Below are 57,671 nucleotides of genomic sequence, written 5' to 3' on the forward strand. Positions count from 1 at the left end.
GCCTTCTTCGTCGCGGCGATGATCGCCTTCGCGTTCCCGGCCTGCTCGCCGTTCAAGTCGATGTGCGACTGGACGCCCTGCACACCATGCGGCACCAGCTTCGCCTGATCCACCGCCGGCTTGTCAGGCTGCACGGCGGCAACCGGCTTGGCAGCGGCAACCGGCTCAGCGGCGTGAGCCGCCATCGGACCGGCGAACACACCACCGGTGAAAGCCAGACCAGCAACACCAAGAACCGTCTTACGCAGCAGCATCGTCTTCATGACCAAAGCTCCATTCGGGGGTTTGGCGCACACACACCGCCAAGGGGGTCGGCAGTTCCGGTGTGCGCAAGCACCACGTCAGGCGCTCAAAGGGGGAAGTCTCAGGGGGTCCAGCAGCTCGCGGGGCGGGGCCTCTTCGCGGCGCCGGGACCATACTCAACGACCGGCGACCCACCGACATTCCAGGGCTTGTCGGCCCCCGTGCGGGGGTGTCTTCCTCGGCCGTGCGTGCTCAACGGGTCTGGGCCGCCCGCCATTCCGGGCCCAGGGTGCCGCCGGTCACGGCCACAAACGGGACATACCCACCACGGCGCCGGGACAGCCGATCACGAACTCGGGTGATCCACTCCATGTCGCGCAAACGGCGGTATCCGGCAACCCGGGATACCACCCCATGCCGCACACGGAGTCGATCAACTCCCGTTTCTACAGACCGTGAGCCGCGGACCAGAGGCGTACACCGGACCCAGGACACGCAGGCGGCACCTCCGGACGGAGAACGCGCACGACGGGAGTGTGGCCCGCCATGACCGGCGCAGGGATCAAGCCTGACCGCCCGGAGCCGGGCACGGCGGGACACACCCAAACCGCGAACACGGACCCGGCGGGCCACACCCGAAACCGCAACCAAACACGGAGGCGATCATGTCGGGGGCCCGGTGGCGCTTGAGCGCGGGCGACCGTGTCGGACCGGTCACCTACGGTGGGGCGACGGGGCCGACGGCCCCGGAGAGGAGAAGGCCGATGACCCGCACACCCGTCGAGGGCACCGTCCGGTCCGCTGACGGCACCACCATCGCGTACGAGCGCAGCGGCACCGGGCCGACGGTGATCATGGTGGACGCCGCCGGCGGATTCCGTGAGATGGGGCCGATGCGTCCCCTGGCTGCCCTGCTCGCCGACGAGTTCACCGTGATCTGCTACGACCGGCGGGGCCGGGGCCGCAGCTCGGACACCGCTCCGTACCACGTGGACCGGGAGGTCGACGACCTGCGGGCGCTGGTCGAGGAGGTGGGCGGTCCGGCGGGCCTGTTCGGGTTCTCGTCCGGGGCGGTGCTGGCGCTGGTCGCGGCCGCGCGGGGGCTGCCGGTCGGCAGGCTGGCGCTGCTCGAACCCCCGCTCGACCTGGCCGAAGCGCCGACCGGCGAGCCGGGGCTGGCCGCGGAAATCGCCCAGCTGGTGACGGCGGGCCGCCGAGGCGACGCGGTGGCGCACTTTCAGGCGGCCATCGGCGTGCCGGCCGAGCTGACCGAGGGCATGCGGGGGAGCCCTTCATGGCCTGCGCTGGAGCAGCTGGCCCACACCCTGGTGTACGACCTGACGATCGTCGACGCACTGCCGGCGGACGAGCTGGCCCGGGTCAGCGTGCCGGCCCTGGTGATCGACAGCGAGCAGAGCGACGCGCGGCTGCGCGGCTGGGCCGCCGGCGTCGCGGCGGCGCTGCCGCACGGCCACCGGCGCAGCATGCGCGGGGACTGGCATCAGGTGCCGGAGGCCGTCCTGGCGCCCGTGTTGGCCGACTTCTTCGCCGGCCGCGACGCGACGGTGGGGGCAGCGGAGCGGTTGGCGGCGGGCCGGTGAGGTGGGTCGTCCGATGATTCCGACCGCTCCCCTGGCCTCCGGCCGGACCGCCGACGTGTACGCGTTGGCCGGCGACCGGGTGCTGCGCCGGTACCGGTCCGGCGGGGACGTACGTGCCGAGGCCGAGATGATGCGCCACCTGCACGCCGAGGGCTATCCGGTGCCCCGGGTACACCATGCCGACGGCCCGGATCTGGTACTCGAATGGGTGACCGGTCCGACGCTGGTCGAGGCGCTCGTCGGGGGCGATGTCGGGTTCCGGCCCGCGGCCCGTCTCCTGGTCGACCTGCATTCCCGGCTACACGCACTGCCCGCCGTCCGGGCGACCGATCCGGCGATCCGGATCCTGCACCTCGACCTCCACCCGGAGAACGTGATCCTCGCGCCGGCCGGACCGGTCGTCATCGACTGGGCCAACGCCCGCGAGGGGCCGTCCGCGCTGGACCGGGCGATGACCGCGCTGATCCTCGCCGAGGTGGCCGTGGACCGCTCTCTGCCGCTCTCGGCAGCGGCGCACGAACTGCTGACGGCATATGTGGCCGAGGCCGGGCCGCTCGAGTCGGTCGCGGCGGCCGCTCGGCTGCGCGCCGGCCTCGGAACGCTGGACGCCGCCCGGCTGCCCGAGGCGGTCGGGCTGGTCCTCGCCGCGGGGGCGCCGGGCGACCCGGGCGGGTGCCAGGGATCTGGCGCTACCCGGCCCGTGACCGGCCCGACCTAGTCGTCGTCGGGGCTGAGGCCGCGCAGTTGCTCGTAGACGTCGAGCAGCCCCTGCAGGTTGGCCGCGGTGCCCCCGTCGATCTTCCCGTCGTCCACCGCGTCGTCGATCCGTTCGCGTAGGTCGGCGAGGCGCTTGGCCCGGTCCTTCGGCTTGCCCCGGTCCAGCTCGGCGGCCTTCTTACGTAGGCTTTCGGCGGTCTTGCGGTCGATCTTCCGGGTGGCCTCCGCCTGGGCGAGCAGGTCGGCGAACTCGGCGGCGAGCTGGCGCGCGGTGACCGGCACCGGCTGGTCCGTGGTGGCCGGCTCCTCCGGCGGGTTGGACGACTCCGGGGCGGCGGACGGCGACTCCGGCGTGGGCGCGTCGGCGGACGCGGAGGTGGCCGGGCCGGTGCCCTGCGGCGGCCCCGAGGGGCCGTCGAGCAGCAGCGTGCCGACCAGCCCGAGCAGAAGCACCGCACCGGCGGCGACCAGCCCGACGAGGAGCCGGTTCGACCGGGCGGGCGGGCGGGACGCGGCCGGCGACGAAACCGGGCGCACCGGCGCGGCGGCCCGGTCGATGAGGGTCGGCGGGTGCGCGGGCCGGGCGACCGTGGGCAGGATCGCGGTCGGCGGGTCGGCCGGCTGGCCGGCGCCGAACCGGGAGGCGAGCTGGGCGGCGGTCGGCCGTCGGGCCGGATCGGCGGAGAGGCAGGCCAGGGTGAGTTCGGCGACGTCGGCGGGGAGACCGGGGATGTGCAGCGGTGGCACGGGCATCTGCCGGGCCTGCACGTCGAGCACGTCCTGCCAGGTCTGCACGGGCAGCGGGGCCCGCCCGGTGAGGGTGCGGTAGAGCAGCGTGCCGAGGGCGTACACGTCGCTCGCCGGATTCGGCGGGCCGGGCTTCATCCGTTCCGGGGCGAAGTACGCGGGGGTGCCCATCAGCAGCTCACCGGTCTGGCCGGCGAGGGGGTGCCGGGGCCCGGCGAGGGTGGCGATGCCGAAGTCGAGCACCTTCGCGCCGGTCTCGGTGAGCATCACGTTGCCCGGCTTGATGTCGCGGTGCACCACGCCGATCCGGTGCGCGGCGGCGAGGGCGGCCGCGACCTGGCCGGCCAGCCGCACCGCCTCCGGCCAGGCGAGCGGTCCACCGGCCAGCCGGTCGGCGAGGGTCTGCCCCTCCACCAGCTCCATCACCAGGTACGGCACGAGGGAGCCGTCGGGCAGGGTGGCCTCGGCGTAGTCGTACACCTGGGTGACGTGCGGGTGGGTGAGCCGGGCCGCGGCGCGGGCCTCGCGCTGGATGGTGGCGCGCAGTTGCGGGTCGGCGGCGAGCTGCGTGGCGAGGGCCTTGACCGCGACGGGGCGGTGCAGGACCTCGTCGTCGGCGCGCCACACCTCGGACATCCCGCCGAGGCCGATGCGCTCGCGCAGGACGTACCGATCGTGCAGCCGCAACGTGGGCGTGAACGGCGACATAATGATCCAGTCTGCCTGGCGCTCCGCGCCTCGCACCAACCCGGTGCCCCATTCGGGCGTGAAGGGACGAATCCCCGGTGGGGATCGTCCGGTGGCGGCCACCCGGACGACCCCGTCGGCCGCCACTCAGGGGCAGCAGGAGGGGGCGGATGCCGGGTGGGGTTCCATGACGTCGGCGAGCGGCGCAGGGCGCCCGCGGCGGCCAGCCGGGTGGGGGCCAGCAGGGGGCGCGCGGGCCGGTCGGGGCGGACCGGCGCGTCGGGGCGCGCCGAGTTGACATGCCGGGTCACGGCGTCTACGGCAAGGACGAAACCGGTGGAATGTTCCATGATCAGCTCCTGGTGACGGGACCGGTTGAGGTCCGGCCACGCGTCGTCGGGTGCCGGGCGTCGGCCGGGGCGGCCAGGCGGAGCGGCCCGCCGGGGGCGTCGGGCAGCACGGTGTCGGCGAGGAGGGCCACCCGGCGGTGACCGAGCGCGGCGACGTGATCGGCGACGGACCGGGCGGCCGACCGCTCGTCGATGCCGACGTAGCGGTCCGCCGGGCCGGCCGTCCGGCCGGGAGGCGGTGGTGACGTACGGCAGCCCGCGGTCGCGAAGGGCGGCCAGCGCCCAGTCCTCGTCGCCGACGCAGTAGACGCAGAAGCCGTCGACCGCGGCGTTGTCGATGGCGGCCCGCACCCGGGCCCGCTCGGCGGGCAGCGGCACCAGCAGGAGGTTCCGGCGTCACCGGCGAATCCGAACCGAACGCCAACGCGTGCCGTGACGTTCGGCCACCTCGCTGACCCCGGTGAGGAAGCGCACCGCGAACGGATCGGCCGACGGGGGCTGCCCGCGCCGCTGGGTGCCGAGCGGCACTGGTCAGCCCGGGTAGAGCTCGTCGCGGATCCGGGTGAGCAGTTCGCGGGTCCGCTCCGGGGGCGCGGCCTCCACACAGAGCCGTTCCATGGCCAGCGCGTAGTAGTCGAGGTCGTCGCGCTTGTCCAGATAGACCGCGCTGGTCAACTGTTCGATGTAGACGATGTCGGGCAGGTCCTCGTCGCCGAAGCGGAGGATGCTGAACGCCCCGCTGGCGGCGGCGTGGCCACCGGCGTCGAAGGGGACGATCTGGAGCCGGACGTGCGGCGCGGCGGTCGCCTCGATCAGCGCGTCGAGCTGCTCGCGCATCACCCTCATGCCGCCGATGGGCCGGCGCAGCGCGGCCTCGTCGAGCACCGCCCAGAGCTGGGGCGGGTCACTGCGGTGCAGCACCCGCTGGCGCTCCGTCCGGAGGTTGACCCGCCGGTCGAGCTCCGCCTCGGAGGCGCCGCGGTGGCCGAGCAGGATCACCGCCCGGGCGTACTCGGGGGTCTGGAGCAGGCCGGGGACGAACTGCACCTCGTACGTGCGGATCAGCACGGCGGCGGCCTCCAGCCCGAGGTAGGACTGGAACCAGGTGGGCAGCACGTCGTTGTAGCGGTGCCACCAGCCGGGGCTGTTCGCGTCGCGGGCCAGCTTGAGCAGCGCCGTGCGTTCCCCGGCGGCGGTGACGCCGTAGAGGGTGAGCAGGTCGGCGACGTCGCGCTCCTTGAAGCCGACCCGGCCCAGCTCCATCCGGCTGATCTTCGACTCGGAGGAGCGGATCTCCCAGCCGGCGCTCTCCCGGCTCACCCCGGCACCCTCGCGGAGCCGGCGCAGCTGCGCCCCGAGCAGCATGCGCAACACTGTCGGCCCGCTGGTCGGACCCCCCTCGACGGACACCGTCGTCACCTGGCCGTCCTTCGCCCTGCCCGCTGTCCCGGCCGGATGCCCCAGCCCGACCGACGTGTAAGCATGCCATGAACCGTCGGTGAGGTGAACTCCTCCGGACGGCCGAGTCAGTTGCGTCGATGGAGCCTAGGGCCGGCGATCAGGTGGTCGAAGTCGCCGTCGCGCGCGCCGAGGACGAACGCGGCGATCTCGTCCACGGTGTAGATCAGCGCCGGGCCCTCGGGGTGCCGCGAGTTGCGTACCGCGATCCCGGCCCCGTCGGGCAGTTCGGCCAGCTCGACACAGTTGCCGCTCGGGTTGCTGCGGCGGCTCTTCTGCCACCGCAGTGGCGGCAGTTCGCTGGCCAGTACGCCGTTCTGGGGCGGTTGCATGGGCGTCCCTCCGCGGAAAGCCAGCCGGTGCCGCATGGAGGAGCGGGTGGGTGGCGACGGTCTGTCGACTGAGGATCGAAATGCACGTGCATCTGCTATTGCATCTGCAATGGACAGCGAGCATGATAGCGCACGTGCGGTGTACCCATCCGTTCACTGTGGGTCACCCCGCCACGGTTGTGTGCAGGAGAAACACGGGTCTGGCCAGTCGTCCAGGTCCCGCCCGGCGAGGCCGACAGCTGCGGTGAAGGAGGGTGCGTGCCGGACCCGATGACCATCGCCTCCGGGGTCTCCGCCGCCGGTGCGCTCATCTCCGCGTGGCAGCTGCGCCGCCGGGCACTGCGCGCGGAGGCGGAGATCGAGCTGCTCCAGGCCGAGCTGGCCGCCGAGCGGCACGCCGCCAGCCATGACCCGCTCACCGGCCTGCCGAACCGACGGGCCTTCTACCGGCTGGCCGCGGCGCTGTTGACCGACGCCGCCGGCAAGCCGTTGGTGGCGATCGTGCTCGACCTCGACGACTTCAAGCTGGTCAACGACCGCTACGGGCACGCCGCCGGCGACCAGGTGCTGGTCAGCGTGGCGCAGCGGCTGTCCGCGTTCGCCGGGGACAACCTGGTCGCCCGGCTCGGCGGGGACGAGTTCGCCGGGCTGCTGGCCAGCCCGACGGTGGACCGGCGGTGGATCGAGCACGCCACCCGTCGGCTGTGCGAGGCGCTCGCCGCGCCGATCCCGCTCGGCGCCCGCACCGTGCAGGTGACCGCCTCCGTCGGGCTCGCCCCGGTGCACTGTCCGACCCAGCTGGCCGACGCGCTCTGCCGGGCCGACGCGGCGATGTACCAGGCGAAGAGCGTCGGGGCGGCGCGGCGCCCCCGCCAGCTCGCGGACGCCGCGCAGCTGGCCGAGTGCTGACCAGCTCACGGACGTCATGCGGCTGACCGAGTGCTGACCAGCTCACGGACGTCATGCGGCTGACCGAGTGCTGACCGGCTCACGGACGCCACGCAGCTGGGGTGCTGAGCGGCCGGGCCGAGGGCGACAGGGCGGCGGGCGGCTACCCGGCCCAGCGCCGCGGCGAGCCGGTCAGCCGGCCCAGCGGCCCAGGTCGTGCAGGGCGCCGCGGGCGAGGCTGACCAGACCCGACGGCGACAGCAGGCCCTCCACGATCCGCAGCGCCCGGACCCGGTCGGCCTCGGACCGGCCGGCGTCGGCCACCTCCGCCGACCAGCTCCACAAGTCGTCGAGCGCCCGGACCCCGAGGTGGTACGCGAGCCGGTCCTGGTCCGGCTCCACCGGGCCGTAGCCGGCCCGGAAGGCGGCCTCGTCCAGCCGGCTGTCGAAGGCGAAGACCGGCCCACCGCCGAACACGAACATCAGGTCGCGTTCCCTGGGGGCGAGCACCGCATCGTCCCAGTCGATCAGCCAGACCTGCTCGTCCGGGCCGAGCAGCACGTTGCCCAGGTGCGGGTCGCCGTGGCAGACCACCAGCTCGGCCGGCCGGGCCCGCAGCTCCGCGCCGAGCCGGTCGACCTCGTCCAGCAGCCGCGCGGCGTCGGCGGCGGCCCTCCGCCAGTGCGCGGCCACCTCCCGGGTCCACCGGTCGGCCGAGTCGTCCACCGCGCGCAGCCGGCGGTCGGTCTCCCGCACCGCCGCCTCGATCGCGGCGTGGGTGTGGTCCTCCCGGGGCAGCCCGGCCAGTTCGTCGGACGGCGGCGCCGCGTGCGCGGCGGCGAGGAGGGCGCCGTACCGGCGCCAGTGGGCGGGACGCATACCGCCGGCGGCGGCCCGATCGTCGGAGACCCACGGCACCACGGTGAGCCGGCGTCCGTCGTGGACGGCGCTGAGCCGGCCGTCCCGGGTGGCCAGCGGCGCCGGCACACCCGGTACGCCCCGCTGGGCGAGCCGGGCGGTCACCACGAGCCCGGCCGGGGCGCCGCCGCCGCTGAGCTTGACCGCGTACTCGTGACCGTCCCGGGTGGTGGCCCGCCAGAGTGTGGCGGTCGGATCCGCGCCGAACCCCACCGGTACGGCGGTGACCAGGGCCAGTCCGAACTCCTCGGCGACCCGCGCGGCGAGCTGGTCATCCATCGGTGTCCCGTTCAGCGCCAGCCGTAGCCGGCGCGCAGCGCCTGGCCTACCCGGTCGAACCGCGGCCGGTCCAGCACCGCGCCCTCGCGGCGGATGCTGTCCTCGCGCATGGTGAGCACCCGGTCGAGGCGTACCCAGCTCGGGCGGTTGTCCCGGTCCCACTCCCCCGGGCCGAGGGCGAGCCAGTGCCGCTGGCCGTCCCGGTCGCTCTGGCTGGAGAGCATCAGCCCGAACAGCGTCCGGCTCTGCCGGCCGACCACCAGCACCGGGCGGTCCTTACCCTGGCGAGGGTCGTCCTCGTACGGGACCCAGGTCCAGACGATCTCCCCCGGGTCGGCCTGCCCGTCCAACTCCGGGGCGTACGACAGCTCGCGCCGCTGCAGCGCGGCGACCTGGCGGCGCCGGGCGACCTGCGCCGGGATCCGCCCGGCGGCAGGGGCGGGCGCGACCGCGCCCCCGGTGATCCGGCCGAGCCGGGACGCCACACTCCTCAACAGACCAGCCACGGCCGGCAGCCTATCGTCCACGCACACGCACCTGGATGCCCGGACCCGGGAGGCGAAACCCGGTGGCCGGGCGGGCGGCGGCTCGGCGACGATCCTCCGGTGACCGTTCCCGCCCACCAGATCCGCGCCACCTTCACCGCCGACACCGTCACCGTCTACCAGGCGTACGGCCCGGAGATCGCCGAGGCCGCGCTGGCCGCCGGCCGGTTCGTGCCGCCGTTCAAGCGCGAGCGGATGACCTGGATCAAGCCGTCGTTCCGGTGGATGATGTACCGCTGTGGGTGGGCCCGGAAACCCGGGCAGGAACGGGTGCTGGCCGTGGAGATCAGCCGGGCCGGCTTCGAGTGGGCCCTCGGGCACGCCTGCCTCAGCAGCTACCACCGCCACCTGTACGCCGACCGGGCCGCCTGGCAGCGGCAACTGCGTACCAGCCCGGTTCGGGTGCAGTGGGATCCGGAGCGGTCGCTGCGGCTGGCGCCGCTGCCGTACCGCTCGCTGCAGGTGGGCCTCTCCGGCGAGGCGGTCCACCGGTACGTCGACGAGTGGCTGGTCGGCCTCACCGACGTCACGCCGCTGGCCCGGGCGGTGCACGACCGGCTCACCGCCGGCGACGAGCCGGGCGCCGCGGCGCTGCTGCCGGTGGAGCACCCGTACCCGCTCCCGGCCGAGGTGGCCCGGACGGTCGACGCTGGTTCGGGCTGAAGCGCGGAGGTTTCCGGCCGGGCCCGGGTGGTTGACTCGATCTGGCCGGAAAGGGCGGAGGTGGTCGGCATGACCTTCGAGGTAAGCACGCGCAGCTTGCCGGGCCGGCCGGCGGCGATCGGCTCGGCGGGGCCGTTCACGCTGGTGGTGGACCGACCGGCGGACGGCGGCGGGGACGGCCTCGGCTTCAACGGCGGGCAACTGCTCTACCTGGCCGTCGCCGGCTGCGTCTCCAATGACCTGTTCCGGGAGGCCCGGGCGGCCGGGATCACCCTGCACCGGGTGGAGGTCACCGTGCACGGCGACTTCACCGGCGACCCTGCCGTCTCGACCGAGATCAGCTACGATCTACGGATCGACGGCGACGCGCCCGAGGAACGGCTGCGGGAGCTGGTGGCCCGGGTCGACGGGATCGCCGAGATCCCCAACTCGTTGCGCCGGGGCACTCCGGTGCGGCTGCGGCAGGCCGAGGTGACCGGCACCGCCGGCTGACGGCCCGGGTCAGGCCGGCCGGCGGCCGAGGACCAGGGTGGTACGCAGGTCCAGCACCACCGTGCCGCCGAACCCGTCGACCGCCACGCCTACCGCGGCAAGCACCCGCTCGCGCTGCTCCGGGGGCCGCCGCAGCTGGGGCGAGAAGGTGCTGACCAACCGCTGGTACGCCGCCGTGTCCAGCGGCACCGCGCGCTGGAAGCGCACCGACCGCACGTCGGTGAAGAGCCCACTGTCGGCGATGTCGTCGTGGAACCAGTCGTCCGGGCGATCATGGTGCGGCTCCGGGTCCACCGACTCGAACGCCGCCCGCAGTCCTGCGGCATGGGCCGGGTCGACGTAGTCGTAGCGGTGCGCGAAGACGGCCAGGGTGCCGCCGGAGGTGAGGGCGTCGTGGGCCCGCCGGTTACGGGTGGCCGGGTCCAGCCAGTGCCAGGCCAGCGCGCAGGCCAGCGCCGGCACCCCGCCGGGCGGCGCGGTCCACTCCTCGAAGGGAGCGGTCACCACCTCGACCTCGGGGAAGTGGGCCGCCAGCACCCGGGCCATCCGGGGGTCGGGCTCCACGCAGGTCATCGGCGTACCCAGGGCGAGCAGCGCCCGGGTGGCCAGGCCGGTCCCGGCGCCGATCTCGACCAGGGCGTCGGGCGTCCCGCCGTGGTACGCGCGGATCGCCTCGACCAGGTCGGGTGGGTAGCCTGGGCGGGCTTCGTTGTAATCGCTGGCCACCTCACCGAAGAGCTCGGACATGGTCGCCATCCTCGCAGGGGTGGACCGGTTGCCGCTGATCCTTTTCGGTGCGAACTACCGTCCAGCGGGTCGGGTCGGGCTTGGCGCGAGGTCAAACGGGCTGCCGAGGCGCTCGTCGGCTCGTCCGGTCCAGCCGAGGCGGTCAGCTGCTGGATACTGCCACGATGCCCCAGAAGACAGAGTCCTTCCCCTCACGGCACTTCTCGCAGAGTAATCCCGCAGGTCCGGGCCAGGATGACGTTCCGGCTCTACTGCGTCGGGTCGCCGACTCGATCGAGGAACTCGGACAGGTGTGGGTCCAGGACCTGGTCCTGCACAACGAGGTCACGGCCGACGGGGACTGGTACTCAGTCACGGTCTACTTCCGTGCGGAGTCCGAGTAGGACCCCTTGCCCCACGACCCGGCAATCCACCACGACCCCCGTGTTTGTAAGTTCTGGATGCTTCATACAAGGCGGTGTGCACCGATGATCCCCGAGCTGCCCCGTGACCTGCCGGTGCTCGAACGCCGGGCGGTCCGGGTGGTGGTGCTCGACGCCGCCGAACGGCTGCTGCTGTTCCACACCCGCGACCCCGACCATCCCCGCCTCGGCACCTGGTGGGAGCTGCCCGGCGGCGGCCTCGACCCCGGGGAGACGTACCGCGACGCGGCGGTGCGGGAGCTGCGTGAGGAGACCGGCATCGTGGTCGGGCCGGCCGAGGTCGGCGCGCCGACCTGGCGGCGGCGGGCCAGCTTCATCCACCGCCAGCTGCGCCACCTGCAGGACGAGGTGGTCGTGCCGGTACGGCTGCCCGGGCCGGGACCCGACGTGGACGAGGCCGAGCGGCTCGACTACGAGGTGGAGGACTACTTCGGCTTCCGGTGGTGGCCGGTCGCCGAGATCGTCACCACCCGGCCGCGCTGCTACCCGGGGCGGCTGCCCGAACTGCTGCCCGCCTTCCTGTCCGGCGAGGAGATCGACGAGCCGTTCGAACTGTGGTCATGACGAATCCGCCGGCAACCGGCACAGTGGAGCCGTGAACCCAATCCACGGACCCCTCGCCCACTACGCCGAGCGGCTGCACCGCGCCGCCGGGGACACACACCACGTCGCCTCGTCTCTCGGCGCCTGGCTGCTGCTCGCGCTCACCGGCCCCGCCGCCACCGGCGACGCCCGGGCCAGGCTGGAGGAGGCGCTCGGCACCGACGTGGACCGCGCCGCCGAGGCGGCCCACGCGCTGCTGGCCGCGCCGCATCCGCTGGTCGCCGCCGCCACCGCCCTGTGGGAGCGGACGCCCTTCGCCGAGCTGGCCGGCTGGCGCGCCACCCTGCCGGAGCGGACCCAGACCGGCCCGCTGCCCGACCAGGCGACGCTGGACGCGTGGGCGCGGGAGCACACCGACGGCCTCATCGACCGGTTCCCGCTCGGCGTCACGCCGGACACCCTGCTGATCCTGGCCAGCGCGCTGGCGACGAAGGTGTCCTGGGCCGAGCCGTTCCAGGTGGCGCCCGCCGAACAACTCGGGCCGGACAGCCCGTGGGCGGGCCGGATCGACCGGGTGCTGCGTACCCCGTGGCACGGCCACCGGCGCTGGATCGCGACCACCGAGCGGGCCGGTGAGGTGGCCGTGCACGCCGCGCCGGCCCGGCCGGTGTCCGCCGACCGGGTAGAGGCCGGGATGCTGGTGGTGTCGGTGGCCGCCGCGCCGGACGTGCCGGCGGCGGACGTCCTCGCCGCCGCCGAGAAGATCGCCGCCGGCGCGGCGGACGGGAGGGAACCGGGCCGGCGGTCGCTGTACGACCTGCCGTTGGTCGACACGCCGCTGTGGACGCTGCGGGAGGAGACGGTCCGCACGTTCGCCCCTGGCGGCCGGGAGGAGCGGGTCAGCGCGGTGCTGCCGTGCTGGTCGGCGGAGAGCCGGCACGACCTGACGCCGGCCGGGTTCGGCTTCGACGCCGCCGCGCGGGCGCTCGGGACGCTCATGGGGTTGGCGGAGCCGCCGTACGAGGCGGTCCAGTCCGCGGTGGCCCGCTACGGCCGGTACGGCTTCGAGGCCGCCGCGGTGACCGGGCTCGCCGTGGCGACCGGGCTGCCGCCGGAGGGTGTCGCCCGCGTCGCGGAGCTGCGGTTCGGCCACCCGTACGCGGTGGTGGCGGTGGCCACCGACAGCGCGGGCGGTCCGTGGCACGGCCTGCCGGTCTACTCGGCGTGGGTGGCGGAGCCCCAGGAGCTGCCCGAGGACGAGCTGGCGGACCCGCCCACGCAGTGGTGAGCCCGGGGGCCTCCAGCTTGTGCCTGCGGGAGGCCCCCGCACTGTTCGCCGTGAGAAGGGAACCCTTCTCTACCGCTGGCGTTAAAAGGTGCCCTTCCTTACGGGGCGGTCCGGGCGGCGAGGCGGCGTTGCCGCTCCTGGGCGCCGATGAGGTCGTCGGGAAGGGAGTCCTCCACCTCCAGGTCGAAGCGGCGCAGCAGACGGATCGCGAAGCCGCCGAGGGTGACCAGCACGAGGGCCAGCCCGAAGCAGACGTACGCGAAGCCGATGCCCCGGCCGGGACCGGTGCCGATCACCGCGCCCACCGAGCCGGCGAGCGACCCACCCGGGGCGAGCATCGGCTCGAACAGGGCGGTGGCCCCCGGCGCGAGCAGCGCGAACCCGATGGGCAGCGTCGACCAGGCGATGGTCTGGTTGAGGCTGAACACCCGGCCGTGGTAGCGCTGCGGCACCTTGACCTGGACGATGGTCGCGTAGATCGACTGCGCGGTGGTCATCGCCATGGCCAGCCAGCACATGCCGACGCAGATCATCGCCACCGAGGCGTCCAGGCCGATCAGCACGCAGCCGATCGCGGTGCCGAGGTTGGCGATCAGCACGCCGATCATCCGCCGCCGGCGCGGGCCGCCCCACAGCGACATGAGCACGCCACCCATCACCGCGCCGACCGCCTCGGCGAGGGCCACCTGCGCCACCTGGGTCGGGGTGCCGAAGGAGAGCACCAGCGGGGTCATGAGCACCAGCGCGGGAGCGAGGAAGATGTTGCCCAGCGCGAAGTAGCCGAGCATCAGCCGGAAGCCCCGGTGGTGCCAGGAGTAGCGCAGGCCGTTGGCGATGGCCACCAGCAGCCGTTCCCGGGGCCGCCAGCCGAGCAGGTCGGGGAAGCGGACCAGGGCCAGGGTGGTCACCGCGACCACGTAGCTGGCCACGTCGACGAGCAGGATGCCCTTGAGGTCGATCGCGGCGAGCAGGCCGGCCGCGAAGACCGGCATCATCAGGGTGGCGACGCCGGTGGAGAGCTGGGTGATGCCCATCGCGTGGCCGAGGTAGCGCTTCGGCACCAGCTGGGGCACCGCCGACTGGAGCGCGATCCGCTGGAACGACCCGGCGACCGAGCTGAGCGCGACCAGCAGGTAGATGTGCCAGAGCACCAGGTTGTCGGTCCACAGCAGCACGGCCAGGACCAGCTGGATCGACCCGGCGATGGAGCTGGCCAGCATCATGATGCGGCGCCGGCTGACCCGGTCGACGACCGCGCCCGCGATCGGCAGCATCAGCACGCCGCAGATCAGCGCCAGCGCCCAGAGCAGGCCGAGGTTGGCCACCGACTCGGTCCGGTTGTACAACCAGATCGGCAGGGCGAAGGCGGTCAGCGCGGACCCGGTGCTGGACACGAGCTGACCGATGGTGACGGCCAGGAACCGGGCCATGCTCGGCTTGACCGTCGAGGTGGCCGGCCGTTCCGCCTCGCCGCCGACCCGCAGGCGGTCGAGGACCGCCCAGCCGGCGTCCTCGCCCCGGGCCTCCGGGGTGAGCGGCGCGACGTCGCCGGCGACCACCGCCGGGTGGACCCGGGTGACGATCTCAGCGAGCTCGTCGGCGCGGTACTTCAGGAAGAAGTGCCCGGCCTGGTCGAGGACCACCAGCCCGAGGGTGTCGCTGAGGAACTGCCACTCGGCGTACCGCTCGCGGTAGTAGTCGGTGACCGGGTCCTCGGAGCCGACCACCGAGATGATCGGCGCCCGCAGCCTCGTGGCCCGCTGGTCGAGCAGCCGGGTGAAGTACTCCTCGGAGGCGCGGGAGTCGGCCCGCATGTTGCTGATGATCCGGTCGGCCTGCTCCGGGTCCAGCTCGTCGGTGTCCACCCCCATCGACTTGAGCCAGCTGGCGTAGTGCTTGTTGCTGCGCAGCTGCTCCAGCCGGTTGCGCATGGTCGCGAAGAGGCCCTTGGGGCGGGCGAACGGGAACATCGCCCCGATGTAGACGGCGGCCAGGTCCCGCCCGGCCGCCTCGACCTTGCGGGCCACCTCGGCGACGATGGCGCTGCCCACCCCGCAGTGGCCGTAGAGGACGATCGGCCCCTCGACCCGCTCCAGGATCTCGTCGGCGACCCGGGTGGTCAGCTCGTCGAAGGGCAGCGCCTCCTCGGAGAGGCCGACGTCGTGCCCGGGGATGGCCAGCGACCAGAGGGCGTGCCCGGCCGGCAGCGCGTCGGCGAGCGGCTGATAGACGATGGCGCTGCCGCCGCCGTACGGGACGCAGACGTAGGACAGCACCCGCTCGCCGGCGGGGATCGGCCTGGTCAGCTCGTAGAGCAGCCGGCGCGGCCCGTCCTCGGCGGCATCGCCGGAGATGAACGCGGCCAGCTCGCGGATGGTCCGCTGCTGGAACAGGTCCATCACGCCGACCGGCCGGCCGCCCAGCTCGGCCTTGCGGATCTTCGCGACCACCTGGGTGGCGAGCATCGAGTGCCCGCCCAGGTCGAAGAAGTCGTCGTCGATGCCGAGGGTGTCGACCCCCAGCACCTCGGACCAGATGGCGGCGAGCGTCCGCTCGGTGTCGTCGCGCGGTTCGACCAGCGCCACCGACGCCTCACGGGTGACCACCGGCGCGGGCAGCGCCTTGCGGTCGAGCTTGCCGTTGGGGGTCAGCGGCAGCGCGTCCAGGGTGACGAACGCGGCCGGCACCATGTACTCCGGCAGGCGCTCCTTCAGCGCGGCCTTGAGCGCGGCGTGCTCGGCGGGCCCGACCAGGTACGCGGTGAGCCGCTTGTCGCCGGGGCTGTCCTCGCGGACGATCACCGCCACCTCGGTCACCCCGGGCTGCTCGCGCACCGCGCTCTCGATCTCGCCCAGCTCGATGCGCAGGCCGCGCAGCTTGACCTGGTGGTCGATCCGGCCGAGGAACTCGATGACGCCCGACCCGTCCGCCGAGACGACCCAGCGGGCCAGGTCACCGGTGCGGTAGAGGCGGGCGCCCGGCTCGCCGGAGTACGGGTCGGGCACGAACTTCTCGGCGGTCAGCGCCGGGCGGCGGTGGTAGCCGCGGGCCAGCCCGACGCCACCGATGTGCAGCTCCCCGGCCACGCCCACCGGGCACTCGTGGCCGGCGGGATCGAGCACGTGCAGACGCAGGTTGGCGATCGGCGCGCCGATCGGCACGCCGGCCAGCCCGGCGAGGCGGGCCGGGTCGCAGGCCCAGGCGGTGACGTCGATGGCCGCCTCGGTGGGGCCGTACAGGTTGTGCAGCCCGCACCAGGGCAGCCGGGCGGTGAAGTCGACCGCGGAGGCCAGCGGCAGCTCCTCGCCGGAGCAGATCACCCGGCGCAGCGCGGTGGCCGCCTCGATCCCGTCCTCGGCGAGGAAGACGGTGAGCATGGACGGCACGAAGTGGGCGGTGGTGATCCGCTCGGCGACCAGCAGGTCGCGCAGATAGCCGGCGTCCTTGTGACCGCCCGGCTTGGCCAGGACCAGCCGGGCGCCCTCGCGCAGGGGCCAGAAGAACTCCCACACCGACACGTCGAAGCTGGCCGGGGTCTTCTGCAGCACCGCGTCGTCGGCGCCGAGGCGGTACGTCTTCTGCATCCAGTCGAGCCGGTTGACGATGCCCCGGTGGGTGTTCGGCACCCCCTTCGGCCGGCCGGTCGAGCCGGAGGTGTAGATGACGTACGCCAGGTGCTCGGGGCCGGCGGTCGGCTCCGGGTCGGTGGTGGGCTGGTCGGCCCAGACTCCGTCGTCGTCGAGGGCGAGGACGGCGGCGGCGGTCTCCGGCAGCACCTCGCGCAGGTGTTCCTGCACCAGCACCACCGGCGCGTCCGCGTCGGTGACCATGAAGGCCAGCCGGTCGGCCGGATACTCCGGGTCCAGCGGCAGGTACGCGCCGCCCGCCTTGAGCACGCCGAGCAGGCCGGCGACCAGCTCGACGGACCGTTCGGCGCAGACCCCGACCAGGGTCTCCGGGCCGACACCGGCGGCGCGCAGCCGGTGCGCGATCCGGTTGGCGGCGGCGTTCAGCTCGGCGTACGTGAGGCTGCGCCCGTCGATGGTGACGGCGACCGCGTCCGGGGTGGACGAGGCGCGCTCCTCGATCGGGCCGTGCAGCGTCTGGGTACGCGGGAAGTCGGCGGCGGTGTCGTTCCAGGCCGCCAGCAGCGCCCGCTCCGGCGGGGGCAGCAGCTCCAGTCGGGAGATCGGGGTGTCCGGCGCGGCGACGATCGACGCCAGCAGGGCGGTCCAGCGCCGGGCCATCCGCTCGACGGTGTCCCGGGTGAACAGGTCGGTGTTGAAGACCAGCTTGCCCCAGAGCCCCTCGACGGTCTCCACCGCGTGCAACTCGAAGTCGAACCGGGTGGCCTGCAGCTCCATCGGCGTCCACTCGAAGCTGACGTCGTCGTCCCGGGAGACGCCGGTGAACCGGCCGATCTCGTAGTTCTGCAGCACGAACATGGCCTGGAACACCGGCGAACGGCTGACGTCGCGGGGCAGCCCCAGCTCGTGGACCACCTTGGCGAACGGCACCTCGGCGTGCTCGAAGCCGTCCAGCACGCTGCGCCGGGTGCGCTCCAACAGCTCGGTGAAGGTCGGGTCGCCGGCCAGCTCGGCCCGCAGGGGCAGCATGTTGATGAACATGCCGACCACGTTCTCCAGCTCGGGCGCGGACCGGCCGGCCACCGACGCGCCGACGGCGAAGTCGTCCTGGCCGGCGTGCCGGGCCAGGAGCACCTGGTACGCGGCGAGCAGCGTCATGAACAGCGTGCCACCGGCGGCCCGGGTCAGCTCGTTGAGCCGGTCGGTGGTGGCCTGGTCGAGCTGGAACTCGACGAAGTCGCCCCGGTAGGTCTGGGTGGCCGGGCGGGGCCGGTCCAGGGGCAGCTCCAGCGGGGTGATCCCGGCGAGCCGCTGCTTCCAGTAGTCGACGTGGGCCCGGGCCTGCGGGCCGTCCAGCTCCCGCGCCTCCCAGACGGCGAAGTCGCCGTACTGGACGGGCAGGGCGGGCGGCTCGCCGCCCCGGTACAGGGTGATCAGGTCGCGCAGCAGCACGTCCACCGACCAGCCGTCGCCGACGATGTGGTGCTGGCCGAGGAACAGCACGTGGTCGTCGACGTTCATCCGGTCCGGAGTGCCGTCTCGCGGCCCGGAGGCCGGATTGTCGTCGTCGGCGGCGCGCCGGATCAGCAGGGCGCGCAGCAGCGGCCCGTGGGCCAGGTCGAACGGTTCGGCGGCGGCCGCGTCGACCAGGGCCTGGGCGGCCTGCTCGTCGGGGGCGTCCACGATGGTCAACGGGACATCCACCGTCTCCTCGATCACGACGGTGGGACGTCCGTCGGCGTCGGCCGGAAAGCGGGTACGCAGCGACTCGTGCCGGGCGGTCAGCGCGGCCAGGGCGGCGCGCAGCGCGTCGACGTCGAGCGGGCCGCGCACCCGCAGCGGCACGGCGATGTGGTACGCCGCCTCGCCCGGGGCGAGCTGGTCCATGAACCAGACCCGCTCCTGGGCGTACGACAGCGGCACCTCGGCGTCGGCGGGCCGGGGGGTGATCCGGGCCGCGGGGGCGGCCTGGCGGGCGCGCAGCCGTTTGGCGATCAGCGCCTGCCGGGCCGCCTCCCGGGTCGGATCCTTCAGGTCGGTCATCAGCTGGTTTCCTCTTCCGCCGCGAGCAGCGCGGCGACCTCGGTGTCGGAGAGCCCGTCGAGCTCGGCGGCGATCCGCTGCTCGATCTGGGCGGCCAGGTCCGCCACCACGGGGCTGCTGAACAGCGCCCGCATCGGCAGTTCGACGTCCACCTCGGCCCGGATCCGGGCCATCGCCCGCATGCCGCGCAGCGAGTTGCCGCCGAGGGCGAAGAAGTCGTCCAGGGCGCCGACCTTCTCCACCTGGAGGATCTCGGCGTACACCTCGGCGACCAGGGCCTCGGCCTCGGTGCGGGGGGCGACGTAGGCGTCCTCGGCCGGGACGGCGGCGGCCGGGGCGGGCAGCGCGGCCCGATCCAGCTTGCCGTTCGGCGTCAGGGGCAGCGCGTCGAGCCGGACCAGCGCCGCCGGGATCAGGTGCGCGGGCAGCTCCCGGGCCAGCTCGGCGCGGACCGAGTCCTCGTGGGCCGGGCCGACCAGGTAGCCGACCAGCATCGGCTCGCCAGCGTCGGTACGCACCGCCGCGGCGGCCGCCCGGACGTCCGGGTGGGCCAGCAGGGCGGCCTCGATCTCGCCCAGCTCGATCCGCATGCCGCGCACCTTGACCTGGTCGTCGCGGCGGCCCAGGTACTCCAGGCTGCCGTCGGGACGCCGGCGGGCCAGGTCGCCGGTGGCGTACATCCGCTCCCCCGGCGGCCCGTACGGGCAGGGCAGGAAGCGCTCGGCGGTGAGGCCGGGGCGGCGGTGGTAGCCACGGGCGAGCTGGGGGCCGGCCACGTACAGCTCGCCGACCACGCCCGGCGGCACCGGTTGCCCGGCGGCGTCGAGCAGCAGCGCCCGCATGTGCCAGGTGGCCGTGCCGATCGGCACCGGACCGGCCGGGACCGGCTCGCCGGGGGCGATCCGGGCGGCCACGCAGCCGACCGTCGCCTCGGTCGGGCCGTACTCGTTGATGACCGCGACGTCCGCGTGGGCGGCCCGCCAGGCGGCGAGCTGCTCCCCGGTGAGCGCCTCGCCGCCGATCACCAGGTCGGTGGTGGGCGACAGCTCGCCGTCCAGCAGCGGCAGGTGGCTCGGCGTGACCTTGAGGAAGTCCGGCCGGCCACCGGCCCGGGCGGTCGGGGAGTCGATCGCGGCCAGCCGGACGGTGCCGCCGGCGGTGAGCGTGCCGAGCAGGCCGGTGACGGTGAGGTCGAAGGAGACCGGCGAGTGCAGCAGCGCCGTGCCGGCCAGGCCCGGGTAGGTGTGTCGAGCCCAGGCCAGGTAGGCGGTCACCGCCCGGTGCTCCACCACCACGCCCTTCGGGCGCCCGGTCGAGCCGGAGGTGTAGAGCACGTACGCCGGGTGCGCAGGAAGCAGCGGGGCGACCCGGTCGGCGTCGGTGAGGTCGTCGTCGGGCTGGTCCGAGCCCACCTCCCCGTCCAGCACCAGCGCCCCGGCCGGCACCAGCGCGGCGGTGTCCGGGACGGCCACCACCAGGGCCGGCTCGGCGTCCTCCAGCAGGTACGCGATCCGGCCGGCCGGGTACGTGGTGTCGATCGGGACGTACGCCGCGCCGGACTTGAGCACGGCGAGGATCGCCACCACCAGCTCGCAGGAGCGGGGCAGGGCGAGCGCGACCCGGGTCTCCGGGCCGGCGCCACGGGCCACCAGCAGCCGGGCGAGCCGGTTGGCGGCGGTGTTCAGCTCCGCGTACGTCATGGACGCCCCGTCGCAGACCAGCGCGACGGCGTCCGGGGTGGCGGCTGCCTGCCGCCGCACCTCGTCGACCACGGTGGCCGGCGGCACCTCGGGCGCGGTGTCCTGCCCGGCGCCGAGCACCAGGTCGCGTTCGGCGTCGGCGAGCAGCGGCAGGGCGGCGACCGTCCGGTCCGGGTCGGCGACGGCGGCGGTGAGCAGCCGCACGTACCGGTCGACGATCGCCTCGGCGGTGGCCCGGTCGAACAGCTCGGTCCGGTAGACCAGGCGGCTCTCCTCGGTGGTGATGTCGAACGCCAGGTCGTCCTTGGTGGTGCCCAGCTCGATCGGGTCCAGGCCGGAGTCGGGGATGAAGTTCAGCGCGGTCTGGAAGATCGGCTGCACAGACGGGTCGCGCTGCGGGTCGACCGCCTCGACGATCTTCTGGAACGGGGTCTGCCCGTGCTCCATCGCGTCGACCAGGCCATCCCGGACGCGGCGGAGCAGCGTGGCGAAGGCCGGGTCGCCGGAGACGTCGCAGCGCAGCGCCACCGGGTTGACGAACATGCCGATCAGCGAGGCGACCTCGGCGCTGTCCCGGCCGGCGGTGGAGACCCCGACCACCACGTCGGTCTCGCCGGAGATCCGCGACAGCAGCGCCGCGAAGCCGGCCAGCAGCACCATGTACGGCGTGGCCGACGCCCCGGCGGCGAGCGCGCCGATCCGGTCGAGCAGCCCCTCGGGCAGGTCGAAGCGCACCTCGTCGCCGGCGAAGCCGAGCTGTGCCGGGCGGGGCCGGTCCAGCGGCAGGCCGGTGACCGGCGGCGCGCCGGCCAGGTGGCCGGTCCAGAAGGCGAGCTGGCGGTCCAGTTCCGCGCCGGTGAGCTGGTCGCGCTGCCAGACCGCGTGGTCCGCGTACTGGATGGGCAGCTCGGGCACGGCGGGCTCGGTGCCGGTCAGCGCGGCCTGGGCGAACGCGGCGAGTTCCCGGATGAACAGCACCGACGAGTGGCTGTCGAAGACGGCGTGGTGCACGGTGAACAGCAGCCACCAGCAGTCGTCGACGCGGACCAGCCGGGCTTGCCACAGCCGCGGCGAGTCCAGCGGGATCGGGGCCCGGGCCACCTCGGTGCGCAGCGCCGCGAACCGCTCGTCGCGTTCGGCCGGCGGCAGGTCACGCAGGTCGTCGGTGGGCAGCGCGACCGGCTCGTGCGCGCGGATCACCTGCACCAGCGCGCCGTCGTCCATGCGCAGGTGGGTACGGAGCGACTCGTGCCGGGCCACCACCTTGTTGACGATCTCGACGGCGGTGCCCGCGTCGATCCCGGCGGGAAACCGCCACGGGCTGGAGATGTTGAACACCGGCGAGCCGGCGTCGAGCTGGTTGGCCATCCACACCCGCTCCTGGGCGAAAGAGGCCGGAAAAGTCCACTCCTGACGCTCGCTCATGCCGTCACCTCGCTCCGCTCGGCGCCGCCACGAGCCATCACGGCACGGTGCTGATGATTCGCTCGCTGACGCTCGGTCATGACTGCGCCTCGCGGACGGAGCGGGGACGCATGTCGGTCCAGACGGTGTCGACGTGGGCCAGGCACTCCTCGCGGGTGCCGGCGAAGCCGGCGTCGTACCAGCCCGCGGGCAGCTCCCGGTCGGCCGACCAGATCGAGTACTGCTCCTCGTCGTTGCGGACGACCAGGAATCGGGGTTCGGCCATGTCAGTTCGCTCCAGGGGTGTCGGGGGTGTGCGGTTCAGCCATCGCGACGGCGATCTTGCGGGGACCGGTGAACGGCTCCCGGCCGTGCGCGGCGGTCATGTTGTCCACCACCAGCACGTCGTCGCGCTGGTAGTCGAAGCGGACGGTGGCGGCCCGGTAGGCGGCGCGCAGGTGGTCCATGACGTCGGCGGGGATCTCGCCGCCGTCGCCGTAGTACGTGTTCGACGGCAGCCCGTCCGGGCCGAACATGGCCAGCAGGCCCTCCTGGTAGTCCGCCGGGAGGGTGGAGACGTGGAAGAAGGTGGCGTGGTTGAACCAGCGCGGTACGTCCGAGCCGGGCCGGTGGTGCACCACGTCCCGGACCGCCCGGGTGCGCAGGCCGTCCTTGCCGACCCACTCGACGGTGATCCCGTTCGCCTTCGCGTACGCCTCGACCTCGGCCCGGTTCTCGGTGTTGAACACCTCCTGCCACCGGGTGCCGAAGTCGCCGTGGAAGTTGCGGACCAGCATCCAGCGCCGCCGGATGAACTCCTCGCGCACGGCCGGGTCGATGAGGTCGTGCACCCGGCGCACGTCGGCGAGCGGGGTGGCGCCCTGGGTCTCCGGCGCGGTGATGCAGTAGAAGAACAGGGTCAGCGGCCAGCGCGCCTGGTACGAGTTCTCGTTGTGCAGGAAGATCTCCTCGTCCGGCGGGTAGTCGGTCGAGGTGTAGACCCGGCCCTTGATGGAGTGCCGGGGCGAGGACCGCTCGGTGTAGGTCAGCGGTTCCCCGGAGAGGGCGCGGACCGCCGCGTCGAAGCCGTCCACCCCGCCGACGTCGAAACCGCGGAAGAGCAGCCCGCCGTGCTCGACGAGGCTGGCGCGCAGCTCGGCGCGCCGGGCGTCGATCAGGTCGGTCAGGGCCCGGCCGTCGTTCTCGATGACCACCGGAAGGGTGGTGACCGTGTCGCTCATGATTGAGATCTCTTTCCTGTTCGTCGTGGTCAGGCGCGGGGCAGGCGCGGAATCGCCGGGATGGTCGCCGGCTCGGCCGGCTCGTCGGCGGGCTGGGCGGCGCGCAGCTCCTCGATCCGGGCGGCCAGCCCGGCGACCGTGGGGGTCTCGAAGAGGCTGCGCATCGGCAGCCGCACCCCGGTGGCCTTACGCATCGCGGCGATGAGCTGCACCGCGACCAGCGAGTTGCCGCCGAGGGAGAAGAAGTCGTCGTCCACGCCGACCTCGGTCACGCCGAGGCCGTCCCGCCAGACCTGGGCGATGGTCTTCTCCAGCTCGGTCGAGGGCGCGGCCGAGCCGCCGCCGGTGGCGGTCGGCGCGGAGACCGCCTCGGCCGCCACCTCCAGGCTGTCGGTGGTCACCCGGGCGGACCGGTGGCGGATGTCCGCGACGGTACGGGTGGTGATGACCACCTGGGCGCCGAGCCCGGCCGCGAGGCTGCGCCGGAACGCCTCCGCCCCGTCCACCGGCCGGATGTCCTCGGTCACCGGAGCCGGCCCGGCCCCGGTCGCGGCGGCCGGGGTGTCGGTGAGGCCACCCGTGACCGCGCCCTGGTCGACCCGGCGCAGCACGAAGTCGCTGATCGCGACGAGTTCCCGGCCCTCGGTGTCCACGAGGGACAGGTCGGCGGCGACCACCTCGTCGGTGGCGCTGGCCCGGTGCCGCAGGTGGCTGAGGAAGGCCGCCGGGAGCGGCGCGCGCACCACGATCCGCCCGTACGACAGCGGCAGGTAGGTGCCGGAGCCCTGGCCCCGGCCGAACGCGGTGGCCACATCCAGCAGCGCCGGGTGCAGCCCCCAGGCGGGCAGGTCGGCCAGCGCCGCGGCGGGCGCCTCGATCCGGGCCAGCTCCTCCCCCTCCGCCAGGTGGTGCTCGGCGAGCGCGGCCCAGCGCGGCCCGAAGGTGAGCATGCTGGTCCGGCCCCGGCCGAACGACGCGTCGTCGTCGACCCGTCGGCCGGCGACCGTGGGCGTACCCGCCGGCGGGGCGGGCTCCTCGGTCCAGCCGGCGGTGCCCCGGACGTGGGTCCGCAGCTGGCCGGCGGCGAGGCTGGCGACGGTGAAGTCCACCCCGTCCTCGGCCGGCGTCAGCTCCACCCGGTACTGGGCGACCGTGTCGTCCGGCACCGAGAACGGCTCCAGGAAGACCACGTCCCGCAGCTCCACCGCCGCCTGCGGGCCGGGGGCGGGCAGGGCGGCGCTCACCGCCGCGCGCACCGACTCCAGGTGCGCGGTGCCCGGCACCACCGGGACGCCGCCGATCCGGTGCTCGTCGAGCAGCCAGTGGGTGCCGGCGGAGACCAGGCCGTGCAGCACCGTGCCGTCCGGGCCGGCCACCTTCGTGGTGAGCACCGGGTGCGCCACCGGGCTGGTGACGACGTCCCGGCCGGCGGCCCGGAACCCGGCCGGCGCGTTGGTCTCCACCGCCATGCCGACCTCGGCCCAGCCGCCCCAGTTCTGCGACACCACCGGCGCCCGGAAGCCCGCGCCGGCCCGGGCGAACGCGTCGAGGAAGTTGTTCGCCGCGCAGTAGTCGACCTGGCCGAAGCCGCCGATCACCGCGGTGATCGAGGAGCACAGCGCGACGAAGTCCAGCGGCAGGTCGCCGAAGACCTGGGCGAGGGCGAGCGTGCCGGCCAGCTTCGGGGCGAGCACCCGCTCCGCCTCGGCCCGCTCCTTGATCTCGGCCATGCCGCCGCCGGGCAGGCCGGCGGCGTGCACGATGCCGTCCAGCCCGCCGAACCGGGCCTCGGCGGCCTCGCGCACCCGACGCAGGTCGGCCGGGTCGGTGACGTCGGCCGCGAGCACCAGCACCTCGGCCCCGACCGCCTCCATCCGACGGATCGCCGCGATGGCCCGGCCGGCCCGGTCCGCGCCGCCGTGCACCGCCAGGTGCTCGTCCCACCGGTCCCGCTCGGGCAGGCCGGAGCGGGCCAGCAGCACCAGCTTGGCGCGTACCCGGCGGGCGAAGTCCTCGGCCAGGGTGACGCCGATGCCGCCGAGGCCGCCGGTGATCAGGTAGCGGCCCCCCTCGCGCAGCGCGCCCGACTCGCCCTCGGTGTCCACGGTGACCTGCTCGTACCCGGTGACCCAGCGCCGGTCGCGGCGCAGCGCCACCTCCGGGTGCCCCGGGTCGACGGGGCTACGCAGCTCGGCGACCAGGGCGTCGACGGTGCTGGCGTCGGCGGTGAGGTCGGCGTCGACCAGCCGGACGGTGAGGCCGGGCAGCTCCACCGGCAGCACCCGGGCCAGGCCGGCGAGGGTGGCGTGCTCAGGGCGGACCAGGTCGTCGCCGCGGACGTCACCGATGCCGGCGGTGACCAGGTCGAGGGTGACACCGTGCTCGTCGGCGGTCAGGCCGGCGCCGGCGAGGGCCTGCACCAGGTGCAGCGCGCTGAAGAAGCCCCGGTCCTGGGCGGCCCAGGCGGCGGCGACGTCCGTCCCGGCCCGCGCGCCGTCCAGGGCGTACGCGTGCACGACGCGGCGCGGCAGGTCGGCGCCGAGCGCGGCGACCAGGGCCTCGTGGTCCTCACGGACACCGGGGCGCAGCCGGAAACCGTCGGCGGCGGCGGCGAAGACGTCGCCGGCGCGTACCTCGACCGGGTCGTCCCCGGCGGCCCGCAGCGCGGCGACGAGCGCCTCACCACGCGGACCGTCGGCCAGCACCAGGCAGCGGCCCAGCGGGGCGGTGGCCCGGGCCGGCGCGGCCTGCCGCCACACCGGTACCGCGAACCACTCCGGCAGCGGCCGGGGCCCGGTCTCGACCGGGGCCGCCGCGACCTGCTCCTCCGGGTCCGGCTCCACCCAGTAGCGGCGGCGCTCGAAGGGGTACGTGGGCAGCGGCACCCGCCGGGCGTCCGGGTCGACGGCCAGCCGCACCGGCACGCCCGCACACCACAGCGCCCCGGCGCTGCCGAGCAGGGTGGCCAGGTCGCCGGTGGACTCGCCCGGCCCGGGCAGGCTGCCCAGCGGGGTCAGCTTCCGCTGCGCCTCGCCGGCCTTGGCGACCTGCATCCGGGCCAGATTGGCCAGCTGCTTGCCGGGGCCGCACTCGACCAGCGCCCAGGTGCCCTCGGCGAGCAGGGTGGCCACGCAGGCGCCGAAGCGGACCGGCTGGCGTAGGTGCGCCGCCCAGTACGCCGGGTCGGTGGCCTGCGCCTCGGTGATCCAGGCACCGGTCACGTTGGACAGGAACGGCACGGTCGGCGGGCGCAGCGGCACGCTGCCCATCAGTGCGGTGAACTCGTCGAGGATCGGTTCCATCATCGGCGAGTGGAAGGCGTGCGAGGTGCGCAGCCGTTTGCTCTTGCCCTTGAGGCCGGCGGCGAACTCCTCGATCAGCGCGGTCTCGCCGGCCACCACGCAGGTGCCCGGGCCGTTGACGGTGGCCACGGCGAGCCCCTCGGGCAGCCGGTCGGCGACCGCCGACTCGTCCAGGGCCAGGGCCAGCATCGAGCCGGCGGGCAGCGAGTACATGAGCCGGCCCCGGGCGGCCACCACCTTCAGCGCGTCCGGCAGGGTGAGCACGCCGGCCACGGTGGCGGCGACGTACTCGCCGATCGAGTGGCCGATCATCGCGGCCGGGGTCACCCCGGCCCGCTGCCAGGCGACGGCGAGCGCGTACTCGACGGTGAACAGCGCGGGCTGGGTGTAGCGGGTCTCGGTGAGCTTCTCCCCCGCCTCCGGGTCCCGACCGAGGATCAGGTCGCGGATGTCCAGACCCAGCTCGGGGCGGAGCAGCTCGGCGCACTCGTCCACGGTGGCCGCGAAGCCCGGGTCCTCGGCGTAGAGCTGGGCGCCCATGCCGGCGTACTGGGAACCCTGGCCGGAGAACAGGAAGGCCACCCGCGGGGCGGGCCCGTCGACGGCGCCCCGGTGTCCCTTGCGGGCGTCGCGCAGGCCCGCCACCGCCGTCTGCGGATCGGTGGCGACCACGGCGGCCCGGTGCGGGTACGCCTGGCGGCCGACGCGCAGGGTGTTCGCGACGTCGGCGAGCAGCCCAGCGCCGCCTCCGGCGCTGGCCAGCAGCTCGGCACCGCCTCCGCCGCCGTTCTCCAGGTGGTCGGCGAGCCGCCGCACCGCGGTGTCGAGCGCGGTGGGGGTCTTCGCCGACACCTGGAGCAGGTGCGCGGGACGGACCCGCCGCTCGGCCCGGTACGCGGCCGGCGCCTCCTCCAGCACCACGTGGGCGTTGGTGCCGCCGATGCCGAAGGAGCTGACCCCGGCCCGGCGCGGCACCCCGTCGGTGTCCCATTTGGTCAGCGTGTTCGTAACGTAGAACGGGGTGTCGGCGAAGTCGATCGCTGGGTTCGGCGTCTCGTAGTTGATGGTCGGCGGGATCAGCCCGTGCTCCATGGCGAGCACCGTCTTGATCACGCTGACGATGCCGGAGGGCTGGCTGAGGTGGCCGATGTTGGACTTCACCGAGCCGATGCCGCACCAGCCCCGCTCGTCGGTGTCCTTGCCGTAGACGGCGGAGAGGGCGGCGACCTCGATCGGGTCGCCGAGCGCGGTGCCGGTGCCGTGCGCCTCGACGTAGCTGATGGTGCGCGGGTCGATGCCGGCCATGCCGACCGCCTGGGCGACCGCCTCCGTCTGGCCGTCGATGCTGGGGGCGGTGAAGCCGACCTTGCCGGCGCCGTCGTTGTTGATCGCGTTGCCGAGCACCACCGCGCGGATGGTGTCGCCGTCGGCGACGGCGTCGGAGAGGCGCTTGAGCAGGGTCACCCCGACGCCGCTGCCCCACACCGTGCCGTTGGCGCCGGCGTCGAACGGCCGGCAGTGGCCGTCCGGTGAGGTGAAGCCGTCCATGCCGAGGTAGCCGACGTGCGGCAGCTCGACGTTGACGCCGCCGGCCAGGGCCATGTCGCACTCGCCGTTGCGCAGCGCCTCGCAGGCCAGGTGGAACGCGACCAGGGAGGTGGAGCAGGCGGTGTGCACGGTCAGGCTCGGCCCGCGCAGGTCCAGCCGGTACGACACGTTGGTGGCGACGTAGTTCGGCGAGTTGGCGGTGGCGACGGAGACCGCGCTGTGCGGGCCACCGGCCGCCCGCTTGTTGCGCATCACGAACTTCTGCAGGTAGGTGTTGCCGCCGGTGCCGGCGTAGACGCCGATCGCGCCGTCGTACCGACCCGGGTCGTAGCCGCCGTCCTGCAGCGCCGTGTAGCAGGTCTCCAGGAAGAGCCGGTGCTGCGGGTCGGTCATCTCGGCCTCGCGGGCGGTCATCCCGAACAGGCCGGCGTCGAACTCGTCGTAGCCGTCGATCAGCGGGGCCCGGTTCACCCAGCTCGGGTCGTCCACCTCCTCGACCAGGGCGCCCCGGGCGAGCTGCTCCTCGCGGGTCAGCTCGGTGGACGACTCGACGCCGTCGACCAGGTTGCGCCAGAACTCGCTGACGTCGGCGGCGCCGGGCACGCGGGCGGCGATCCCGACGATCGCTATCGGCTCGATGCCCTCGTCGGTGGGTTGCGCGGGGGAAATCTCGTTCTGCATCGGGGGCTGTCCTTAGTCGCGTGGTGCCGCTGGTGGCGGCGGGGACGGTTGCGGCGTCACGGTTGGTTCGGTCGTCGAGGCGGGGTACGGCGGGCCCGGCCGCGCCGGGCGGCGGCGCGCAGCGCGGCACGGGCCAGTTCCGGCCGGTCGGCGGCGCCGTCGAGGCTGGCGGCGAGGGCCCGTACGGTCGGGTGGCGGAACAGGTCGAGCATCGTGATCGAGCGGCCGGTGGCCTCGGTGAGCCGGGCGTGCACCGCGGCGAGCGCCATGGAGTGGCCGCCGATGTCGAAGAAGTTGTCGGCGACCCCGACCCGGTCCCGGCCGAGCACCTCCCGCCAGATGCCGGCGATCAGCTCCTCGGTGGCGGTGAGTGCGTCGGGCCCGGCGGGCAGCGGGGCCGGGGCCGGCTCGGCGGCGACGGCCATCGCGCCGAGGGCGGCCACCCGGACCGCCGGCCGGGGCAGCTCGGCGGCGACCTTGTCGGCCGGGGCGTCGGAGTCGGCGGCCAGGGCGCCCACCAGGCCGGCCAGGTCGGCCAGGAGCGCCTCGATCCGGTCGGCGTCGAACAGGTCCGGGTTGTGCACCACCTCGACGCCGGCCCGGCCGGCCCGCTCCACCACGTAGACGGTGATGTCGAAGGGCGAGCCGGGCTTCGGCACCGGCAGCGGCTGCGCGGCCAGGCCGGGCAGGGCGAGCCGGGGCGGGGCGTAGTTGAGCACGTTGAACAGCACCTGCACCAGCGGGGCGCGGGAGGTGTCCCGGCCGACGCCGAGCGCCTCGACGATCCGTTCGAGCGGGGCGCCGGGATGCTCGGTCACCTCGTGCAGCTCGGCGGCGCAGCGGCCGACCAGCTCGGCGAAGCTCGCGCCGCCGGTGCGGACCCGGACCGGCACGGTGTCGATGAAGAAGCCGATCACGTCGTCGAAGGCGGCCAGCCGCCGATCGGCCACGACCGCGCCGAGCACGTGGTCGTCGACCCCGGTGAGCCGGCGCAGCAGCTCGCCGAAGCCGGCGAGCAGCACGGCGGCGACGGTGGTGCCGCGCCGCACGGCCAGCTCGCGTACCGCCCGGTCGGCGGCCTCGGAGAGCAGGATCGCGGACTCGGCGCCGGCGTACGTCTGCACCGCCGGGCGGGGCCGGTCGCGGGGCAGGTCGAGCACGGTCGGCGCGGCCGCCAGGTGCTCGTTCCACCAGGCCAGGTCGGCCGCGCCCCGGCGGCGGTCCCGCTCGGCCCGCCAGACCGCGTAGTCGGCGTACGTGGCGGGCAGCGCGGGCAGAGCCGGCGGCTCGCCGGCGACCGCGCGGGCGTACGCGGCGGCGAGGTCGTCGTAGAGCACCGCCTCGGACCAGCCGTCGAAGACCGCGTGGTGCATGGTCATGGCGAGCACGTGCTCGTCGGCGCCGAGCCGGTAGACGGTGACCTGCCAGGTCGGCCCGGTGGCCAGGTCGAACGCGTGCCCGGCCCCGGCGGCCAGCAGGGTGGCCAGCTCCGCCTCGGCGTCGACGGCGCCGGTCAGGTCCACCACGGGGACGGCCACCTCGGTCGGCTCCTCGCGGACCGCGTACGGCGCGCCGCCGGTCTGCGGGATCCGCCAGCGCAGCACGTCGTGGCGTTCGGCCACGGCACGCAGGGCCGCCCCGAGGGCGGCCACGTCGAGGGGCCCGCGCAGCCGGTGCGCGACCGCGATGTTGTAGGGCGCGCTGGACGGGGCGATCTGGTCCATGAACCACAGCCGCCGCTGGGGCGGGGAGAGCGTGGGTGGGTTGCCGGTCCGCAGCCCGTCCCCCGTGCAGGGGCCGGCGGCGCGGACCCGCTCGGCGAAGGCGCCGAAGGTGCGGCTGGCGAAGACGTGCCGGGCCTCGACGTCCCGGCCGAGTTCGGCCCGGACCGCGGCGACCAGTCGCATCGCGGCGACCGAGTTGCCCCCGGCGGCCAGGAAGTCCGTGCCCGGCCCGGGGACGACCCCGAGCAGCCGGGCCCAGAGCCGGGACAACGCCCGGTCGAGCGGGTCGTCCGGTTCGGCCTCCGGCGCCGGCGCGGCGGGCCGCCCGGCGGCGGCCAGCTCGCGCAGCGCGGCCCGGTCCAGCTTGCCGCTGACCGGGCTGACCGGCAGCTGGGCCAGCCGGAGCAGTCGGGCCGGAAGCATCGCGGTGGTCAGCCGGGTGGCGGCGTACCGGCGGATTTCCTCGTCGTCCGGGGCGTCGGCCGGGGTGAGGAAGCCGACCAGTTCCGGTCCGAGCGGGCCGGGGACCGCCTCGACGGCGGCCGCGGCCACGCCGGGGTGCCCGGCCAGCACCGCCTCGATCTCGCCCAGCTCGATGCGCTGGCCGCGCACCTTGACCTGTCGGTCGGCCCGGCCCAGGTAGACGATCCGGCCGTCCGGGTCCCGCCGGACCAGGTCGCCGGTGCGGTAGAGCCGGGCCCCGGCGTCGCCCGAGTACGGGTCGGGGACGAAACGTTCGGCGGTCAGGGCCGGCCGGTTGAGGTAGCCGGCTGCCAGGCCCGGCCCACCGAGCAGCAGCTCACCGGTCTGGCCGGGCGGGACCGGCCGGAGATCGGTGTCCACGACGTACGCCCGGCAGTTGGGCAGCGGTGCGCCGATCGGCATCGGGTCGGCCGGCACCCCGGTCACCTCGTCGACCAGCGCCAGCACGGTCGCCTCGGTCGGCCCGTACGCGTCGAAGAAGCGCCGCCCGGGCGCCCAGCGGGCGGCCAGCTCGGCGGGAACCGCCTCGCCGCCGCAGAGGACCACCTGCCAGCTCGGGGCGGCGTCGGGGTCGAGCAGGGCGAGCACGGTCGGGGTGATGAAACCGTAGTTGGCCTCGTGCGCGGCGAGGAACCGCTGCAGGCGGGCCGGGTCGCCCCGATCCTCGTCGCCGACGAGCTGCACCGACCCGCCGACGGCCAGCGGCACGAACAGGTCGATCGCGGCCACGTCGAACCCGAGGGACGAGACGCCGAGAGTGCGCACCCCGGCGTCCGCCGCGGTGAGCGCGGCCAGGCCGGTGACGAACTGGACCAGGTTGCGGTGGGTGTTGAGCACCCCCTTGGGCCGCCCGGTGGAGCCGGAGGTGAAGAGCACGTACACCACGTCGTCCGGCGCGGCCGGGCAAGGCGGCGGCGGGCCCGCCGGCGCCCCGGCGGGGGGCGACACCGCGCGGATCCCGGGCACGTCGGCGAAGGTGGCCGCCGCCAGGTCCCCGACCACGACGGACAGGCCCGCGTCGTCCACCACGTCGAGCATCCGCTGCCGCGGCCCGCGGGCGTCCAGCGGCACGTAGCACCCGCCGGTCATCAGCACGCCCAGCACGGTGACCACCAGCTCCGGCCGGCGGGACGCGCAGACACCGACCCGGGTCCCCCGTCCCACGCCCTGCTCGCGCAGGACCGCCGCCAGCTGGGCGGCCCCCTCGACGAGCTGCCGGTAGCTGAGCACGTCGTCCCACTGGCGCACGGCGACGGCGTCCGGGGTACGGGCGGCCTGCTCCGTGATCAGCTCGACCAGCGTCGCCTCCGGGTACGGCAGCGGCACGCCGTGCAGGGCGGAGGTGGGCGGGCTCGTGGTCACCGGGACTCCTCACTCGTACGGAAGGCGGCAGGGTCGGTGACCTGCAGCCGGATCTCGCTGACGTAGCGCGCGGCGCCAGCGTCGGTCACCCAGGCCTGCTCCGGGCCGGGCAGCAGCTCGCTGACCACCACGGAGACGTCCGGGCCGGACCGGGCGGCGGCGTCGACCATGGCGCAGAGCGACTGGGCGTACAGCGGGCCGCTCAGGTCGACGTAGCAGGGCTTGACCTCGGTGCCGACCTTGACGAAGACCCGCTCGGGCAGGCCGAGCCGGGCCCGGAAGCGGCGTACGGCGAGGAACCGCTCCGCCTCGGTCGGGTGGCCGGCCAGGCCCGACCCGGCGACGGTGGTCCGCCAGGCGCGGCGGGCGACGACGAGCCGGTCGATGGTGATGCGCGGGGTCGACGCGGCGGGCGCGACCAGCTTGAAGCTGTCCAGCAGCACCGAGCCGAGCAGGTTGGCGAAGACCTCCACCAGCGGCCAGCGGGACCCGTCGGGCAGCACCGCGACCAGTTCGCCCGCCACGCACTCGACGTGCACGCCGGTGGCCGGGACCAGCCGGTCGACGTCGGCGCCCCGGGCGGTGTCGATGCCCAGCTGCCGGTCCCGGGGGCCGGCGAAGTGCCAGGTGGTGCGGGTCGTCTGCCGGGGGAAGTCGGCCGGGTAGAGCAGCCGGATCCGGGCCGGCCCGAGGTCGGCGTCGAGGCCGGCGCGCAACGCCGCCGGGTCGGGGTGGAACGGGCTGAACACCGCGCTGTCGAAGGGCGCGGTGGCCGGGTGCAGCTCGCCGAGGACCAGCAGGAAGTCCCCCCGGTTGAGCGCCTCGACGCTGTCCGCGCTGAGCTGGACGTCCGGGCTGTGGATCCGGGCGGAGGGCCAGCCGGGCCGGTCGGCGGGGAACAACCGCCGGACCCGTTCGGCCAGCTCGGCGCTGTCCAGCCGGACCTCGAGCTGCCCGGGCGGCAGGTCGGCCAGCCCGAACAGCTCGGCCCACCGCGCGGTGAAGGCGACGCCGGCCGCCGCGACCGGGCCGTCGGGGGCCATCAGGAGGCCCTGGGCCAGCGACCAGATGTCGGCCAGCCGCACCGGGCCGTCCGCGGCCAGTTCGGCGTACAGGTCGGCGAGGACCCGCTCGCAGCCGGCGCCGATCTCGGCGGTCAGCCACCGGGCGGTCTGGAGCACCACCGCGAGGGGGGCGGCCAGCGCGTCGAGCACCGCCGTCCCGAGGCTGAACTCCAGGTCGCGTCCGGTCTCCTCGTAGACGAGGGTGCGTCCGGTGTACATCTGCCCGCCGTGCCGGGTGGCCGGCCGGCCGGTGACGGCGGTGAACTCGGCGTTCAGGGCGGCGAGGGCCGGCGCGAGCCGGTCCGGGTCGCCGGCGGCCGCGGCCACCTCGTCCCGGGCGGCCCGGAGCCGGTCGAAGTCGGCGGTCACCCGGGCCCGCACCGCCGGGTCGCCGATCGCGGCGATCCGCCGGTCGAGCACCCGCTCGGCATGGGGGCTGTTCGGCAGGCCGGCGTCCCAGGTGAGCAGGCCCCGTTCGACCAGCCGGTCGAGCAGCAGGAAGCCGTCGGCCCCGGTCCGTACGCCGCCGTCGGCGCGTACCCGCTCCACCAGCTCGACCGCCGGCGTCCGGCCGTCGCAGGCGGCGAGCAGCCGGGCCTCGACCGGGGGCAGGTCGATCGGCGGGTGCAGCGGCCGGCGCAGCTGCCGCCCCTCGACGGTCAGGTGGGGCGGCAGCGCCGGGGCCCACCACCGGCGGACGGCCGGGTCGTCGGCGAGACGGTCGGCGTACGCCATCAGCGCCCACGCCTCGAAGCACACCGCCCGGCGGGCGACCAGGCCGGGCCCCGGGGCCAGCCGGGTGTGCGGGCCGGCCGGGTCGACGACGCCCCAGCAGACCGGACCGAAGAAGCCGATGGTCTCCGCCTTGCCGCAGTAGCGCTGCCAGTACCGCAGCACCGCGATCTCCCGCTTGCGGCGGGGCTTGTTGCGCACCTCCGGATCGGTGTGCCGCAGCCCGTCGAGCGCGACGAGCATGTCCGGGTTCTGCCACGTGACCGCCTCGCGCAGCAGCGGGTCGGCGGCGATCTCCCCGACCGCCGCCGAGGAACGGGCGAACGCCTCCCGCAGCGCCTTGTCCAGCAGTTCCGGGCTGCCGTCGCCGGCGAGCAGGGCGTCGGCGACGGCCGCCGCCTCCGGCGCGGCGAACCGGTCGAGCCCGGCCGCCGGGAAGCCGGCCGTGCGCAGCAACACGTCCCGCCACACCGACCAGCCGGTGTCGCCGAGCGGCAGCGAATGACTCATCGGGTCGTCTCCCGACGGTCGTCGACAATCTGCAGGCGCAGCTCGCTGAAGTACCGCCGGCCGGCGCCGTCGGGCACCCACGCCTGCTCCGGGGTGGGCAGCATCTCGCTGACCACCAGCGACACCCCGTCCCCGCCGTCCACCCGGGCGGCGCGGACCATGGCGCAGAACATGTTCGCGTAGGCGGGACTGCCCAGGTCGACGAAGCAGGGCTTGGTCTCGGTGCCGAGCTTGACGTAGACCTGCTCGGGCAGCCCGAGCCGCCGGCGCCAGGCCCGCAGCGCCAGGAAACGGTCCCGCTCCGCGGTGACCGCGGCGAGGCCGCTCTCCCCCACCGTGGTACGCCAGGTCTGCCGGGCCACCACCAGGTTGTCGAGCGTGATCCGGGGGGTGTACGGCGCGGCGGCGACCAGCTTGAAGCCGTCGACCGCGTGCGCGCTGAGCAGCTCGGCGAAGACCTCGGTGAGCGGCCAGCGCTGGCCGTCCGGGGCGGTGGCGACCAGCTGGCCGTCGGCGTCGGTGACGGTGAGGTCCACGGTGGGCAGCACCCGGCCCGGCTCTCCGCCAGACGCCGGCTGGAACGCCAGGTGCCGGTCGGTCGGGCCGGTCAGCGACTCGGCGGTGCGGCTGGTCCGGCGCGGCCAGTCGTCCGGGAACAGCAGCCGGATCCGCCGCTCGCCGACGTCGGCGGCGAGCGCCGCGCGCAGCCGCTCGACGTCCGGGTGCGACGGCGTGAACACCGCGCAGTCGAACGACGCCCAGGCCGCGTGCAGCTCGCCGAGCACCACGGTGTACTCGCCACGCCGCAGCGCGTCCGCGTCGGTCGCGCAGATCTGCAGGTCGGGGCTGTGGATCACGGCGTTGGACCAGTCCGGCCGGGTGCCGGGGAAGACCTCGTCGATGCGCGCGGCGAGGTCGGCGACCCGCAGCCGGACCTCGGTGGTGCCGGCGGGCAGCGCGTCCAGCCCGAACAGCCCGGCCCAGCGCGCCGCGAACTCGGCGGACACCGCGTCGACCGGCCGCTCGCCGGCGCCCCAGAACAGGCCCTGCACCAGGAACCAGAGGTCGGAGAGGGCGACCTGCCCGTCACCGGCCTCGGCCCGCAGCTCCTCGTAGAGCCCCCGGAACACCTCCCCGTACGCCTCGGCCAACGCATGGACCATCCACCGGGCGGCGCGCAGCAGCACGTCGAGCGGGGCGGCGAGGTCGGCCAGCAGCGGCGCGCCGAAGACCACGTCGAGGTCGCGGCTGGTGTCCTCGTAGCAGATCGTCCGGCCGGCGTACATCTGGCCGTCCCGCCGCCGGGGCGCCGCCCCGGTCAGCTCGGTGAAGGTGGCGTTGAGCGCGTCGAGGGCGGCGCGCAGCCGGTCCGGGTCGCCGGCCGCGGCGGCGACCGCGTCCCGCGCGGTACGCAGCCGGTCCCACCCGGCCCGGGCCGCCGCCCGCAGCGGCTCGTCGCCGATGGCCTCGATCCGGGCGGTGAGCACCTGTTCGGCCTCGGGGCTGACCGGCAGCGCCGCGTCCCAGGTGATCAGCTCCCGGGCCACCAGCCGGTCCAGCAGCGCGTAGCCGTCCTCGGGGCGGCGCAGCCCGACGGCCGGGTCGGTCACCAGCTCGTGCGCGGGTCGCCGGCCGTCGACGGCGCCGAGCAGCGCCGCCTCCACCGGGGACAGCGCCACCGGCGGCCGGCCGGGCCGCAGCACGGCGCGGTCGCGCAGGCTCAGGTGGGCGCAGAGCATCGGCGGCCACCAGCGGCGCACGGCCAGGTCCGTGCCGAGCGCGTCGGCGTACGCGGTCAGCGCCCACGACTCGAACCACACCCAGCGGCGGCGGGTCAGCCCCGGGCCGTGGCTGACCCGGGCGACCTCCGGCAGGTCCGGGTCCAGGGTGACCCAGCAGCTGGGGCCGAAGAAGCCGACCGTCTCGTTCTTGCCGCAGTAGCGCTGCCAGTACTTGAGCAGGGCCCGCTCCCGGTCCCGGCGGCGGACGTTGCGGGCCGCGTCGCCGCCGCCCCGGGCCAGTCCGTCCAGCGCGACGAGCGCGCCCGGGTTCTGCCAGGTGACGGCCTCGCGCAGCAGCGGTCGGCCGGCCAGCTCGCTGATCCGGTGGGCCGCCGTGCGGACCGCCTCGTCGAACTCCTTGTCGAACCGGTCCACGCCGGAGCCGGTGGCGAGCAGCTCGTCGGCCGCCGCGGCGGCGCGCGGCGCGTGGAGCAGGGTCAGCCCGTCGGCCGGGAACCCGGTGCCGCGCAGGATCGCGTCCCGCCACACCGACCAGCCGGTGTCGCCGAGCGGCACCCGGTGCGTGACGCCGGGGGCCGACGGAGCGGCGGCCGGCGACGCGGCACCGGTGCGGGCGGCGGCGAGGTCGGTACGGAGCACGGCCAGCAGCTCGGGCAGCTGGTCCTGCAGGAAGAAGTGCCCGCCGTCGATCTCGTGCAGGGTGAACCCGGCGGCGCTGTGCTCCGCCCAGGCGGCGCTGTGCTCGCGGGTCACCGCCCGGTCGTGGCGGCCGCTGAACGCGACGATCGGCACCGGCAGCGGCTCGCCGGGGACGTACCGGTAGCTGTCGACCCGGCCGAAGTCGGCACGCAGCAGCGGCAGCAGCAGCTCCACCAGCTCGGGGTGCTCCAGCAGCTCGGCGGGAAGGCCGCCGCCGTCGCCGAGGCGGCGCAGCAGCTCCTCGTCGTCCACCCGGGACAGCCCGTCGAAGAGGCTGGCCGCGGTGACGTGCGGGGCGCGGGCGCCGCCGACGTACAGCCGCACCGGCAGCGGCGCCCCCGTCCGGCGCAGCTCCCGGACCACCTCGAAGCCGACCCGGCCGCCCATCGAGTGGCCGTAGATCGCGTACGGGCGGTCGGCGTGCACGGCGATGGCGGCGGCCACGTCGGCGATGTCGAAGCGGGCGTCCTCGGTGATCCGGTTCTCCCGGCCGGGCAGCTGCACCGGCAGCACCTCGACGTCCGGGCCGATCCCCTCCTGCCAGCGCCGGAAGACGCTCGCGCCGCCACCGGCGTAGGGCAGGCAGAACAACCGGACCGGCGCCTGGGGTCGGCTTCCGGCGGAGACGAACCAGTTCACCGTGGACCTTTCTGCACAGGGTCGATCCAGTGCCGCTGGCGCTGGAACGGATAGGTGGGCAGCCCGGTACGCCGGACCGTGCCCTCGGGATGCAGGACGTCCCAGTCGACGTCCCGCCCGGCGACCCAGTCGGCCGCCAGGTCACGCAGCGGGCCGCCGGCGCCGGCGACGCGGGCTTCGGTGTCGAGCAGCGCGTCCAGCGCGGCGAGCGCGCCGGGCAGGTCGGCGGCGACCACGGCGGCCCGGTGCGCGAAGGCCCGCCGCCCGAGCGCCAGGGTGGCGGCCACCTCGGGCAGCGCCGGGGCGGCGCCGGCCAGGTGGGCCCGCAGTCGGGTGAGCGCCGCACGCAGCGCCGCCGGGGTACGCGCGGACACCGGCAGCAGCCACGGACCGTCGCCCGGGACCTCGGCCGGGTCGACGGGGGGCGGCTGCTCGACCACCACGTGCACGTTGGTGCCGCCGAGCCCGAACGCGCTGACCCCGGCCACCCGGCGTGGCACCTGCGGCCAGTCCCGCGCCTTGGTGGGCACGTAGAACGGTCCGGCCGCGAAGTCGATCTCCGGATGCGGCCGGGTGAAGTGCAGGTTCGGCGGGATCACCCCGTGCCGGACGGCGAGCACCGCCTTGATCAGCCCGGCGATCCCGGCGGCGGCGTCGAGGTGCCCGATGTTGGTCTTCACCGAGCCGAGCGCGCACGACCCGGCCGGGGCGGCGCCCGCGTACACCTCGTGCAGCGCGGCCACCTCGATGGCGTCGCCGAGCGGGGTGCCGCTCCCGTGGCCCTCGACGAACCGGACCTCGCCGGGGGCGACCTCGGCGGCGGCGAGGGCGTTCGCGACCGCGGCGGCCTGCCCGGCCGGGCCGGGTACGGCGAAGCCGGCCCGGTCCGGGCCGTCGTTGGTGACCGCCCAGCCGGGCAGGACGGCGTAGATCTGGTCCCCGTCGGCCTGCGCGTCGGCGAGCCGGCGCAGCGCGACCACTCCGACCCCGGACCCGAAGCCGGAGCCGTTGGCGCCCTCGTCGAAGGCGCGGCAGCGGCCGTCGGGGGAGGCCATGCCGCCCGGGGTGTGCCGGTGGCGGGGCCAGGTGACGCTGACGCCACCGGCCAGGGCGATGTCGCACTGGTAGTCGAGGAGGCTCTGCGCGGCGACGCAGACCGCGACCAGCGAGCTGGAGCAGGCGCTCTGCACGGCCAGGGCGGGCCCGGTCAGCCCCAGCCGGTACGCCACCTGCCCGGGCAGGTGGTCGGTGAACTGCCGCCCGACCAGCCGGGCCTCCCAGTCGTCCGGGTCCAGGTCGCCGACCACGGCCGGGTTGTCCATCAGATGGAAGAGGAAGTAGCGGTTGGCGGAGGTGGCCGAGTAGACGCCGATTGGGCCGGGGAACCGCTGCGGGTCGTGCCCGGCGTCCTCGAGGGCCGCCCAGGCGGCCTCCAGGAAGAGCCGGTGCTGCGGATCGGTGCGGGCGGCCTCGTCGGGGCCGAAGGAGAAGAACTCGGCGTCGAAGTCGGCCACCCCGTCGAGCCGACCGGTGGCCCGCACGTGCCGCGGGTCGCCGCGCAGCCCGGGCCCGATGCCGAGGGCGGCCAACTCCTCGTCGGTGTGGTCGTGGATGGCGTCGACGCCGGTGCACAGGTTCCACCAGAAGGCGGCCACGTCGGGGGCGCCGGGGAAGCGGCCGGCGAGCCCGACCACGGCGATCTCGTCGCCGGTGTACTCCCGCGCCGCCGTGGCCGGGGCGGCCGGGGCCGGCAGCACCGCCGCCCGGACCGCCTCGGGCGGGGCGTCGAGCAGCGCCGCCTGGGCGGCCACCGTCGGGTGCTCGAAGAGGCGCAGCATCGGCAGCCGGACGCCGAACCGCTCGGCCAGCCGCTGCTGCACCTGGCCCAGCAGCAGGGACTGCCCGCCCACGTCGAAGAAGCTGGCCGTACGGGCGACGGCGTCCCGGCCGAGCACCGCGCACCAGATGTCGTGCACGAGCCGCTCGGTGTCGGTGGCCGGGGCCTCGCCGGCCGGCACCGGGTCGGCCGGGTCGGGCAGTGCCCGCTCGTCCACCTTGCCGGTGACGGTGAGCGGGAACTCGTCGAGCACCACCACCGCGCGGGGCAGGGCGTAGCCGGGCAGCGCCGCGGCGAGGGCGGCCCGCAGCGCCGCGCCGTCCGGCCGGGCCCCGTCGGCCGGACGGGCGTACGCCAGCAGCTCGCCGTCACGGGCGATGGCGCGTACGCCGGCCACCCCGGGCTGGGCGGCCAGCGCCGCCTCGATCTCGGTCAGCTCGACCCGGTGGCCGCGCACCTTGACCTGCCGGTCGAGCCGGCCGAGGCAGACCAGGTCGCCGCCGGGCAGCCGCCGGCCCAGGTCGCCCGTGCGGTACGCGCGCACCCCGTCGGCGTCCACGCCGAACCGGTCGCTGTCCTGGTTGAGGTAGCCGGGGGCGAGGTGCGGGCTGGCGACCACGATCTCGCCGGTGTCCGGCGCGAGGCGCACCTCGTAGCCGGGGAACGGGGTGCCGATCGGCAGCGGTCCGGTCGCGGCCTCGTCCACCCCGGACAGTCGGGTCCGGTACCGGGCGACGAAGGTCATCTCGGTCGCGCCGTAGCCGTTGACCAGCTCGCAGTCGGGGGCGAACCGGTCCCGGCCGCGGATCGCGTCGGCCCAGGTGGCCTGCTCGCCGCCGAGCAGCACCACGCGGACCGCCGCCAGCCGCCGCTCGCCGAGGGTGTCGAGCAGGTGGCGGTAGACGGTGGGCGTGCAGTGCAGCACGGTCGCCCGGTGCCGGTCGAGCTGGTCCACGGCGTACGCGAGCCCCTGCCGACGCAGGTCGACCGGGACCACCGCGGCGCCGGTGAGCAGCGCCGGGTACAGGTCCGGGATGGCGGCGTCGAAGCTGAACGAGGCGAGCAGGCTGAGCCGGTCGCCCGGTGCGACGGCCAGCGCGGTGATCTGGTTGTCGACGACGTGCGCCAGGTTGCGGCGGGTCTGCCCGACCGCCTTGGGCACCCCGGTGGAGCCCGAGGTGAACAGCACGTACGCGAGCGTGTCCGGGTCGACCGCGACCGGCCGCAGCGGGGCGGGCGGCACGTCGTCCAGCGGCACCACGACTCGGCCGCCGGCGAGCGCGTCGGCCAGTTCCCGGTGCTCGGCGGCGCAGGCGACGGCGCCGACGCCGGCGGCGGCGAGCATGTGGCGCAGCCGGTCGACCGGGAAGCCCGGATCGAGCGGCACGTAGGCGCAGCCGGCGGCGAGGGCGCCCAGGAGCGCCGCGACGGTCGGGGCGCCGTGCGCGGTGAGCAGGGCGATCCGGTCGCCGGGTCGGGCACCGGCGGCGGCGAGCGCGGCGGCGTGGCCACCGGCCGCGCCGGCCAGTTCGGCGTAGCTGACCTCGCCGGTCTCGCCGAGCAGGGCCGGACGATCCCCGTGGCGCGCCGCGACCGCACCGAAGCGATTGACGATCATCGGTTGTCGCATCTCAGGGGGCCGGCGTTTCCCCACCGACGGCGGGCACGCAGCACTCAACCAATGTGATCATGATCCCCCCCAGGACTTCACATTGGAAGCAGAATATTGCTCAATTCCCCGACCGAAAGAGCATCGACGACGGTCAGGCCGAAGGGCCGACAACCCACTGGAACCTCGGACGGTGGAAACCGTCCGATCATCCCCCTAGCGCGAAGACGATTTACGGCGTAGAGGTCTACTGCCGAGTATTTTTCCGGTAGAACCACTGTGGAATCGCGAAATTTTCACCGAAGTGGCCACTCGCCGCAGCTCAACCCGCTTGTCGGGGAGCAATCACCGGTCATCGTACCCGGGGATCGGATCGACCATCGCATCGAACCCCTTCGGCAGCTGCGCCACCAGGTCCTGGAACTCGCCGACGGTCACCGCCTCGCGCAGCGTGGCGAGCACCGCCCGGGTGCCCACCTCGGCGACCGCCGGGTCCACATCGGCCCGCTCGGCCACCCGGCCCAGGAAGGCCACCGGCCCCCCGGTCGCGCGGCTGCCGGTCGGCGCGGCCAGGTAGCCGCTCAGCTCGTCCGGCAACTGCACGGCCAGGTCGTCCGCCTCGCTCCCGGTCACCCGCTCGGCGAGGGTCTGCAGCACCGCGCGGGAGATCGTCGCGGCCAGCTCGGTGGGCAGCTCGGCGCGGCGGGACACCGCCTCGACGAATCGGGGAAACCGCACGCCCGCCTCCTGTCGCCACCGCCCCCGCCGGACCGCCGACGGCCCCGGCTCGACCCGGAACCGTCGTTCCCCGGCGCGGTCGCCGGTTACCCGTGCCCGGCGGGAGCAAACGGCGGTCACCGCCCGACGGTCACCGCGGGGGCCGGGTGGTCGTCCCGCGCCGGGATGTCCCGGGTACCCCACACCGGCGACCAGCGGGTGACCAGCGCCGCCGCGGCCATCCCCGTCGCGGCCAGGGCGAGGTACGCCGGCGCCCCCAGCAGCCCGGTCAGGGCGCCGCCGAGCGCCGCGCCGAGCGGCATCGCGCCCCAGATGACGAACCGGCTGGTGGCGGTCATCCGGGACAGCATCGCCGGGGGCGTGGCGGCCTGCCGGAGGCTGACCGCGTTGACGTTGTAGAGCCCGCTGGCGAAGGCGCCGACCGCCAGCCCGGCGCCGATGCCGAACGGGTGCGGCACGAGCACCAGCGCCGCGCCGGCCTGGAGCACCGCCGCACCGGTGATCGCCCGACCGACCCCGAGACGGGTGCGAGCCCGCGTCACGGTGGCCGTGCCGCCGGTCGGCTTGTCGCCGACCGGGCCGGCACCCTTCGCCTGGGTACGCCTCGACCACGACGCGGAGACGGTCACCGCCGCCGCCCGCCGGCGCGGCGTCGCGGTGGCCGGCACCGACGAGTTCGCCGCCCGCCGGGGTGCCCCACCCGGCCTCCGGGTCAGCCTGAGCGCCGACGATGACACGGTCCGCACCGCGCTGCACGCCCTGGCCCGGCTGCTGCCCGGCTGAGCACCCCGGGCGCGTCCCGGCCTGTGGTCATCAGGATGGCAGCGGCCCCGGAAGCGATATGCCTCTCAGGCATAAATATGCCTCAGCGGCATATCGCTCAAACACCAGCGCTTCTCCTCGACCGGGATGTCCGCCGGAGACGCCGAGGTTCCCACGCCCCGTACGGGCCGCGAGCGGAGGAGTCAGCGCAGCTCGCCGGTCGACCGCAGCTGGTCGAAGACGAGCTGGTTCGCCGGGGAGACCCGATGCCGGTCGGCGTAGCCGAGCCAGGCCAGCTCTTCGATCTCGCTCGTCGGGCGCGGCGTGCCCCGGTAGTCGGCGGCGTAGCAGGTCATCCGCACCACCGTCCCGGCGACCCGGCCATGGGCCTGCGCGGTGAACGTGCCGACGGGCACGGCCGACTCCGGCGCGATCTCGACGCCCAGCTCCTCCGCGACCTCGCGGGCCAGGGTCTCCAGGTCGGTCTCGCCCGCCTCCCGCTTGCCGCCCGGCAGATACCAGGCGTCCTTGCCCCGGGAGCGGGCGCAGAGCACCCGGCCGTCCTCGACCCGGACCCAGGCCACCTTGTCGATCTCGCCCACGAGGCCCCCCAGCTCGACTGCCGCATCAACCTATCGGACCTGCTCGGTAGGCTGCCGGCATGGTCCGCACCACGCACCCCGGCGCCTGCCCGCTGGACTGCCCGGACACCTGCGTCTGGCAGCTCACGGTGGAGGACGGCCGGGCCGTCGCCCTGCGCGGCGACCGCGACCACCCGTTCACCCGGGGCGTGCTCTGCGGCAAGGTCAACCGCTACCTCGACGCGGTCAACGGGCCCGACCGGCTGACCACGCCGTATGTGCGGACCGGCCCGAAGGGCGCCGGGCAGGTCTCCTACCGGCCGGCGAGCTGGGCCGAGGCGGTCGACCGGGTGGCCGCCGGACTGCGCGCCAGCATCGACCGGGACGGCCCGGAGGCGATCCTGCCCTACTACTTCGCCGGCACGATGGGGCTCGTGCAGGGCTGGAGCATGGGCCCCAGGCTCTTCGCCCACCTGGGTGCGTCGCGGCTGGACACCACCATCTGCACCGCCGCCGCGCGGGCCGCGCAACGCTCGATCTACGGCAGCTCGGTCGGTTTCGAGCCCGAGTCGATCGTGGCCGCGAAACTGATCGTGCTCTGGGGCGCCAACCCGCTCGCCACCAACCTGCACCTGTGGCCGTTCGTCCAGCAGGCCCGCGAGCGCGGCGCGTACCTGGTCACCATCGACCCGCTGCGCACGGAGACCGCGGCGCGCAGCGACGAGCACGTCGCGCCGCTGCCCGGCACCGACGCCGCGCTGGCGCTCGGGCTGATGCGGCACGTCCTCGACGCCGGCGCGGCGGACGAGGAGTGGCTGGCGGCACACACCGTCGGCTGGCCGGAGCTGGCGGCCCGGCTCGGCGAGTGGCCGGTGGAGCGGGCCGCCGCCGAGTGTGGCCTGCCGGTCGAGGTGGTCCGCCGCCTCGGCGAGCGGATCGCCACCACCCGGCCCACCGCGGTCCGGGTCGGGCTGGGCCTGCAACGGCACGCCGGCGCCGGCCAGGCGATCCGGGCGATCTGCGCGCTGCCACTGGTCACCGGCGACTTCCGGTACCCGGGCGGGGGCGCCCTCGTCACCACCAGCGGGCATCACCGGGTCGACCTGGGGCCGGTGGTCCGTCCGCCGGACATGCCGGCCCCGCCGGCCCGGCTGGTGAACATGAGCCGGCTCGCCGCCGTGCTCACCGGGGAGGCCGACCCGCCGGTGACCTCCCTGGTGGTGTTCAACGCCAACCCGGCCGCCACCGCACCCGACCAGACCCGGCTGCTCGCCGGCCTGCGCCGCCCCGACCTGTTCACCGTCGTGCTGGAGCAGCGCTGGACGGACACCTGCGACTTCGCCGACGTGGTGCTGCCGGCCACCATGCAGCCCGAGCACCTGGACCTGCACACCTCCTACGGCCACCACTACACCACGCTGAACCTGCCGGTGACCCGGCCGCCCGGCGAGGCGCTGCCGAACACCGAGATCTTCCGCCGGATCGCCGCCGCGCTCGGCCTCGACCATCCCCGCCTGCGGGACAGCGACGAGGACCTGGCCCGGCAGCTGCTGCGCGGCACGCCGGTCAGCTTCGAGGAGCTGCGCGAGCGGACGTACGTCCGGGCCACCGGGGTGGCGGTCGGGACGGCCCCGTACGCCCACGGCGGCTTTCCCACCCCGGACGGCCGGGCCCGGCTGCACGACCCGGCGCTGGCCCGGCACGGGGTGGACCCGCTGCCCGGCTACACCCCACCGGCGGAGGCCGCCGACCCGGAGCTGGCCCGCCGGTACCCGCTGGTGCTCATCGCTCCCGCCGGCCGGTTCCTGATGAACTCCACCTTCGCCTCGCAGCCCTGGCACCTGCGGCGCACCGGGCCGCCCCGGGTGCACCTGCACCCCGACGACGGGACCGCGCGCGGCCTCGCCGACGGCGACGCCGTGCGGGTCCGCAACGACCGGGGCGCCTTCGTCGCGGCGGTCACCGTCGACGACGCGGCGCGACCCGGGCTGGCGTTCACCTACAAGGCGTACTGGGCGCGGCTGAGCCCGGGGCGGGCCACCGTCAACGCGGTGACCGCCGTGCGTGACACCGATCTTGGTGGCGCCCCGACGTTCCACGACTGCCGGGTCGAGGTCGAGCCGGTGCCGGCGGAGCTGCTGACCGTGGAGCCGCCCCGCGACACCGCGGCGGTGCCGGCCGAGCCGCCCCGCCAGGTGGTGGCCGGGCGCGACGTGGCGGCCGCGCCGGCCGGCTGACCCCGCCCTCACCTGAGGCGCGCGCCCGAGCCCACCGGTCGGCGGCGCGACCCGGGCAAGATCAGTTACGGTGTCGGTATGGGTAAGCCGACTCGCTGGGTGACCGACACCGGGCCCGGGCACTCGCAGTGGTACGTCGACCGGTTCCGGCGGCTGGCCGCCGAGGGCGCGGACCTGGCCGGCGAGGCACGGCTGCTGGACGTGCTGGTTCCGCCGGGCGCCCGGATCCTGGATGCCGGCTGCGGCACCGGCCGGGTCGGCGCCGCACTGGCCGCCCGGGGACACACCGTGGTGGGCGTGGACGCCGACCCGCTGCTGATCGAGGCCGCCCGCGCCGACCACCCCGGCCCGCGCTGGCTGGTCGCCGATCTGGCCGAGCTGGACCTGGGCGCGCTCGGCGAGTCCGAACCGTTCGACGCGGCGGTGGTGGCCGGCAACGTGATGGCGTTCGTCGCTCCGGGCACCGAGCGGGCCGTGCTGTCCCGGATCGCCGCGCACATCCGGCCGGACGGGCCGGTGGTGGTCGGCTTCGGCACCGACCGGGGCTATCCGCTCACCGACTTCGACGCCGACGCGGTGGCGGCGGGGCTACGCCGGGAGCACCGCTTCGCCACCTGGGATCTGCGTCCGTGGCGGGACGGCGCCGACTTCGCGGTGACCGTCCTGCGCAGACCCGTCGACTGACCCGCGCACCCCTGCCTGCCGGCGGTCCAGCCCCGGCGGGTGCCACAAGCGGCTCAGGCCGGGGTGGCGACCGTCCGGGCGGCGGTGGGGTCGAGCGGGCTGCCGGCCGGGACCAGGCTGACCAGGCTCGCCGGCAGCCGCAGCGGGCGGACGCCGGGGTAGCCGAGCATGCCGAGCACGTCGGGGCCGGCGAGCACGTACCGCCGGCCGAGGTCGGTGACGACGCAGACCGCACCCCCGGCGGCGCCCGGCGCCGTCACGGCCTCGACCACCGCGCCCCGCCCGGGCTCGACCACCACCTGGTCGGCGAGCCCGCCCCCGGCCGTCCGGGCCGCGGCGGCGAGGTCCGGTAGCCGGGCGCCGACCCGGACGTCGGGTACGCCGGTGTCGTCGCCGACCCGGGCGCAGAGCGCGCCGCCGTCCACGGTGGCCAGCCGGGGCGGTACGGCCGGCGGGGCGGCCGGCCCGGTGGGCGCCCGATCGGGGAGCTTGGGCAGCGCGGCGAAGCGGCCGAGGGTGATCGGTTTCGGGTCGCCCTGGCCGGTACGGGCGAGCAGCAGCGCGGCCTGGAGTTCGGTGATGCCGGCCAGGCCGTCCCGCTCGGCCACCGCGTACTGGCGGCCGCCGCCGGAGTTACGGACCAGGTACACGTCGCCGACGGTGGCGCCGGTGACCCGGTCGGAGGGCGCACCGAGGTGGCGGACCGGGGGCGGGGCCAGGTCGGCACCGGCCGGCACCGTGTTGAGCAGCGCCGGGGCCACCGGCACCGCGCGGGCTCGGGTGGCGGCCAGCGCGGCGAGCACCCGGTCGGGATCGCGGAGCAGGTAGCGCCGGCCGCGCCAGAGCAGGTGCAGGCGGTCGTCCGGGTGCCGCAGCAGCACCGCCTGCTCGCCGAGCGGCCGGCCGCCAGTGGTGCCCCGCCCGATCAGCAGCGCCGAGCGGACCTCCCTGCGCCCCGCCCCGGTGTCGTCGACCGAGCAGACCGTCCACGCCTCAGAGGCGAGCCGGCCGGGCGCGGGCAGGGAGTCCGGTGCGTCGGCGATGCCGAGCGGCAGGCCACGCGGCACCCCGTCGATGGCGCGGCGGGAGACGAGGACGGTCCGCGGCCGGTCCGCCCCGATGATCAGCAGGGCGGAGGCGTAGTTGAGCACCGGGTGGAGCCGGTCCTCCCGGTAGACGAACCGCGCGCCGGACTCCTTCTCGACGATGACCGCGTCCGGGTCGCGCCAGGAACTGCCGCCGCCGGTGAACAGGCCGTACAGGGCGACGCCGCCGAGCGCGATCACGGCGACCAGCGCGCTGGCCAGACCCGCGCCGGCCAGCCGCCGGAACGGCGACTGCGCCGGATCGGTCTCCCGCATCACCAGCGCCGCGACCGCCCGCTGGACGGTGAACTGGTACGAGTGGAGCTGGTCCTGCCGCGACGGCATCGTGTTCCTTCCGAGTGCGTCGGGGCACAGGATAGACGCTCCGTCGACCCTCCGTGGACCCTCCGTCGCCGGCGCGGCAGGCCGGAGAATCCGCCGCCCGCGCCGCCTGATCCCGGTGCGGGCGGGTAGTAACGGCACGGTGAGCCTCGCCCGACCAGCTCCGCGAGCTGCCCCGGGCCGACTTCGCCGCCCTCGCCGCCGCCCGTGCCGGCGAAGCCCCCGCCGGCCTGCCGGCCCCGGACGTGGTCCTCGACGTCCGGATGGCCAACGAGTGGCACGCCGGCCGGAAACCGCACCGCGGGACATGAGCTCCGGCCCCGAAGCCGCCGTGGGAGCGCTTGCATAGACCGGTACGGTCACCGTGGCGGCGGGTGCGACGCCGCCGAAGGGAGAGACACAGTGGACAGCAGTACCTGGGACGCCCGGTACGCCGAAGCGCCGGATCTGGTGTGGGGCGTCGAGCCGAACCGGTTCGTCGTCGAGTCGGTCGAGGGGCTCACCCCCGGCAGCGCGCTCGACCTGGCGGCCGGCGAGGGACGCAACGCGGTCTGGCTGGCCGAGCGGGGATGGCGGGTCACCGCGGTGGACTTCTCGCCGGTGGCCGTCGAACGGGGCCGCGAGCTGGCCGCCCGCCGGGGCGTACCGGTCGAGTGGCGGGTCGGGGACGTGACCGCGTACCGGCCGGTGCCCGGCAGCTACGACCTGGTCCTGATCAGCTATCTGCACCTGCCCGCCGAGGACCTGGCCGGGGTGCTCGACTCGGCGCGACGGGCGCTGCGCCCCGGCGGCACGCTGGTCGTCGTCGGCCACGACCTCGCCAACCTCGGCGGGGGCGTCGGCGGCCCGCAGGACCCGAAGGTCCTGCTCACCCCTGAGGGGGTGGTCGACGGGCTGGCCGGGTTGCGGATCCGGCGGGCCGAGACCGCCCGCCGGCCGGTGCCCACCACCGACGGCGGCAGCGTCGACGCCCTCGACACGGTCGTCGTCGCCACCCGGCCCACCGACTGACCCCGCCCGGTGCCGCCGACCCCGGGGCGGGCCGGCGGCACCGGGTCTCAGGGGCGCAGGATCAGCCGGACCGGGTCGCCCTGCTTGTCGCGCACCCGGCGCACCGCCTCCGGGGCGTCGGCCAGGGCCAGCACGTCGCTGACCGAGGCGGACAGGTCGAGCCGGCCCAGCCCGGTGAGCGTCACCAGCTGCCCGACGTGCTCGGCCTCGGAGCCGTAGTGGCCGAGCACCGCCTGCCGGTTGTAGGTGAACCGGCTGTCCGACGGGATGCTGATCGGCTGGTTGGCGATGCCGGCCAGCACCAGCCGGCCGTGCCGGCCGAGCACGGTCATGGCCTGTTCGCGGACCGCGTTGACACCGGCGAAGTCGAACGCCACGTCCAGCCCCCGCGTGCCGGTCAGCTCCAGCACGGCATCCTTGAAGCCGCCGTCCTTCGGGTCGAGGGCCACGTCCGCGCCGAGGGCGATCGCCCGGTCCCGGGCCGCCGGCAGCGGGTCCACGGCGATCACCGGGGCCGCGCCGACCAGCAGCAGCAACTGCACCGCGTGCACGCCCAGCCCGCCGACGCCCCACACGGCGACCGCCTCCGCCGGCCGGACCCGCCCGGTGTCGGTCACCGCCGCCCACGGCGTGGAGACCGCGTCCGGGATGATGCAGGCCTGCTCGAACGGGAGCAGGTCCGGGACGGGGACCAGGGTGTCCTCGCGGGCCAGGGCGTACTCGGCCCAGCCGCCGTCGTAGTCGACGCCCCGGGTGAGCACGAGGCCGAACCGGTCCCGCTCCCCCGCCTGGAGCAGCACCCGCTGGCCCGGCTGCCAGCCGCGCACCCCCTCGCCGAGCGCGTCCACGGTCCCGGCGACCTCGTGCCCGAGGGTGACCACGTCGCCGGGCAGGTACAGCGGGGTCAGGGTGCCGTCGATCAGGTGCACGTCGGACAGGCACACCCCGGCGGCGGCGACCCGGATCCGTACCTCTCCGCGCCCCGGCTCGGGCACCGGCACCGTCTCCATCCGCAACGCCCGCTCGGCCACGTGCAGCCGCCCGGCCAGCATGTCCGCCACGCTCCGCTCCCCTCTCCGATGTCCTCGACCGTCCTCGACCGAGGGGCGTACCCGGGGCGGGGCGGCCGATGCTTGGTGTCGACGAAAAAGCGGTGAGCAGGGCGGATGGCCCGGCCGAGCGGCGGCGGACCGGTAGCATCCGGTCACGGACCGGCGGAGAGGACCATCGGGGTGGCGGCTCGATTCGAAGAACTGGCCTGGCGGGAGACCCCGATCGGCGAGATCAGTCTGCGCCGGCGCCGCGACCCGTCACTCGACGTCGACGTGTACGAGGTGAAGCTCGACGACGAGTTCCTGATGTCCAGCCTCTTCCCGGTCGCGGAGATCGAACTCGCCCGGCTCGGGCTGGCGCCGCTGACCGCGGACACGCTGGACGTGGTGGTGGGCGGTCTCGGGCTCGGCTACACCGCACGCACCGCGCTGGAGGATCCCCGGGTCCGCTCGTTGCTGGTGGTCGAGGCGATCGAGGACGTGATCGACTGGCACCGGCGGGACCTGCTGCCGTTCGCCGCCGGCCTGGCCGCCGACCCGCGTACCCGGTTCGTGCGGGCCGACTTCTTCGCGGCGGTCGCCGGCGGCGCCGGGCTCGACCCGGAGTCCCCGGGCCGGCGGTTCCACGCGGTGCTGCTCGACGTGGACCACTCACCCCGCCAGGTGCTGCACCCCAGCCACGCCGCCTTCTACACGGTCGAGGGGCTGCGCCGGCTCGCCGCGCTGCTGCACCCGGACGGCGTCTTCGCGCTCTGGTCCAACGACCCGCCCGACTCGGCGTTCCAGCGGGTGCTGACCGAGGTGTTTCCGACCTCGGTGGCGCACGTCGTCCGCTTCCCCAACCCGCTGCAGCGCCGGGAGGCCGCGAACACCGTCTACGTGGCCCGGCACTGACTCGCGCCGGGGGCGGCCCGGGCCGGTCCGGGAGACACCGGACCGGCCCGGATGGCACCCGCCCGGTCAGCGGGCGTCGACGGTGAACGGAACGGTGATCACGTGGCCGTCGGCGCGGCGGAACTGGCCCCAGAGCCGGTAGCGGCCCGGGCGGGGGAAGTCGACGTGCAGGTCGAGGTCCGGCCCGTAGGTCTGGCCGGGCAGGGCGAAGACCGGCCGGCCGTCGGCGTCCTCGGTCTCGGCGTGCTCGTGGGCGAAGCTGTCGCCCGCCGCCGACATGATCACCACGTGTCCGGCGGCGGCGAGGTACGGCCGCAGCCCGGTCAGCGGCCGGCCGGTGGCCGCGTCGGCGAAGCGGTAGGTGAAGCTGCTGCGGCCGACCTTGGCGGTGCCGTCCAGGGTCACACGCACGCCGTCGACGACCTGCTGCCGCCCGGACACCGCCGGCGGCTGGTGGATGACCTCCGCGGGGTCGCCGACCACCACGTCGTGCCGCTGCAGCACGTCGGTCAGCTCGCCCTTGCGCCGGAACTCGGTGTGGACGACGTACCGGCCGGTGGTGGGGAAGGTGAGCGTGACGTCGAACTCGCCGGGCCGGCCCGCCGGCTGCGGGTGGACGTGGGCGAAGCTGGCCAGGTCGTCGCGGACGGCGATCAGGTGCATCCAGGCCTCGTGGCTGCGCCCGACGTCGCGGACCGGTCGGCCGGTGTCCGCGTCGGTGACCAGGATCCGCAGCGTGGCGGGTCGGCCGGGCACCACCGGGGCGGGCATTCGCACGTCGACCCGGAGCCCGGCGTCCTCGGCGGGCACCGGTTCGGTCTCGGCGGTCATCATTGTGCTCATCGCCGGCCGCATCGGCATGCCGGTGCCCTGCGTCCAGGCCAGGACCCCGTTCATGCCGCGCGCGGCGGCGTCGGTGCGGCTCAGCGCCGTGAAGCCGGCGCCCACGGCGAGCGCGAGCGCGGCCACCCCGGTCAGGTACGCCCACTCGCCGAGCCGGGCGCCCAGCCGGGGCCGCAGCGCGGCGGCGGTCTCCGGCCGGCGGAAGCGGCGCAGCCGCAGCGCGTTGGTGACCACGCTGACCGAGCTCATCGCCATCGCGGCGGCCGCGAGGGACGGGTCCAGCAGGATGCCCCAGGCCGGGTGGAGCACCCCGGCGGCCACCGGGATGAGCAGCACGTTGTAGCCGAACGCCCAACCCAGCCCCTGCTTGATCGTGGTGACCGTACGCCGGGACAGCGCGATCGCCGAGACGATGCCGCGCAGGTCCCCGCCGACCAGCGTGATGTCGGAGGCGGCGATGGCCACGTCCGTGCCGGTGCCGATGGCGATGCCCAGGTCCGCGCGGGCCAGCGCCGGCGCGTCGTTGATGCCGTCGCCGACCATCGCCACCACCGCACCCCGCTCCTGCAGGGCGGCGACCCGGGCGGCCTTCTCGTCGGGGCGGACGTCGGCGATGACGTGGTCGATGCCGACCTCGCGGGCCACCACCTCGGCCGTGAGCCGGTTGTCGCCGGTCAGCATCCACACCTCGAGGCCCAGCGCCCGCAGCTGGGCGACCGCCGCCAGGGATTCGGGGCGCAGGGTGTCGGCCACCCCGATCACGGCGGCGAGCCGGCCGTCGAGGGCGACGTGCACCGGGGTGCCGCCGGCGGCGGCGAGCGCACTGGCCTCCCTCGACAGGGCGCTGGCGTCGACCTCGTGTCGGCGCATCAGGGCCTGGTTGCCGATGAGCAGGCTCCGGCCGTCGACCCGCGCCTCGACGCCGTGCCCGGGCACCGCCTCGAAGGAGTCCGCCGTCGGCACGGCCAGGTCACGGGCGCGGGCGTGCCGGACGATCGCCTCACCGAGCGGGTGTTCCGAGCCGCTCTCGGCCGCCGCCGCGTACGCCAGCAGCTGGTCGGCGTCGACGCCGTCGACGGTGTGGACCGCGGTGACGTCGGGGCGGCCCCGGGTGAGCGTGCCGGTCTTGTCCAGCACCACGGTGGTGACCCGGCGGGCCTGTTCGAGGGCGTCGCCACCGGAGACGAGGATGCCCAGCTCGGCTGCCTTGCCGGTGCCGACCATGATCGCCGTCGGGGTGGCCAGGCCGAGCGCGCAGGGGCAGGCGATGATCAGCACCGCGATCGCGGTGCCGATGCCCAGGGTGAGCCGCCCGTCGTCGGGCCCGGCGACCGCCCAGACACCGAAGGTGAGCAGGGCCAGCCCGATCACCGCGGGGACGAACCAGGCGGAGACGGTGTCGACCAGCCGCTGCATGGGCGCCTTGGCGCCCTGGGCCTGCTGGACCAGCCGGACGATCTGGGCGAGGGTGGTGTCCTGCCCCACCGCGGTGGCCCGCAGCACCAGGGAGCCGGTCCGGTTGACGGTGGAACCGATGACCACGTCCCCGACCGTCTTCGACGCCGGCATGCTCTCGCCGGTCAGCATGCTCTCGTCCACCGTGGACGTGCCCTCGGTGACGGTGCCGTCCACCGGCACCTTCTCGCCGGGGCGGACCCGGACCAGGTCGCCGACCACGACGGAGTCCACCGGCACCTCGGTCTCGACGCCGTCGCGCAGTACCCGGGCGGTGCGGGGGCGCAGCCCGAGCAGGGCGCCGATCGCCGCGCCGGTCTGCCGCCGGGCGCGGGCCTCCATCCAGCGGCCGGTGAGCACCAGCGCGATGACCACCACGGAGATCTCGAAGTAGACGTGCAGCGGCAGGCCGAGCCGTTCGGCCGCGGCCGGCCAGAGCGTGACGAACGCGCTGTAGGCGTACGCGACCGTGGTGCCCAGGGCGACCAGGGTGTGCATGTTGACGCCGCCGTGCCGGGCCGCCGCCCAGGCCGCCCGGTAGAAGGGCCGGCCCGCCCCGAACTGCACCACGGTCGCGACGACCAGCAGCGCCGGCATCAGCCAGTCCATCGCGTCGAGGGGCAGCGGCAGGTACATCAGCACCATCATCGACAGGCCGGTGGCCAGGGTGAGCTGCCAGATCCGCTTGAGCCGGGCGACCTCCCGTTCCTGCGCCCGGGCGCCCTCCGCGTCGTCGTCCGCCGCGTCGTCGTCCGCCGGGTCGGAAGCCGGGGACCCGGACGCGGCGTCCGGCCGGGACGCCGCGTCGGCGTGGACCACGGCGGTGTAGCCGGCACGTTCCACCGCCGTCGTCAGCGCCGCCGGGCTCACCCGGGCCGGGTCGTGGACGACGATCGCCGTCTCGGTCGCCAGGTTGACCTCGGCTCGTTCCACGCCCTCGACCCGGCTCAGCGCCCGCTCCACCCGCCGGACGCAGGACGCACAGGTCATCCCGCCGATGTCCAGCGTGGCGGAGACGACCAACGGTGTCGTCATCGCACTGCTCCTCTCGTACCGGGCGTCGCAGGCGCCCTGGCTGCTCGCCGCCCGCCGCTGCGGCCGGTGACGCCACGCTCCCGGCCGCCGCTGTCCGCCCGCTGTCCGCGACCCGTCAACCCCTTCGGGCGTACGCGACAGGGCGCGGACAGCGTCCGCCGGCACGGTTCGGGCTGCCGGGTCGCCACCGGGCGGCCCGCCGAACGAAGGAGTGAACCGTGAGCCAGCTCGTGCTCTCCGTGCCGAACATCAGCTGCGGGCGCTGCGTCGCGGCGATCCGCGAGGAGGTGGGCCTCGTGGCCGGGGTCCACACGATCACGGTCGATCTGGCGACGCGTACCGTGCGGGTCGACGGCGACGCCGATCGGGCCGCCGTCGTGGCCGCCATCGGCGAGGCCGGCCACCAGGTCGCCTGAACGGGGAGGGGACGGACCGATGGAGTTGGATACCGTGATCGTCGGGGGCGGGCAGGCTGGGCTGGCGCTCGGCCACCACCTGCGCCGGGCCGGCGTGCCCTTCGCGATCCTCGACGGGCACGCCCGGGTGGGCGACGCCTGGCGGCAGCGCTGGGATTCGCTGACCCTGTTCACCGCGCGCCGGTTCTCGGCGCTGCCGGGCCTGCCGTTCGCCGGCGACCCGGGCGGGCACCCGGGCAAGGACGAGGTGGCCGACTACCTCGCCACGTACGCGGCCCGCTTCGACCTGCCGGTCCGGCTGGGCTGCCGGGTCACCTCGGTCCGCCCCGGTACGGCCGGTGGCTTCACCGTCGACACGTCGACCGGGGCGCTGCACGCCCAGCGCGTGGTGGTGGCGGCCGGGGCGTTCCACACCCCCCGGGTGCCGAAGGTGGCCGGCCGGCTCGCCCCGGGCGTCACCCAGCTGCACAGCAGCGCGTACCGCAATCCCGAGCAGCTGGCCGGTCGGGTGGTGGCGGTGGTCGGCGGCGGCAACACCGGCGTGCAGATCGCCGCCGAGCTGGCCGACCACGGCCGGCGGGTGGTGCTGGCCGCACCGACGATCGGCCCGGTGCTGCCGCAACGCTGGCTGGGCCGGGACATCTTCTGGTGGTTCTCCCGCCTGGGCACCATGGGGTTGAGCGCCGACAGCCGGCTGGGCGGGCGGATCGCCGCGCAGAACCCGATCATCGGCACCGACGTGGCCGGGCTGCTGCGCCGGGTCGACCGGGTCGGCCGGGTGGTGAACGCCGACGGCGACAGCCTGCTGCTGGCCGACCGCAGGCGGCGGCGGGTGGAAGCGGTGGTCTGGGCCACCGGGTTCCGCCCGCACTACCCCTGGCTGGAGGTGCCGGTGCTGGACCCGTCCGGCGCGCCCGTGCAGCGGGCGGGCGTGACGGACTGGCCGGGGCTCTACTTCCTCGGCCTGCCCTGGCAGCGCACCCGCGGCTCGGCCCTGCTCGGCTGGGTGGGCCGGGACGCCGAGATGCTGGCCGCCCGCCTGGCCGAGGAGCGGCGGTTGGCGGCACCGGCCCACCCGGCGCCGGCGGTTGCGGCCTGACCCGGCCCCGACGGCGGCCCCATCCTCCGGCCGGCCTGGCGCGGACTTCCTCCCGGCCGGCACCGAGACTCAGCTGCCTCGAAAGCAACATGCCTCTCAGGCATAGATATGCCTGAGAGGCATATCTACGCCAAGCGTCCTGCCTGCCGGAGCGATTACGGTCGGTCACGCTCGCCTTTCGGGCAGCGCTGGCGGTCGCCGGTCCTGCCGGCCCGGCGCAGCACGGTACGGGTCGGGGCGAGGTTCGCGGGCGCACCGCACCGGGCGGCGGGCGTTCCGCCTTTCGGCGGGGTCGGCGGAGGTTGGTCGCGACGTACCATGGGCCCGCCCGGGCAGCCACCCGGCGATCGGGGCGGCGGCATGGGCCGGCGCCGCAGCGGACGGGAGCGTGATGAGCCGGGACAGCGGGGCCACCACCACGGTGGGCTTCGGCGTGCTCGGCACGGTCGAGTTGCAGGTGACCGGCCGGCCGGCCACGCCGCTCGCCCCGGCGGTCCGCGCGCTGCTCGCCCGGCTCGTCCTCGCCGCCGGGCGGGTGGTCTCCGCCGACGCGCTCACCGACGCGCTCTGGGCCGGCCAGCCCCCGGCCGACGCCACGAACGCGCTGCAACTGCGGGTGTCCAAGCTGCGCCGGGCCCTGGCCGCCGCCGGGGCGGGCGGCGATCTGCTGGTGACCCGCGCCCCCGGCTACCAGCTCGCCGTCGCCCCCGACGCGGTCGACGCGTACCGCTTCGAGCGGCTGCTGGACCGGGCGCGCGGCGCGACCGCCGGCGACGCGCCGACCGCCGCGCTGGCCTGCTTCCACGAGGCGCTGCGGCTGTGGCGCGGCCCGGCCCTGGCCGACGTCGGCGACGCCGGCTGGGCGGTGGCCGAGGCGGCCCGGCTGGAGGAGCTGCGCCTGGGCGCCGTGGAGGACCGGCTCGAGCTGCTGCTGGAGGCCGGCCGGCAGGCCGAGGCGGTCGCCGACCTGGAACGGCTGGTCGTCACCCACCCGCTGCGCGAACGGCTGCACCGGCTGCTGATGCTGGCGCTCTACCGGGGTGGGCGGCAGGCGGACGCGATCACCGCGTACCACGCGCTGCGGCACCGCCTCGCCGACGAGCTGGGCATCGATCCGGCGCCCGAGCTCCAGGCACTCGCCGGAGCGATCCTGCGTCAGCAGGTGCCCGCCCCGGCGCCGGCCCGGCGTACGGCGATGCCGGCCGCCCCACCTCCGGCCACGGCGGCGGTGGTGCCGCCGGCCGGCCGCGCCGGCCCGGCGCAGGCGCGGACCGCGCCGCCTCCCGTTCCCCGGGCACCGGAGCGGGGTCCGGTCCCGCGCCGGCTCTCCTCCGTCATCGGCCGGCAGGACGACGTGCGGCGCGTGCTGGACCGGCTGCGCGAGGCGCGGGTGGTGACGCTGACCGGGCCGGGCGGCGTCGGCAAGACGACCCTCGCGCTGGAGGCGGTGCGCCACGTCGACGACGCCCTGGCCGACCGGGTGCACCTGGTCCGCCTGGCCGCCCTGGCGGGTGGCGCCGACCTCCCCGAGGCGGTCGCCGACCAGCTCGGCGTGGCCGCCGCCGGACCGGGACCGGCCGCCACCGCCGCGCTGGTCGCCTGGCTCGGCACCGACCGGGCGCTACTGGTGGTCGACAACTGCGAGCACGTCGTCGACGAGGCGGCGGAACTGGTCGAGGGGCTCGTCGCGGCCTGCCCGGCGTTGACCGTGCTGACCACCAGCCGGGAGGCCCTCGCGGTACCCGGGGAGACCCAGCTCGCGGTGGCGCCGCTGGGCGTACCCGAGGGGCCGGCCGATCTCGCGCGACTCGGTGACAGCCCGGCGGTGGCCCTCTTCGTCGACCGGGCGCGGGCGGTGCGGCCCGGTTTCGTGCTCGACGAGGCGACCGCGCCGGTGGTGGCGGACATCTGTCGGCAGCTGGACGGCATGCCGCTGGCCATCGAGCTGGCCGCCGCGCGGGTGAAGGCGCTGCCGCCGGTGGAGATCGCCGCCCGGCTGCACGACCGGTTCGCGCTGCTCACGGCCGGGGCGCGGACCAGTGAGGCCCGGCACCGTACGTTGCGGGCCACCCTGGACTGGAGTCACGACCTGCTGTCCGAGGCGGAGCGGCGGCTGCTGCGCCGGCTGGCCGTGTTCCGGGGCGGCTGGGACCTGGCCGCCGCCGAGCAGGTCTGCGCGTTCGACGGCCTGGCCAGGGACGACGTCCTCGACCTGCTGTTCCGGCTGGTCGACCGGTCCCTCGTGGTGCCGGACCCGACCACCGGGCGGTTCCGGCTGCTGGTGACCATCCGGGAGTACGCCGCCGCCCGGCTCGGCGAGGCGGGCGAGACGGAGGCGGCCCGCGACCGGCACCTGACGTACTTCACCGAGCTGGCCGAGCGGTACGGCCCGCACGTGCGCTCCGACGCCGACGCCTGGGCGCGGATGACGGAGGAGCACGACAACTTCCGCGCCGCCGTCGACCGTTGCCTGGACCGCGGCGAGGGGGTCGACCCCGGCCTGCGCCTCGCGGACGCGCTCTTCCTGTTCTGGAACTACGGCCCTCGACACGAGGGCGTCCGGGCGCTGACCGCGCTGCTCGCCACCGGCGACGCCGCCCCGGCCGCCCG

The 57,671-nt window shown here is 75.3% G+C and carries 36 protein-coding genes and 1 pseudogene (1 of these 37 running past the window's edge); 15 read left to right on the forward strand and 22 right to left on the reverse strand.

Going from position 1 to position 57,671, the window contains the following annotated elements; all coding sequences use genetic code 11:
- A pseudogene (locus ABZ570_RS11350) lies at window positions 1-263 on the reverse strand (hypothetical protein); the annotation flags it as partial.
- 744 nt (window positions 264-1,007) lie between these two features.
- Here ABZ570_RS11350 and ABZ570_RS11355 point away from each other — a divergent pair.
- Window positions 1,008-1,844 carry an alpha/beta fold hydrolase gene (locus ABZ570_RS11355; protein ID WP_358060541.1) on the forward strand — a complete coding sequence of 279 codons (837 nt, stop codon included), beginning with the start codon at window positions 1,008-1,010 and terminating at the stop codon, window positions 1,842-1,844.
- A gap of 13 nt (window positions 1,845-1,857) precedes the next feature.
- Entirely contained in the window at window positions 1,858-2,562 is a 705-nt protein-coding gene (locus tag ABZ570_RS11360; protein WP_358060544.1) for an aminoglycoside phosphotransferase family protein, read from the forward strand.
- On the opposite strand, the gene ABZ570_RS11365 is transcribed toward ABZ570_RS11360, so the two are convergent.
- From ABZ570_RS11365 to ABZ570_RS11375, 3 genes are all read right to left on the reverse strand, one after another.
- Window positions 2,559-4,016 carry a protein kinase gene (locus ABZ570_RS11365; RefSeq protein WP_358060547.1) on the reverse strand — a complete coding sequence of 486 codons (1,458 nt, stop codon included), beginning with the start codon at window positions 4,014-4,016 and terminating at the stop codon, window positions 2,559-2,561. The genes ABZ570_RS11360 and ABZ570_RS11365 overlap by 4 nt on opposite strands.
- A gap of 860 nt (window positions 4,017-4,876) precedes the next feature.
- On the reverse strand, window positions 4,877-5,764 hold the full coding sequence (locus ABZ570_RS11370) for a helix-turn-helix transcriptional regulator (protein WP_358060550.1): 888 nt from the start codon (window positions 5,762-5,764) through the stop codon (window positions 4,877-4,879).
- Window positions 5,765-5,871: 107 nt separating this feature from the next.
- Window positions 5,872-6,135 carry a DUF397 domain-containing protein gene (locus ABZ570_RS11375; RefSeq protein ID WP_358060553.1) on the reverse strand — a complete coding sequence of 88 codons (264 nt, stop codon included), beginning with the start codon at window positions 6,133-6,135 and terminating at the stop codon, window positions 5,872-5,874.
- A 258-nt stretch (window positions 6,136-6,393) separates the two neighbouring features.
- Between ABZ570_RS11375 and ABZ570_RS11380 the strand changes: the two genes are divergently transcribed.
- Window positions 6,394-7,044, forward strand: coding sequence for a GGDEF domain-containing protein (locus ABZ570_RS11380; protein ID WP_358060556.1), 651 nt, complete (start codon window positions 6,394-6,396; stop codon window positions 7,042-7,044).
- A gap of 171 nt (window positions 7,045-7,215) precedes the next feature.
- Here ABZ570_RS11380 and ABZ570_RS11385 read toward each other — a convergent pair whose 3' ends face one another.
- Window positions 7,216-8,220 carry a phosphotransferase gene (locus tag ABZ570_RS11385; protein ID WP_358060559.1) on the reverse strand — a complete coding sequence of 335 codons (1,005 nt, stop codon included), beginning with the start codon at window positions 8,218-8,220 and terminating at the stop codon, window positions 7,216-7,218.
- 11 nt (window positions 8,221-8,231) lie between these two features.
- Complete coding sequence (locus ABZ570_RS11390) at window positions 8,232-8,726, reverse strand: type II toxin-antitoxin system PemK/MazF family toxin (RefSeq protein ID WP_358060562.1); 495 nt, start codon at window positions 8,724-8,726, stop codon at window positions 8,232-8,234.
- Window positions 8,727-8,825: 99 nt separating this feature from the next.
- On the opposite strand from ABZ570_RS11390, the gene ABZ570_RS11395 reads away from it, so the two are divergent.
- Window positions 8,826-9,428: a DUF4291 domain-containing protein gene (locus ABZ570_RS11395; protein WP_358060565.1), complete on the forward strand. Its 603-nt coding sequence runs from the start codon at window positions 8,826-8,828 to the stop codon at window positions 9,426-9,428.
- A gap of 69 nt (window positions 9,429-9,497) precedes the next feature.
- On the forward strand, window positions 9,498-9,920 hold the full coding sequence (locus ABZ570_RS11400) for an OsmC family protein (protein ID WP_358060568.1): 423 nt from the start codon (window positions 9,498-9,500) through the stop codon (window positions 9,918-9,920).
- Between the two features lie 9 nt (window positions 9,921-9,929).
- Here the strand turns inward: ABZ570_RS11400 and ABZ570_RS11405 are convergent, their stop codons facing one another.
- Window positions 9,930-10,667, reverse strand: coding sequence for a methyltransferase domain-containing protein (locus ABZ570_RS11405; RefSeq protein WP_358060571.1), 738 nt, complete (start codon window positions 10,665-10,667; stop codon window positions 9,930-9,932).
- Window positions 10,668-11,134: 467 nt separating this feature from the next.
- On the opposite strand from ABZ570_RS11405, the gene ABZ570_RS11410 reads away from it, so the two are divergent.
- Together ABZ570_RS11410 and ABZ570_RS11415 are read left to right on the forward strand one after the other, a co-directional pair.
- Window positions 11,135-11,653 carry an NUDIX domain-containing protein gene (locus tag ABZ570_RS11410; protein ID WP_358060574.1) on the forward strand — a complete coding sequence of 173 codons (519 nt, stop codon included), beginning with the start codon at window positions 11,135-11,137 and terminating at the stop codon, window positions 11,651-11,653.
- A gap of 31 nt (window positions 11,654-11,684) precedes the next feature.
- On the forward strand, window positions 11,685-12,920 hold the full coding sequence (locus ABZ570_RS11415) for a hypothetical protein (protein WP_358060577.1): 1,236 nt from the start codon (window positions 11,685-11,687) through the stop codon (window positions 12,918-12,920).
- A gap of 98 nt (window positions 12,921-13,018) precedes the next feature.
- Here ABZ570_RS11415 and ABZ570_RS11420 read toward each other — a convergent pair whose 3' ends face one another.
- The 11 genes from ABZ570_RS11420 to ABZ570_RS11470 all read right to left on the reverse strand — a co-directional run bounded on the left by ABZ570_RS11420 (window position 13,019) and on the right by ABZ570_RS11470 (window position 42,107).
- Complete coding sequence (locus tag ABZ570_RS11420; protein WP_358060580.1) at window positions 13,019-18,550, reverse strand: amino acid adenylation domain-containing protein; 5,532 nt, start codon at window positions 18,548-18,550, stop codon at window positions 13,019-13,021.
- On the reverse strand, window positions 18,550-21,675 hold the full coding sequence (locus ABZ570_RS11425; RefSeq protein ID WP_358060583.1) for an amino acid adenylation domain-containing protein: 3,126 nt from the start codon (window positions 21,673-21,675) through the stop codon (window positions 18,550-18,552). Before ABZ570_RS11425 ends, ABZ570_RS11420 begins: the two co-directional genes overlap by 1 nt.
- Before the next feature lie 76 nt (window positions 21,676-21,751).
- Window positions 21,752-21,940, reverse strand: a complete 189-nt coding sequence (locus ABZ570_RS11430) for an MbtH family NRPS accessory protein (protein ID WP_358060586.1) — start codon at window positions 21,938-21,940, stop codon at window positions 21,752-21,754.
- 1 nt (window position 21,941) lies between these two features.
- On the reverse strand, window positions 21,942-22,895 hold the full coding sequence (locus ABZ570_RS11435) for a TauD/TfdA family dioxygenase (protein ID WP_358060589.1): 954 nt from the start codon (window positions 22,893-22,895) through the stop codon (window positions 21,942-21,944).
- A 29-nt stretch (window positions 22,896-22,924) separates the two neighbouring features.
- A complete protein-coding gene (locus ABZ570_RS11440; protein ID WP_358060592.1) occupies window positions 22,925-28,426 on the reverse strand; it encodes an SDR family NAD(P)-dependent oxidoreductase in 5,502 nt (1,833 codons plus the stop codon).
- Between the two features lie 56 nt (window positions 28,427-28,482).
- Window positions 28,483-31,995 carry an amino acid adenylation domain-containing protein gene (locus ABZ570_RS11445; RefSeq protein WP_358060595.1) on the reverse strand — a complete coding sequence of 1,171 codons (3,513 nt, stop codon included), beginning with the start codon at window positions 31,993-31,995 and terminating at the stop codon, window positions 28,483-28,485.
- A complete protein-coding gene (locus ABZ570_RS11450) occupies window positions 31,992-34,301 on the reverse strand; it encodes a lantibiotic dehydratase (RefSeq protein ID WP_358060598.1) in 2,310 nt (769 codons plus the stop codon). The genes ABZ570_RS11445 and ABZ570_RS11450 overlap by 4 nt, the downstream gene beginning before the upstream one ends.
- The gene (locus ABZ570_RS11455) at window positions 34,298-37,381 is read right to left on the reverse strand and encodes a thioesterase domain-containing protein (protein WP_358060601.1); all 3,084 of its coding nucleotides are present in this window, start codon (window positions 37,379-37,381) and stop codon (window positions 34,298-34,300) included. The genes ABZ570_RS11450 and ABZ570_RS11455 overlap by 4 nt, the downstream gene beginning before the upstream one ends.
- Complete coding sequence (locus ABZ570_RS11460) at window positions 37,378-40,836, reverse strand: AMP-binding protein (protein WP_358060604.1); 3,459 nt, start codon at window positions 40,834-40,836, stop codon at window positions 37,378-37,380. The genes ABZ570_RS11455 and ABZ570_RS11460 overlap by 4 nt, the downstream gene beginning before the upstream one ends.
- Before the next feature lie 336 nt (window positions 40,837-41,172).
- Window positions 41,173-41,565, reverse strand: a complete 393-nt coding sequence (locus ABZ570_RS11465; protein ID WP_358060607.1) for a DUF2267 domain-containing protein — start codon at window positions 41,563-41,565, stop codon at window positions 41,173-41,175.
- A gap of 116 nt (window positions 41,566-41,681) precedes the next feature.
- Window positions 41,682-42,107: a hypothetical protein gene (locus ABZ570_RS11470; protein ID WP_358060610.1), complete on the reverse strand. Its 426-nt coding sequence runs from the start codon at window positions 42,105-42,107 to the stop codon at window positions 41,682-41,684.
- Between ABZ570_RS11470 and ABZ570_RS11475 the strand changes: the two genes are divergently transcribed.
- Entirely contained in the window at window positions 42,091-42,348 is a 258-nt protein-coding gene (locus tag ABZ570_RS11475; protein WP_358060613.1) for a hypothetical protein, read from the forward strand. The two genes, ABZ570_RS11470 and ABZ570_RS11475, sit on opposite strands and share 17 nt — an antisense overlap.
- A gap of 182 nt (window positions 42,349-42,530) precedes the next feature.
- On the opposite strand, the gene ABZ570_RS11480 is transcribed toward ABZ570_RS11475, so the two are convergent.
- Window positions 42,531-42,929: an NUDIX domain-containing protein gene (locus tag ABZ570_RS11480; RefSeq protein WP_358060616.1), complete on the reverse strand. Its 399-nt coding sequence runs from the start codon at window positions 42,927-42,929 to the stop codon at window positions 42,531-42,533.
- Window positions 42,930-42,988: 59 nt separating this feature from the next.
- Between ABZ570_RS11480 and ABZ570_RS11485 the strand changes: the two genes are divergently transcribed.
- Together ABZ570_RS11485 and ABZ570_RS11490 are read left to right on the forward strand one after the other, a co-directional pair.
- Window positions 42,989-45,145: a molybdopterin-dependent oxidoreductase gene (locus ABZ570_RS11485; protein WP_358060619.1), complete on the forward strand. Its 2,157-nt coding sequence runs from the start codon at window positions 42,989-42,991 to the stop codon at window positions 45,143-45,145.
- Window positions 45,146-45,223: 78 nt separating this feature from the next.
- Complete coding sequence (locus ABZ570_RS11490; RefSeq protein WP_358060622.1) at window positions 45,224-45,829, forward strand: class I SAM-dependent methyltransferase; 606 nt, start codon at window positions 45,224-45,226, stop codon at window positions 45,827-45,829.
- A 53-nt stretch (window positions 45,830-45,882) separates the two neighbouring features.
- Here the strand turns inward: ABZ570_RS11490 and eccB are convergent, their stop codons facing one another.
- The gene (eccB, locus tag ABZ570_RS11495; RefSeq protein WP_358060625.1) at window positions 45,883-47,259 is read right to left on the reverse strand and encodes a type VII secretion protein EccB; all 1,377 of its coding nucleotides are present in this window, start codon (window positions 47,257-47,259) and stop codon (window positions 45,883-45,885) included.
- A gap of 399 nt (window positions 47,260-47,658) precedes the next feature.
- Here eccB and ABZ570_RS11500 point away from each other — a divergent pair, with 399 nt between their 5' ends.
- Complete coding sequence (locus ABZ570_RS11500; protein WP_358060628.1) at window positions 47,659-48,267, forward strand: class I SAM-dependent methyltransferase; 609 nt, start codon at window positions 47,659-47,661, stop codon at window positions 48,265-48,267.
- A gap of 47 nt (window positions 48,268-48,314) precedes the next feature.
- Here the strand turns inward: ABZ570_RS11500 and ABZ570_RS11505 are convergent, their stop codons facing one another.
- Entirely contained in the window at window positions 48,315-49,319 is a 1,005-nt protein-coding gene (locus ABZ570_RS11505; RefSeq protein ID WP_358060699.1) for a zinc-binding dehydrogenase, read from the reverse strand.
- Window positions 49,320-49,499: 180 nt separating this feature from the next.
- Here ABZ570_RS11505 and ABZ570_RS11510 point away from each other — a divergent pair, with 180 nt between their 5' ends.
- Entirely contained in the window at window positions 49,500-50,213 is a 714-nt protein-coding gene (locus ABZ570_RS11510; RefSeq protein ID WP_358060631.1) for a spermidine synthase, read from the forward strand.
- A gap of 66 nt (window positions 50,214-50,279) precedes the next feature.
- Here the strand turns inward: ABZ570_RS11510 and ABZ570_RS11515 are convergent, their stop codons facing one another.
- Complete coding sequence (locus ABZ570_RS11515; RefSeq protein ID WP_358060634.1) at window positions 50,280-53,546, reverse strand: heavy metal translocating P-type ATPase; 3,267 nt, start codon at window positions 53,544-53,546, stop codon at window positions 50,280-50,282.
- A 218-nt stretch (window positions 53,547-53,764) separates the two neighbouring features.
- Between ABZ570_RS11515 and ABZ570_RS11520 the strand changes: the two genes are divergently transcribed.
- The 3 genes from ABZ570_RS11520 to ABZ570_RS11530 all read left to right on the forward strand — a co-directional run.
- On the forward strand, window positions 53,765-53,962 hold the full coding sequence (locus ABZ570_RS11520) for a heavy-metal-associated domain-containing protein (RefSeq protein WP_358060638.1): 198 nt from the start codon (window positions 53,765-53,767) through the stop codon (window positions 53,960-53,962).
- 19 nt (window positions 53,963-53,981) lie between these two features.
- On the forward strand, window positions 53,982-55,061 hold the full coding sequence (locus ABZ570_RS11525; RefSeq protein ID WP_358060640.1) for an NAD(P)/FAD-dependent oxidoreductase: 1,080 nt from the start codon (window positions 53,982-53,984) through the stop codon (window positions 55,059-55,061).
- Between the two features lie 391 nt (window positions 55,062-55,452).
- On the forward strand, window positions 55,453-57,671 hold the 5' portion of the coding sequence (locus tag ABZ570_RS11530; protein ID WP_358060642.1) for a BTAD domain-containing putative transcriptional regulator. It continues 826 nt past the right edge of the window; the window shows 2,219 of its 3,045 coding nt (coding positions 1-2,219); its start codon is at window positions 55,453-55,455; its stop codon lies beyond the right edge, outside the window.

Source organism: Micromonospora sp. NPDC007271 (genome assembly GCF_040634005.1).
Lineage (GTDB): Bacteria > Actinomycetota > Actinomycetes > Mycobacteriales > Micromonosporaceae > Micromonospora.

Excerpts from the sequence above, each read along its gene's own strand:
- ABZ570_RS11505 (WP_358060699.1), bottom strand. The coding sequence starts at position 49,319 with ATGCTGGCCGGGCGGCTGCACGTGGCCGAGCGGGCGTTGCGGATGGAG.
- ABZ570_RS11425 (WP_358060583.1), bottom strand. The coding sequence starts at position 21,675 with ATGAGCGAGCGTCAGGAGTGGACTTTTCCGGCCTCTTTCGCCCAGGAG.
- ABZ570_RS11450 (WP_358060598.1), bottom strand. The coding sequence starts at position 34,301 with ATGAGTCATTCGCTGCCGCTCGGCGACACCGGCTGGTCGGTGTGGCGG.
- ABZ570_RS11430 (WP_358060586.1), bottom strand. The coding sequence starts at position 21,940 with ATGGCCGAACCCCGATTCCTGGTCGTCCGCAACGACGAGGAGCAGTAC.
- ABZ570_RS11525 (WP_358060640.1), top strand. The coding sequence starts at position 53,982 with ATGGAGTTGGATACCGTGATCGTCGGGGGCGGGCAGGCTGGGCTGGCG.
- ABZ570_RS11360 (WP_358060544.1), top strand. The coding sequence starts at position 1,858 with ATGATTCCGACCGCTCCCCTGGCCTCCGGCCGGACCGCCGACGTGTAC.
- ABZ570_RS11485 (WP_358060619.1), top strand. The coding sequence starts at position 42,989 with ATGGTCCGCACCACGCACCCCGGCGCCTGCCCGCTGGACTGCCCGGAC.
- ABZ570_RS11400 (WP_358060568.1), top strand. The coding sequence starts at position 9,498 with ATGACCTTCGAGGTAAGCACGCGCAGCTTGCCGGGCCGGCCGGCGGCG.
- ABZ570_RS11410 (WP_358060574.1), top strand. The coding sequence starts at position 11,135 with ATGATCCCCGAGCTGCCCCGTGACCTGCCGGTGCTCGAACGCCGGGCG.
- ABZ570_RS11365 (WP_358060547.1), bottom strand. The coding sequence starts at position 4,016 with ATGTCGCCGTTCACGCCCACGTTGCGGCTGCACGATCGGTACGTCCTG.
- ABZ570_RS11405 (WP_358060571.1), bottom strand. The coding sequence starts at position 10,667 with ATGTCCGAGCTCTTCGGTGAGGTGGCCAGCGATTACAACGAAGCCCGC.
- ABZ570_RS11460 (WP_358060604.1), bottom strand. The coding sequence starts at position 40,836 with ATGATCGTCAATCGCTTCGGTGCGGTCGCGGCGCGCCACGGGGATCGT.
- ABZ570_RS11420 (WP_358060580.1), bottom strand. The coding sequence starts at position 18,550 with ATGACCGACCTGAAGGATCCGACCCGGGAGGCGGCCCGGCAGGCGCTG.
- ABZ570_RS11435 (WP_358060589.1), bottom strand. The coding sequence starts at position 22,895 with ATGAGCGACACGGTCACCACCCTTCCGGTGGTCATCGAGAACGACGGC.
- ABZ570_RS11375 (WP_358060553.1), bottom strand. The coding sequence starts at position 6,135 with ATGCAACCGCCCCAGAACGGCGTACTGGCCAGCGAACTGCCGCCACTG.
- ABZ570_RS11440 (WP_358060592.1), bottom strand. The coding sequence starts at position 28,426 with ATGCAGAACGAGATTTCCCCCGCGCAACCCACCGACGAGGGCATCGAG.
- ABZ570_RS11355 (WP_358060541.1), top strand. The coding sequence starts at position 1,008 with ATGACCCGCACACCCGTCGAGGGCACCGTCCGGTCCGCTGACGGCACC.
- ABZ570_RS11490 (WP_358060622.1), top strand. The coding sequence starts at position 45,224 with ATGGGTAAGCCGACTCGCTGGGTGACCGACACCGGGCCCGGGCACTCG.
- ABZ570_RS11385 (WP_358060559.1), bottom strand. The coding sequence starts at position 8,220 with ATGGATGACCAGCTCGCCGCGCGGGTCGCCGAGGAGTTCGGACTGGCC.
- ABZ570_RS11515 (WP_358060634.1), bottom strand. The coding sequence starts at position 53,546 with ATGACGACACCGTTGGTCGTCTCCGCCACGCTGGACATCGGCGGGATG.
- eccB (WP_358060625.1), bottom strand. The coding sequence starts at position 47,259 with ATGCCGTCGCGGCAGGACCAGCTCCACTCGTACCAGTTCACCGTCCAG.